The sequence below is a fragment of the Corynebacterium sp. MSK032 genome, assembly GCF_030232065.1.
GTDB classification, from domain to species: domain Bacteria; phylum Actinomycetota; class Actinomycetes; order Mycobacteriales; family Mycobacteriaceae; genus Corynebacterium; species Corynebacterium jeikeium_D.
This window is the reverse complement of the sequence record NZ_JASPJR010000015.1, coordinates 1-57671: the sequence shown is the minus strand read 5'-3', so window position 1 is coordinate 57671 and position 57671 is coordinate 1. Positions and strand designations below refer to the sequence as shown.

Sequence of the window (57671 nt, the reverse complement as noted above, 5' to 3'; positions counted from 1 at the left end):
CAGTCTTCAAGTACACGCTGGCGTTGCTGGCGACCGTTGCGCTTCTCAAGATCGCATTCTTCCCCGCTAACGACGAGGACTATGCGCAAGCAACCGGTGATTTCTCCCAGCCCACCACGGAGCTATCCCCTCAGCGGATCAATAACACGCAGAAGCTGTCTGCCACCATCGTCCCGGACGAGCCCACCGTGATCCGCGCCAACGCTTCCGGTGAAATCACTGACGCCTATGTCAACAGCGGCGGCAACGCCGTAGAGGGGCAAAACCTGCTTCAGGTGAAGAAGACCTCGGTATCTGAGACTGCCAGCACCTCCGGCGGCGCGGATTCCGATGAAGAAGGCGCCGCAGCCGCCGCACCCGAAACTACCGTGACCTGGGGCAACATCACCGCTAAGGCTTCCGGCACTGTGCAGTGGGATATCGTCATCGGCCAGACGGTTGAGATCGGCCAGGAAATTGGCACGATTTCGCCGAACAGCTTCCACGCCGTAGCACCTATTAAACCGAGCCAGCTGTACACGCTGGGAGACTCGATTAACAATGGCCGCCTCGCTATCACCGATGGCCCGGCACCGTTTTTGTGTGATTCGGTGAAGACTGTCACTGGAAGTAGCGCGGGCTCGCAGAACACTGGCGCCGGGGATGGCGCTGGCATGGGCGCCACCGCTGCTGGAAATTCCTCGGGCGGCCCACAGCTGCGCTGTGACATTCCCGCAGATCAGACCGTCTACGAAGGTGTTCCTGCCACGCTGATTCTTGGCAGCGGCACCACCTCGGAGGTCCCGGCACTGCCGGTGACCGCGGTGGAGGGACGCTTCCGCGAAGGTGTCGTCTACGCTCCGGCTAAGGATGGCGGCAAGCCCACCAAAATCAAGGTTGAACTGGGCGCCAACGATGGCACTTTCATTGAGATCAAGCGCGGCCTGAAGGAAGGCCAGCAGGTTTTGGAGTACGCGCCTTCCTACAAGGACGATTCCGCCGGCGACGGCACTGACACCGGCACTGGCGCTGGTGATGGCAGCGACACCGGCTTCGATGAGTCCGGCGATGACGCTGGCTCTGAAAAGTAGGCCCGCGCCATGCTTAGTTTGACCGCAGTCACTCGAACAGTGACGCTCCCCAACGGCGAGGAGCTGCCTATTTTGAAAGGCATCGACCTCGACGTGCCACGCGGTGAGCACCTCAGCATTGTCGGCCAGTCCGGTTCGGGTAAGTCAACGCTGCTGAACATCATTGGCATGCTCGATTTGCCGGATTCTGGCACGTACACGTTCGACGGCACTGATATTTCCACTTTGTCGGACAGGAAACGCGCTGCACTTCGTGGCGATAATTTGGGATTCGTCTTCCAGCAGTTCAACCTCTTCCCCTCCCGCACCACGCTGGAAAACGTCGAGGTTCCGCTGATGTACGACCGAGGTGAGAAGTTCTGGAATCGCACCGAGCTCGCCGCCGCGATGCTGGAGCGCGTCGGCCTGGGCGATCGCCTAGAGGCCACGCCTTCGCAGCTTTCCGGTGGTGAACAGCAGCGTGTGGCTATTGCCCGCGCGCTCGTGCGCCAACCGCAACTCATTCTTGCCGATGAGCCCACCGGTGCGCTCGATGTCGACACCGGCAAGATCGTCATGAATTTGCTCGAAGAAGTCGCGGCGGAAAACAACGCTGCGTTGATTCTGATTACGCACGATTTAGAGGTCGCCGAGCGCGGCGATCGGGTGCTTGAGCTTCGCGACGGTCAGTTGCACGCCGACTCCGTCCTGCTATCTGCTGCCAACGTCATGCACGGCTCCGAGGAGGTTGCTGATGACGACGAATAATGAAACCGAATCGAAGTCACGGCCTTCCTTCTTCTACGCAGCAACGCCTTATCTCGGCGCTCTGCTGGAAGCCTGGCATGAGCTGCGCATTAACCGTGGCCGCATCATGCTGTCGCTGGTCAGTGTGGCCGCCGCAGTGTGGGCGATGACCACAGTGATTGCACTTGGCAATATTCTCACCAGCTCTCAGGATGCGGTCACCGCACAGAGCACGGGTGTCGCCGGAACGGTCACGTTGACTGCCGGAGCGGGTAGTTCCGATTCCGAGGAAGGCGGTAACTTTGGCGACGGCGGCTTCAGCGGTGACGGCAGCGCTGGCACCATGGCCGATAGCTTTGGAAGCTTCGGCGGCGAGGGCACCGGCGGAAACGGGCCGGACGATTTGAGCGTCATCAACCCGGACGGGTCTATCAATGACGCCTTTTCCACTGCCACACACCGCCTGGTGGAGACCACCCATGCCAACTTGTGGTCACGAGTTCGCATGCAGCCAGCGACTCCCGAGCAAAATATGGATGACTGCGCTCCGGATGATTACGAGTGTTTTTCGCCAGGTACTCCCGAGCTGATCGCCGCTGACCCAGGCTGGTTCGACATCTACGCCCGCACCATCGTGCAGGGACGCCGTTTGGAAGATGCCGATGGCCAGCGCTTGATGAACCCCGTAGTGGTCAACGACCAGTTCTACGAAAGTCTGGGCAACCCAGCACTAGCCGACCATCCAACCTTCAGGTTGAAGGAAACGGGTAACACCACCTTCACCGTGGTGGGAGTGTATAAATCCCTCGGATCGTGGGACGCCCCGAGCATTGTCACGCACTATGATTCCTTCCTCAACGCCGGCTACGAGGGACAGGTGGGTGAGCCGCAACTTCTCGTCGCAACGCCTGAAGAATCCGCGAAGGAGAACCAGAAAGCGCTGCACAACATTTTCCAGGCGGAGCTTGGCCCCAGCTGGAAGGTGAATACCTCCCTGTCGGAGAAGGACACGCAGATTTCCCAGGAGATGAATAACACCATCACCACTGCGCTCGGCATTATCGGCGGCATTGTGATTGCGCTTGGCGCATTGGGGCTGCTCACGGTCTCAATCGTCACCATTGGCCACCGCGTCCGTGAGATTGGTATTCGTCGCGCAATGGGCGCGTCGGCAGGCAGGATCTTTATCTCTGTGTTCTTGGAGTCGATTGTCGCCACGACGGTGGCGGGTGTGGTTGGCGTGATTGCCTCGATCATCACGGTCAAGCAGCTGCCGCTGGATAAGATGCTGGCGTTGCCGCTGGAGACCGGTGCCGTGGCCTACCCCGTCACGGCCGCTGTGATTGGCGTGCTGGTCGCAACATTAGTGGGTGCCTTGGCGGGCATCATCCCCGCCACTATTGCCGTCCGCGTCAAGCCCATCGACGCCATCCGCTTCTAGCATTTCAGGCCCTAGTTCGCCTGGCTGCGTCGCCGCCTGCTTTTTGCAGGTGAGGCCACGTACAGCCAGGCGAATTATCTTTAGGTTTTAAGTTGCTAAGCTATGTCCATGACTCCCGCACGCCTCGTCTCTAATGACGAATACATCACGCAGCTGGCGCTGAAAGCCGGCCGCGGTGATCAGGCTGCGCTGACGGAGTTCGTGCGGCTGACCCAGAAGGACGTGTGGCGTCTGGTCGCACATCTGGGCGGCGTTGATGCTGCGGATGATTTAACGCAGGAGACGTACCTGCGCGTGATGGGGGCACTTCCCCGCTTTGCGGCGCGTTCTTCTGCCCGCACGTGGCTGTTGTCGCTGGCCCGGCGCGTGTGGGTGGATTCGGTCCGCCATGATTCGGCACGCCCGAAGAAGTCCGCGATGGAAGTAGAAAACGCTGCCGAGCAGTTCACAACCGGCGAGTCGTGGTCTGAGCTCGCTGATGCCCGCGTGCTACTGGAGCAGCTGCCGGAGGAACGCCGCGAGGCACTCATTCTGACGCAGGTGCTGGGTTACTCCTACGCGGAGGCCGCGGAGATCGCAGGTTGTCGCGTGGGCACTATTCGCTCACGCGTCGCCCGTGCGCGCCGCGATTTGGTTGCCGCACTTGGCGACGGCGACAGTGTCAACGGCGACTCTACAGCTGTTTAGGCCCGTTCCAGCCAGAGGACGTAGCTAGCCGTTGTAGGTTGTCTCTCCCGCGAGGCTAACTAACGGTCCAGTTCGATTTTGTAGGTCGAGGCAATATCCGCATGGCCGAGGGCATCACGCATTTCACGCTCCGCGTTTTTCAGGGCAGCTACAACGGCGGGGAGGCTCGCCTGCGGCGGCATCGCCACAGTCACTTCTAACGTCGGGATTCCATTATCCCGGTAGACCCGTGAATCCGCCTGGTTGATGTGGGCGTTGCGCTCTAGATCGGTGCACACCGCATCGGCAACATCGGCGACCGGCAGCGAAATCTCTCCTAACTTTTCCTGTGATTCGGATGCGGAAACCGTGCTGAACCGGTGTGATCGCAGATTAGCGACCACCAAGCTGCAGCCGACCACCGCTAGAATCGCTGTAATTACACCGAGGACGGGAACATACCAGCTTTGCTCAGGTATTTTTCCCCAGGATTCCATCCGCCCGGTGTCATGAAGCCACTGTGCAGGAGCGACATCGAAGTAGCTAGCAATCGCCCATGTTGCTACCAGTAGTAACAGCGCTGAGAAGAGGAACAACACAATTCGGTCGAATACGCTTACTGATGTTTTCACTTGTCATCACCTTCGTATCCGCCGTGAGTTCCGGAAGCAAGTGCCGTGCCATTCTGGATTTCTTGGTAGTCAGACTCATGCATCCAAACTGGCAGGTTGCCATCGTCATCGACGCGTACATACCGGCGCGGGGCGGGAAGAAACACCGCGATGAGCTGTCCCAGCCCATAGATTGCAGCGAGGATTCCGACGAGGAGCAACACCCATGACGCGGCTGAGCCCTGTGGGTTGCTGAACCAGTCGAATACCGGTTGTAACCATGAGGTGTCACCTGAGCTATTGGCGCTAATGATTGCTTCTCTACCTGCGACTATGGCCGCTGCAATCATCAACAGACCGGCGAAAACCCCCAGCCCGCGGACCTTTGGTGATTGACGCGGGTCACGTCCCTGGCGAGTTTCGACTGACTCGTCCGAGACCACCGCGGCCGATGACCTCTCAGTCGGCGTCATAGGGTGTCACCTCAATCTTTTTCAGTGGGCGCGGCTCTGGCGTGCTTACCACCACGGTACGTGGTTGTGGCACGGATACCGGGCGCAGCTGCTCCTGTCGTGGTGCGCGAACCTGTTTCAACCGGGTTGGACGCGGCACTTTAACCGGCCGTAGTAGCGCTGGTCGTGGCGTCTTAACGTTAATTGTGCGTGGCGACGGCACTCGTACCGGACGCAGCTTTGGTTGCCGGGGGACACTCACCTGTACCAAGGACGACGGCTTTGGTGCTGTAACCTTTCGCAGATGAATTGGCCGTGGAGTTGGTGTGCGACGCACCTGTACCGGCTTCGGTGCCGAGGTGCGAGCCACTGGCAGCGGCCGTGGCACAACAATGCGACGGGCCGGTTGCGGCTTCGGTGCCTTAATAGCTACAGCTGGTAGCGGCTTCGGCGCTATAACCGAGCGTACCGGTTGTGGAGCAGGTGCTGGGACGCTGCGTACTCGTTCTGGGCGCGACGGAGTAATGCTGCGTACTGCCTGTGGCTGCGGCACTGAAATACTGCGTACCGGCTGCGGTGTCACCGGCTGAATGCTACGCACTAACTGTGGCTGCGGTACTGAAATACTGCGCACCGGCTGCGGCGTCGGCACGGCGATGGACCGCACTTCTGGGACCCACCGCACCTGCGGGGCGGTCACTACCTGCTGGTTCACCCGGACAGGTGTCAACTGCGGGTGATCCGAAAAGTGCGCTAAGTCCTGCCGGGTGACACGCACGTGCCCGGGTTCGACGCTGTCGATGTCAACATCGACGGTGACATTTTCAAAACCGGCCATATCAGCGAGCCAGGCGGCGACGCTTGAACGAATGCGCACTGCAATTTCCGCTGTCGGTGCCGGCCATGATGCAACGGCGCGAACTGCGACTCGAACTGCACTAACGGCATTGGTCGTGGCAGAACTAGGAGCAATCTCACTGTCGATAGAGACAATTGGATAGTCGCGCCCTAGCACACGGGATTGGTCGAGGGTGCCGGGAACCGCGCGCACGGCCATCTCTACGATGCGGCGGATCGCCTTTTCGCTTACGACGGTAGTGCCACGCGTTGCTGGAACGTGGATAGTCACCGTCGGCGGCCTCCTCGGTTGAACTTACGGTTGAGCTCTGGCGCATCGATTTTGCCATCGAGTACCGCACCGGCTGCACCGGCCAGACCTCCGAAGGCAATAACCGCAAGAAAGCCCGTGAAACCACCAATCATTGCGGCGAAGCACAGGACAACGGCAATCGTCGCGAAAGTCTTTGTGTAATTATCGAACATGAAATTCCCCTTTATACGGGCTTAACTGCCCATCCTGCCCTGCTTCGACGCGCAATAGTTGTTAACTACTGGACGCGTGGCTGCTCCTTGGGCTCGTTAGCAGCTGCGATGGCCTTGCGCTGCTCTTCGCGCTGCTTAGCGGCCTCTTCTTCGCGCTCCTGCGGGGTCTGGTAGTCGGTGTGAACATCGGATACGTCGACATTGACTTCAGTGACCTCGAGGCCGGTCATACGCTCAACGGAGCTAATGACGTTCTGGCGGATAGCCTCTGCCAGCTCGTGGATGGCAACGCCGTACTCAGCGATGATGGTGACGTCGACTGCAGCCTGGCGCTCGCCGACCTCAACGGCAATTCCCTGGGACACGTTGGCGCTGCCGCCGGAGACAAACTCACGGACGGAGCCAGCGAAGCGATCCATGCCACCACCAAGGTCATAGACACCGGAGACCTCGCGGGTAGCGATGCCTGCAATCTTGGAGACGACGCTGTCGTCGATAGAAGTGTGGCCGTGACCGGTTCCCTTATTCGCGGAGTCCGAGCCAGCCTGAGTTGCCGGGGTGTTCTTAGCAGTGTTCTTTGCGTTGTCAGCCATGATGTGCCGTTCCTGTTCTCAGTGTTGTAGACGAAATGTCTGGACAATGCCGATGCTATAGCCGCCACAGGCAATCTGCAGTGCGACTAGGAGTACATAGCTGCGTGAGACCCCCTCTAGTAGGGCTTTCGTTATAAAAAATTCTTAGATAACCGGATCGCAGATTTGATTTGTTTTTGCCCACAGCCTTCCGGGTATTTTTGTATTTTTGGATTACTCCTGCGTGACGGCAGTTTTTACCTGCCATTCACGGTTCTGATGTTACGAGCGGCCCCCACTTGCCTGCAGAATGCTAACAAATTCAACAACTTTGTATAACAAGGTGCAATTTGCGGCACTATTCCATATTTCGACGTTGGATTAGTACCGGCCCTGGTTGGAACTCGTGCGCGCCACGATTTGGTTGCCGCGCTTGACGACGGCGACAGTGCCAGCGGCGACTCTGCTGCTGGTTAGTGCAGCTGTTTAGCCATGCTCCCCCGATAGGCGTTGCCCTTTTTGCCACCCCATTTTTGGAGCGCTATCGCACATGATTGCTCAGTTGAGCGTAGGTTCTGCCTTAACTGATAGTTTTATACATTTCCTTATATTCGCGATACGAAACGGGTATATAAACTGCCCGGCACGCTTAAGTTCCATCTTTTTCGACGAGATTAGCTTCGTTTTTGCGCATCTTTAGGATGATTGGACGCTTACCATGCGCGTTCGTATTCGCCCTCTAGGAAAACCAACCAGAGGAAATGCTTTTCAATGTGCGACCTGGAAGCGCCAGAACCAGTTTTTGGGCCGCCACCGACCAACTCACTGAGGAGCAGATTTCCCCATGAATAGACCTTCATGGATTTTCACTGTCACTGCCATCATCACGGCTACAACCGGACTACCGGCCTACGCTGCCACTATCAACCAAGGTGATCCAGTTGTTATCGTTCACGCTAATGGGCCACAAGCCAGTGTCTGTACAGCTGGCTACGTCGACAAAAGTAACTCTCAGATCTACACAGCAGGTCATTGTGGGCAAGAAGGAGACACGGTGACGGATGGGACCTTTCAGAAAATTGGAGTATTCCAACCGTCTCCCACCTATGACCATTCACTAGATACGGGAAACGATATCGGAGTTGTTTCGCTTGATGACCCCGCTATTGCCGGTGAGAATTCCTATTCGGGTGACTCAATAATATCCCCAACAGATGTTCAAACTGGTGAGACAGTCTGCATATACGGCAACACTACGGGGAAAGTGACCTGCGGTTTAGCCGCTGACCGAGAGGCATACCAAACCGAGGACAGTGCTCTACAGGTTCAAAATGTGCACGCTCAACGCGGCGACTCCGGTGGCCCAGTATGGGTCCCGGAAAGAGGCGCTGTCGGTGTTGTATCGACTACCTGGAACATCATCGATGGGAACGGGCAGCAGCTTGGCTCATACATCACTGCTAACTCACCCTGGTAAGAGGGTTTGGTGATGTAGGGTTTCCTGATGGGTGGGAAGCCAGCCTAGTTCTTTTACTGCCAAATGGGTTCTGTGCAGGCAACTGCACAGATCCCATTATTTGTTATTAGGCCTGCTGGCGGCGAGTCCAGAACCAACCGCAAGCTGCGATTACCGCACCGAACAGCGTCCAGAGCAGGACTCCGTTTCCACCGGTCTTTGGTAGCGTTCCGGTCTTGGTGTCGGTCACCTGCATGATCATGAGCTCGCCGGAGCCTTCGGCCTTAATCAGCGGGCTACTGCCACCCACCACCGAGATGGTGTACTCCTTAGTCTCCTGGTCAACTGAGATTTCAAAAGCTACTGGCTCTGGCAGCAGGCTAAGCCCTGCCGGCGACTTAGTCTCTACCAGGTAGAAAGTACCAGTTTCGTTAATCTCAATTGACTTCTGATCTGGGGTGATGGTGTAGACCGGTCCTCCGCTGAAATCCGGCTGACCACCTGCCGAGGGGTAGATATCGAAAGTCGCACCACCAAGCCCCGGTAGAACCTTGACTCCTTCGCCATCGACATATTCCGCCTTTTCCAAGGTCAGCTTGCCTGGCTTGGTGTCCGGCGCTTCGTAGTTATCGACTACACAGGAAATGGAAGACAGGACCTTATTGGATTCCGACATCTTCACCCGGAAGCCGAACTCGCCGACGTTTTCGACCTTCAGTGGTGAGGTCTTCCCGCCTCGGGTTTGAGTACACACCGCGTTGAAATCACCGGTGGAATCTAACGTGTCACCGCGACGGAACAGGGTGTAGCCCTGCTTCTGCGTTTCGGTGAGAACCAGCGATTGCTCACGTTCGCTTTCAATGTTCCACGATGCAGTACCCTTGTCGGATTCGGATCCGGAGGTCACCTTCATCGACTGATGGACCAGCGGACCGGACCCGGTGCCGATGACATTGTCATTTGCGGCAAGGGTAAATTCCCAGCCAGGGGCACCGTCTTCGAGAACCTTGCCGTTTTCATCGACAATGCGCTTCTTGACCTTCACAACTCCGTTACAGCGAGAAGCAAGTTGTTCACCAATCTGCTTCATCTGCGCGGCGAGCTTGGAGTACTGCTCGACTCGGATGGTGTCACCGGTGCCAGAAATATCCTCACCCATGGTCTTGACCCCACGCGGACCATAGGTCCACTTGGATTGATCACGCGTAATCTCGATATTCCTGCCTTGTGGGGTTCGCTCCCAAACCTTGAAACCACCATTCTTATACGCAATCTCGAAGTTAGCAGTAGTATCATCGCCCACATAACTTGCTGCATCTACGTACTTATTCGTGAACTGCCAATAAAGTCCGGGCTCTGAAATGCTTGTGCCACTCTTCCACCAACGTACATTCTTTAGTACGAGATCCTGAGTAACAGTTGTGCGCTGAGCATACTTTCCACCTACAGTCAGGTCGACCATAATCGGGACGATGCGAGTTCCGGCCGCTTTCAGCTCATTAGCTGCATCAATTGCCTGGTTAAGGGCGGATTCTTGAACAAATTCGCCACCAAGTTTTAATCCGGGCGCTTTCGAGGAATATGTCGGCATACCGTCGGTGATGAAGTACACCACGTCATAGTTTCCTGCCGCGACCTGCTTGAGGCCTGCCTCCCAGTTGGTCGAGCCGTCGCCTTGCCAATTAGCGACAATGCTCTTTGCCCGGTTTACACCTTGTTCTGATTGCAACGAGATGTAAGGAGGGTTCTGCCCATAGGTTGAGCCGTTTGCAGCACGTGGCGCTCCACCCGCGAAGTTGTAGATACCCAGTTCTGCAGGGGTTCCAGCCAGCGAATCAATCAAAGCATTTGCCGCCCGCTTCGACTCGGTAAAGCCATTTGAATCAGCGTAATTCAGTGAGGTGGACAGGTCGGCCACCACAGCAATGCGCAGGCCACAGCGCTGCGGCATCGGCGGATTAGCGACACGTCCGTGAACCCACTGAGCTCCATCCGGCGGAGAGATAATCTCCGGTGGTTTTGGTGTGCTCTTTTTCTCTCCGTACACATCGAGCGTCACCTTCAGGTTCTTGTTCTGTGAAAGATTATTGGTGAAGGTAAACACTGCATCTTTAGGCACGAGAGCAGAGTCAACCGGCTTGCCGTCCTTTACCGGTACGACATCCATAGTGATGAACCCATTGCCGATGTTGACGTTGCGCTTCAGCAAAGTCACACCTGGTTCAATTTGGTCCAGCGTGAGGTTGTACTTCTGCGGATCCAAGAAAGTCGCGTCAGTTTCGATACGCACCGTTGCATACTTCATGTGAGACTCCTCAGTCACCTTAGCCGTAAAGGCATTGGGCTTCTTCGGATCTACTGGGTCAGCTTTAACTGCAAACTCGTGACCGATGGCGTCAAAGTGACGCCCTTCGACAGCCGGTGGCTTGGGGTCTTCGGAGGAATTTGAGCAGTTTTTAACTTCACCACTTAGATTGAAAGTCCACTCGGTACGCGCATTCGGAGCAAGCTTAAAACCTGGCTGCGCTACAGCAGTGACTTTGACAGTTCCTGGCTTGTTCTGCTCATACACATGAGGTCCGGCAGGCGCCTTTTTTGCGTTGAGGTAGTAATCAACTCCCTTGGTGTCCGGGATATTGATGTAAGCCTTCTCCACGCACTCCGGTGCAGTTGCAGGGTCGACAAGAGTCGGTTCTGCTGGAGTTATCGTTCCCGGCTCCGGTTCCGGCTCCGGGGTCTCTGGCTCGGTGGGCTCAGTCGGCTCTGTTGGATTTGTCGGCTGGGTAGGCTCCGTCGGGTCCGTTGACGGATCTGTTGGCTGACTTGGATTGGTGGGCTCAGTAGAACCTGCGGTAGTGCCACGAAGAGTCAGAGATACGCTGCCCGTTGCTGCGCTATTATTGATCCATAACTCTAAGTTAATTTTATCGCCCGCTTTCACCGTTTGATTTAATCCACTGTGCACAATTTCAAACGGTGCCCGTCGCGCCTCATAAGGCGGTCGACTCTGGTCGAACTGAGCTGGAATCATCCTGCCATTAATGCTCAATTCATAAGTTTGAAGCCACTCCGAGCCGCCAACATTGAACTGGAGACTGTCAATCGTCGCGTCACTATTAACTGTGAACTCAAACTTCGCGTCGCCCGGATTTGGCTTCGCCTTGATCTTCTTAAACTCATACTTCGGCGGGGTGGTCGGAATAACCTCCGTCTGTGCCTGCGCCTGTGGCGCGTTGGGCGCAAACGCCTGACCGCTGACAACGAGAGCTACCGCTAGCAAAGCAGCCAAGAACATGCGAAGCACAGTTCGCAGTGAATCCGGCAAGCGGAATGTTGTCGAAAACATTAGTTCTTCCTACTTTCTGAGTTCTTCCTGCTAGCGGCGATAATGACGAATCCTCCACCAATCAGGGCTGCGGCGAGAGCTACCAGCCCTGCCACCTGTACACCGGTAAGCGCCAGCGAGCCGGAACTTCCGCTGCTTCCGGAGCTCGACGAGGATCCAGAAGAGTCCGAAGGTGTCGAGGTCCCCGGCTCATCAGGTGGCGTGGAGGTAGTCGACGGGGTCGTCGAGGTTCCCGGTTCACCCGGTGTTGTCGGCGTCGTTGGCGGGGTCTTCGGCGGAGTCGATGTGCCCGGCGTCGTCGGTGGAGTCTTAGGCGGTGTTGCCGGCGGCGTCGTTGGTGGGGTCTTCGGCGGCGTCGTTGGAGGTGTCGACGGTGGTGGCGTCTCCCCCGGCTTATGCGACTTCGCCACAATGACGCCCTCTACCGGCGTGGAGTCATAGCCCGCACCGTAGAACGGCACCGATACCAAGAAGGAGTTGATCTCCCGGTAACTGTCATTCGGAGCCGTCGAGGTCACAAGATAGATGCCCTCCGGCAAATCACTGAATTTAACAGAGCCGTTTTCGTCAGTGACCTGGCTGAAGTGGAGGTCTTTCGGCCACTCGGCAAGCTCAGCTGCGGTGGCGTTTTCCACCTTCTCGCGGTCCTGCTGGCTCGCCGGCGAGATTCCCTTGAGACGTTCCAGATGAATGGTCACGCCAGAAATAGAGCCCGATGCCGACGAATTATCATCGTCCGGGTTTCCTGGGCTCAAGGTAATTCGCACAATGTCAGTGCCGCTCGTTGCTGAAACGCCCGGAGCGTCCACGCGTCCAACAATCCTGGCCGCGTTGGCGTCATTCGCGCCGATTGCACCCATCACTGCAACCAGAGCGCAGGCAGCTAAGAACGCAGCTATCCGGTTCCAGGTGGATGTCAAATATTTATTCATTGTCGTTTTCCCACCACGAAGTGTTGTTATTATCCTCGGACGCTGATTCGCTGCCGTCAGCGAGTTCATCGCTGTCTGCGTCGCCATCAGCAGTCTCGACGTCCGCGTTCTCGGCGTCGTCGTCAAGCTCTTCGTCGGCGTCGAGGCGTTGGCGCCAGAGCCACCACGCAAAGCCTGTGCCAAGCACAAACACCGCTACGAGCAGGGCGTACATCCACCACTGCCATCCAGCTCCGTGCGTTTGGTCGAAGACATTGCTTTCCGACGGATCCATCGGCACTTGGTGCCCACGCACTAGCAGACGATGCGTGTTGATTCCGTAAGGGGTGCAAGTGATGAGGGTGATGTAGTCCTGGCCTTCAATGGGACGAAGATCATCGGTCTCATGCGGAAGTACAACCTTGATTTGATCAATTTCGTACTTCAGCTTGTGGCCTGCGACCTGGATATAGAAGGCGTCTCCCTCTTTTGCTTTCCGCAGGTTATCGAAGAGCGTTACGTTAGTAAGTCCGGTGTGACCGGTAATGATGGAGTGGGTTCCAACACCGCCGACTGGAAGATCGGATCCGTATAGGTGTCCGAGCCCCTTGGCGAGCACCTCATCGCTGGTGCCGTGGTAAATCGGCAGGTCGGCCTGAATCTCTGGGAAAATCAGACGCGCCATCACGTCGGTAGCGTTTAGCTGATCGAGATAAGCGGCGTACTCGGGGTTGTGGTCATTAACTTCGTTAAGCCACGGGTCCAGAATCGGGCCGGTGGTTTGGCGCTCATTGTAAGCGTGCGCGCGCTCCCACTGTTCATCTTTAACGTCTTGGGGTACGGACTTTTCCAGCTTGGCGAACTCCTTGGCCGCCTTAGAAGTGCCGTAGTTGTTCAATGCCGTGGAGACAACCGGGTACAGCATCACAAGCAAACCCACAATCACCAGAATTGCGGGGAGAACCATGCTGTTCTTTTTCGCCTGATCAGGCTGTTCAGGCTGCTCAGCTGATGCGTCCCGCGTCAGAGTCGACGCAGAGTGTTTACCCACGGAGGAACTCCCAAGAAGTCAATCAAAAAGGGATGTGGCCTTTCTCTTTCTCACCGGAATGGGGATTCCCGCGGTTGAGAAAGAGCACATCGAAAGGCCGCAACAGTAATTTCAGTGATGCGCAAACTACAGGAATGGCGTGCGCTGTTGAACGCACGCTATTCCCTCAACACTGGAGCTAAAGCGCTCCAGTGACCGAGCCTTTACTCGGATTTAGTTCTTGGAACCGCGGCGGGCGAACCATGCACCAGCTGCGACGATAGCTGCACCGATAGCAGCCAGGATGCCGACACCGGCACCACCGGTCATCGGCAGGTTCGGGGTGGTGTCGTCGGAGTTAACAACCTCGCCTGGGTTAGCGCCGACCTGGACGGAAGCCAGCTGGTAGACGCGCTCCGGGTCAGTCGAGGTAGCAACCAGCTTGAACTCGAGTGCCTCCGGCAGCAGCTCCTTGCCCTTCGGAGCCTTGGTCTCAATCAGGCAGTAGTGGGACTGTTCGCCCTCGACAACCTCGGCGTTGTCTTCGAAGTCGTTGACGTGAAGACCAGTGATCTTGACGATACCGTCCTGGCCAGAGACGAAGGTGGTCTTAACCTCGCCACCCTGCTGACCGTTCACCGGAGTCCAGGAGTCCTTCTTGGTGGTGTCAATGTCGGAGCACTTCTGACCAGCAGTCTGACGGACAATCTGGAACTCGGCGCCTTCCAGACCGTTGCGGGCGCCATCAACCTTCTTGAACTGCAGGCCGCCCCAGTAGGTCTTGACCTCCGGAGTCTCCTTCGGGGTGCTGTTCTGGGAACCGTCCGGGTTGTTCTGGAAGACCCGAGCCTTGTTCGGCGCGATGTCGGTGTCCTTCGCGAACTCAGCCTTCAGCTTGGTGGTGATGGTAACGACCACCTTGTCACCGGCCACGAGAGTTTCAGCAACTTCAGGCTTCAGGTCGACATCGACCTTGTTGCCCTCGAAGAACTTACCGTCCTTGTCGTCGTCGGTAGACAGAGCCCGCTCCGTACCATCTGCCTTGACAACCTTGACATCAACCTTGGTGACTTCTAGCTTCGGGTCAATCTGGTCAGTGATCTGGAACTGGGTACGCTTGGCCTCCGGCTTCAGCTGGCGAGCGGTACCGGTCACGGTGTAGACCAGTGCTTCGTCGCCAGCATTCTGGTCCTTGTCCTTGACGGTCTTGGTCGGCTCTTCGTCCTTGTAGTTCTTCGGGAATGCGTGAACGTCGTAGTTCCAGGTGGTGCCCTGAGTCTCGTCGCCTGCCTTGCCATTGCTAGTCATCGGAACGAAAGCGATGAACGGAACAGCCGGGTCATAGCCTTCCTTCGGGCCGGTCTCAACAACCAGGTAAGCACCGAGATCGAGATTCTCGGAAACAACCCACTTGCCGTCCTTATCGGTCGTGCCGGTTGCGACCTGCGTCAGGGTACCGTTGTCAATCAGAGCCTGAGTCGCCTGGGTACCAGTAGCGAACTCGCCAGCCTTCAGCTTCGAAGCAGCCAGCAGGCCCTCGTTAGTGGTGACATCGATAGGGGTATTGCCATCTGCAGTCTTGTTGATCTTGTAGACGGTGAAGCCGACGCCTTCAAGCTTCTGGCCACCGTTTTTCTGAACATCCTCGACGTCAGCTGCGGTACCAGACGGCTGGCCTTCGCTGGTCGGGTTACCGAACTTGTGAATGGTGAGTGAGCCCTTGGCGTCCTTATTTACCAACGGGGAGTCGCCGGCAGCCTGGTTGATGGCAGTGTCCTGAGCAATTGCAGCCGGGGCGGAGACGCCCATCGACAGACCGACGATGGCAGCGAAGGTTACCGAGCGGGCGGTACGAGAGAACTTATTCACGAAAACAGGTCCTTTACAGAAGTCCAAAATGAAGCGACACGCTTCAATACGTCGCGCGATTCACTCCAGACGGCGACACCAACGTTCCCCGACTTGCCAAAACTGAGATTTTCCTTAAGGGAAAGACCAGTCTGTCTAACCTTTTAAGCCTAAGCGTTATGAACTTTAATGTTTATATGTTCAAACATTGCAGCTCTAGCCCATTGCTCGCCCGGTTAACAGCGCTCAGTGAACCGCTTATAAATAACTTAACTCGTTTCACTTCCAATCGATACCCGACGGTTACACACCGCCAAACCAAGCATCCAAGAAACCTACACAAACATAAGAATTGCAAGAGATTAATATCTTTTTATCGAGGTCACAGCGGTTTTTTCCAATCGCGGCCAAACCCCTCTCAATTCCCCACACAATCAAACCCACCCAAAAATGGGGGTAGGCAATTGCCCTATAGCGATGGCTCCTATGTCTAACCATTACCGCCGCAGAGCACGCCGGGAAAATGAGGACTTATCAACCTTCTTGTGTTTGCTGTCACAGCATCGTCGGTAAGCGAAAGCAAAAACCGTTTGAAGCAAAACGCCCCGCGGTGCACCACCCTGTGCTAGGACCTGTAAAGCACAGAGGCAGTAAGCGACACGGGGCGCGCTGTGGCGTCACAAGAGGCGTTTAGAGAACCGCCCAGTAGTGAACATCGTTGTAGCCGTTGAGCTTGAGAACGTCACCAATCTGATCGACCTTCTTCTTGCCCTCAGGGGTCATGCCATCCGGCATGATCTGCACGTCAGCGCTGTGATCGCCGGTGAAGGTGATGTTGACGTAGTCCTTGCCATCGCGGTGCTCAAGCTCGAAGACGTAGCGGTTGACGGCTAGCTTGCCCGAGTGGAGGAACCCACCCTTGCCCGGAGCGACAACTGCAGTGTCAGCAGAGTTTGCAGGTGCAGCTACTGCCTGTGCGGCAGTGGCAACCGGAGCGGCAAGCACGAGTGCGCCCACACCCCAGACACCGATTTTCTTCAACATGCTCATAGGTACTTCCTTATCTTCTGTGTTTCTGCAGGGTTTCTGCAGATTTGTTCTGTGTTTTTCTGCGACTGCCGGCGCCGCCGTTGTTCGACGGCGTTCAACAGCCACAGCCAATGAAATTGGTCAACTAGTTGAGGCTGAGCCCCAGCGCCCTAGTGCTCTGATCTAGCGCACTGGATTAGCGCACTGGAGTGGCCTCGACGATGATGTTGTCGGCGTAACCCAAGGTGCCGCCGACGAACTCGCCTCCGCAGGTGATGAGGACCAAGCGGTTCTCACCAACTGCGTCGTTGACAGCCTCGGGCATCTGGGCGCCCTTGACCACCTGGATTGGATCCTTGCTGACGGTGAAGTCTCGGCTTTCGCCATCTACCTTCACCGTGACAGTGTCACCAGCCTTCAGGTCAGCGAAACGTGCAGCGTAACCATCGCCCTGGTCCACCTCATTGACGTGGCCGGTAATGACGGACGATCCAGCAGCACCTTTCTCACCGGGAATCGCGGAGGCGGAATACCAGCCCAGGCGCGAAACGTCGGTCGGAGGAATCAGAGATCCCTGATCAGTCAGCTGAACGAAATCAATCGGAGCCGACTTACCGTCAATGAGCATCTCCATCTCGTGCACAGCTCCCCGAGAACCCTGTGCTGGAGTGGGCAGATTCTCTTGCGCACCTTCGAGCGCCGAATCATTGCGGTGCAGTTGGGCAATCACCAGCAGAGCGATAACGCCGATTAATGCGATAGCGGCGATATACACCCTTGGCTGCTTCCACCAAGGCACGTCCTGCAGGTCTTCGACTTGGCTGTCGGCCGGGTCTTCGGCCTGGTCAAACGGATCAACGTGGTCGAGTGCGCCAGTTTCGGTTTCCGGTTCGATGCCTGGTGTGTTTCCAGGTTCCTTGCCGGTCTCGTCCGAGCCAAACTGATCAGTCATGGAATCTCCTTAGTTGGTGGCTACCGTCGGCAGAGCGTGAGTAGCCAAACCGGTCGGGCCAGACGGAACCGAACTAATTGCACGTCGTTCCGAGTTCGGAGCCAACGGCTTTCCGTGGTTCTTCTGCTTATCCTGGCCAGTGCCACCGATGATGGTGACGTTGGTGTTGTTCTGCTCCGAGTGCTGATTAATCACAGTGGTCGGGGTGGCAGAGTCGCTGGTAGGTGCAGAGGAATCGTCGTTAGGCGTGTTCTGCTTGCCCTCATCCTTTGGATGCTCAGATGGCGTGTTCTCCGGGGTCTTGCCGTTCGTGACAGTCTGCTCCGCAGAGTTGATGTCCTTGTGGACAGCAACTTCCTTGCCATTGGCATCGGTCAGAGTCTCGAAGGCAACCTGAGAAGCGCAGTCGCCGTCGGTGATGATGATCGGAACATCAACCGTGCCGGCGGATGCCGTCGGCACAAAGTGCAGGCGGCTCCTAGCGCCAGTGGACTTGCCCGTCTCCTTGCACATCAGCTCACCGGTCAACGTGTACTTCGTGCCCGGCTTCAGGCCAGTGAAGTGCACGGTGTCGATGACGACAGCACCCTTCTCGACCAGACCCTTGCCGGCAATACCGGCAGTGGTCGTGATAGCTGGGTTGTCCTCAGATTGAGCTGGGGTGCTCGGGTGGTTCGGCTTGCTCGGCTTTTCCGGCTGGGCAGGCTTGCTCGGCTTGGACGGCTTTTCCGGCTGGGCAGGCTTGGTCGGCTTGGACGGCTTTTCCGGCTGAGCAGGCTTGGTCGGCTTGCTCGGCTTCTCTGGCTGAGCGGGCTTGGTCGGCTTGGACGGCTTTTCCGGCTGAGCGGGCTTGGTCGGCTTGCTCGGCTTTTCGGACTCGGACGTAGACGGAGTTGTCGTCTCAGACGGCTCTTCCGGCTGTGTCGTCTCCGGCTGCTCGGACGGCTCATCGTCGCTCGGCGTTGCCGGAACCGTGGACGTGGTCGGCTCAGTCGAGCTGGTCTCCGGTGCGATCGTCTCCTCGGACGGAGTTTCGCTTTCCTCAGTCGGGGTGTCTTCCGGCTTCTCCGGAACGTCGCCGGTCACGGTCTGGCTAGCGTCGTTGATATCTGCGTGGTCAGCGATCTCATTGACCTGACCAGCGCTTTCCTTACCAGTCGAGTCAACCTCATCAGAGGTCAGGTGCTCGAACACGACAGCCTCGGCAACAGGAGTCTTAACAGAGTCAGACACCTCAAGAGTGACAGTCACAGTACCGCTTGCCGACGTCGGCTTGAACGTCGCCTCGCCATGACCAATCACAGAGCCATCAGCCTTGTTAACCAGTTCACCGGAGAGGGTGTAGTTCTTACCAGGGACCAGACCCTCGAAATGCACGGTGTCGACGACCTTGGCATTAGCCTCAATGCGATTGCCCTGAAGCTCAGCTACCGTGCGCAGCTCCGGCTCCAGCGGCGTATCAGCTGGCTCGCTCGGCTTAGACGGTTCGGTAGTCTCAGTCGGCTCGGTCGGTTCCGTGGTCTGCGACTCAGTGCTGTCAGTCGGCTCGGTCGGTTCCGTCGGAGCGGCCGGCTTCGTGGACTCGGAGGTGTTAGGAGTAGTCGTCGAAGAGCTCGGCTGCTCTTCGCTTTCCGACGTCGCCGGAGTCTCAGACTCACTGGTCTCAGAAGTAGTGGTCTCGCTGGACGACGGCTCCGTTGTCTCCTCGGTCGTCGGGGTCTCTTCGGAGGTCGACGGCTGCTCCGGCTTTTCGCCGTGAACGGTCTGAGCTGCGTCGTTAATGTCCTCGTGGGAGGCGATCTCTACCCGCTGACCATCGGTGTTGTCCTGGCCATCGGCGGTGACCTCTGTCGAGGTCAGCTTTTCGAATGCAACAGCAGCGGAAACCGGCTCATCTACATCATCGGAGACGGTAATCATGACAGCCTGCTCACCCGAAGAGGTCTCCGGAGTGAATTCCACGCTGCCGGTACCCAGGATGCGATCAGCATTGGTCTTGTCCACCAGGGTGGCGTCCAGGCGGTAGTTCTTACCCGGAACCAGGTCGGTGAACTTCACGATGTCCTTAACCACAGCGCCCGCAACAATCTTGTTGCCGTTCAGGCGAGCCTGAGTGGAGATCGACGGCTTACGCGTGGTCGGCTTCTCCGGCTCGGATGGCTTGGTCGACTCGGACGGGGTCGTGGTCTCCGCAGGCGTGGTCGGTGTAGTCGGCTTCTCCGGCTCAGTCGGCTTTTCCGGTTCGGTTGGCTGTTCCGGCTCAGATGGCTTTTCTGGCTCGGACGGCTTCGCCGGCTCTGCCGGAACTTCACCGGAAGACGGAGTGACATTGTCAATCACAATGATGTCTTGTTTCTTACCATTGTTGAAAATGTAGCCAGTGCGGTTCGTACCGTCGACGGTGCCCTGACCGACGTTAGCCGGACCAGTGAGGTAGTCGTAGACAGCCTTCGTCGATGGGTTGTGAATGCCCTGGGAGAAGTCAATGTCATCGGAGAAGTGCCACAGAGCGAACTGAGTTGCGTTATTGGCATCCAGCACATTCAGACGTCCTTTAACTCCAGCCGCCTTCCCCAGTTCATCCAAACCAACAGCTGGAGAACCGTGGTGCGCAATCCAGTTGAGCTTCCGGTATCGGTCAAAGTCGTTCCGCAGCTTGTTATTGGTATCTGTACTGCGCGAGAACTGACTGAAGTTCTGCACACGACCGGTGTCATAAAGATCACCGGCGACGCTGGCCTCAATGCAGTAACCCATTTTGTGGCTACCAAATGGTGTTGCAGCCTCGTCAAATGCCGCAATGAGTGGCCCAAAATCACGGACATTTCCATTGGCTTCAACACCCTTAACGGTTCCAGGAACACTCAGAATCTTCTGAATCGTCAGGGTTTCGCCAGTGTCTTCTGCATCCTGCGCATGCGCAATTATTGGAGATTTAGCGAAGAAAAGAGCGAGCACAGCCATGAAGCTAAATAGCGCCAACCAGCGCTTCTCGTTTGTAAAACGACCGAACATGAGCCCTCCCCCTTCCTTCGATTTCAGTGCGTTATACACCTTTCGCTACCTTTCCAGCCTTCAATTAACAATCAATGACCACGCATAAGCGTCTCCAGCCCCCATCACAGGTAGCCCAGTTGACATCGCCTTCTAATTCTCATTTATAGCGTTGGCCGCCCCCGAATATAACAAATACATTTTATGTTTGTTAGACCATTTAATTGGCACCCCTATTTCCTTTTATTTCAATGTCGATAATTGTTGTTTGCATATTTTTTCAGGGGTAGCCGTATGGATACCGGGCAAATACTAACGTTCCACCTTCCTCTACGACGCCTAGCCATTCAGCCCAGATAAACCTCCATTACCTGCAGATATGAAGATTTTTCAATAAATCTCCACCCATTAATTCGGGTTGAAATGTCTCCCATGTCACGATTCTTATAATTGTGAGATAAGGCACAGCCAACACCCCACCCCCACCTAATGAAAATGCACCCCAATAATTTTCCGGACGCAATAATGACACCTCTGAGCCATTTGCAAAAACCCCCTAGGCGCATTTAATAAGCCACATAATTGTGCCTTAATTGCGGCTGCATAAATATTTGCCTCTCCGCCCTAGCCCTCTCCATCTGCAGTTAATAGACAAAAATGGGTCTGATTCAAGACATTCCAGCAGATCACGTTATGTAAATCGCGCCTGAATAGAGGGCTGCAAATGTGAAACTGTGCGAGTTTATGACACTTTCAAGCCATTTTTCGGGCCATTTTTGTCATAAACGCAGTCAGTAACTCGGATCGACCCCACGTCGCCAGCTATAAACGCAAAAAGCACCTCCCCACTCCACAAAGAGTGAGAAGGCGCTCGTGCGCTGTTACGCGCTAATCGCCGCGCAAGCTAACAGCTGCGCAGTGCAGTGCCTAAGTCGGCTTAGACGGTCTTAGATAGCCTTTGCACCGGTGAGGTCCAGGTCGACTGGCAGGTTGTCACCCGCACCGTCCTCGGCCAGCAGGCCACCCTGGTTGTTGCCACCGGTCTGGGCACCCTGCTCCTGGCCGCCAGTCTGGAGGCCACCCTGGTTCTTACCGCCGGTCTGCATGCCCTGCTCTTGGCCGCCGGTCTGGAGACCATTCTGGTTCTTACCGCCGGTCTGGAGACCCTGCTCCTGGCCACCGTTCTGCAGACCCTGGTCGCCACCGACGTTCTGCAGGCTCTGGTCCTGGCCACCGGTCTGGAAACCGGACTGACGCTCACCAATCTGGCCCTTGTCGTTAACCTGGTCGCCGCCGACCTTATCGCCCTTCTCCAGCTTGTCGCCGCCAATCTGGTCTCCGCCGTTCAGCTGGTCGCCGCCAGCGTTCTGGAGACCCTGGTTGCCGCCAACGTTCTGCAGAGCGTTGTCCTGGTCGCCACCGACGTTCTGCAGACCCAGGTTGCCGCCCTCAGTCAGAGAGTGGAAATTCGGGAACAGGGAGTCGACCTGAACCAGCGGGCCCTCCGGGAAGTTCACGTTGAACTCAGGTACCGGCAGCGGAGCCGGTGCTGGCAAGGAGGAAATCAGTTCGCAGATATTGCACAGGTTATCCATGATGATCCTTTAGAAAATGAAGTGTAGATAGATGGTGTGGCGCGATGCCCAGAGCTGAAGGTAAAGGGCTTCTCGCCTTCTCCTTTGCGGCCACTGCCGTGCTCACACGAAAACCGTACCGGTGATGAAAAACGGTCACAATATAGAAAATCGACGCACTTCAGCCAAGTAATTGGAAATAGAAAAACGGCAAAATCTAACCTGCACTTATGCCCAAACGTCGCATGTCACGGGTCACATTGCTAGCCTTTTGGTCACCCCAAACCAGGCTCGCCTTTTCCAGCAGAAAAGCCCCGGCACCTAATGAACTGCTCCCCATTAGTTGGACTGAGAAATCAGTTACCGACTAGTGGGGAGTAGTTGTCATTGAGAGCACGAAGTTCGCTAAGTGAATATCAGCGCGAGCAGTTGGTTGAACTATTTGAGCAAGGCATGGGTTATACAGCCGCTGCCAATGCCCTTGGTGTCTCCAAGTATGCCGCCCGTATGCTCTGTCGTCGGTTTAAGCTGCATGCAGGCTATGTCTTGTGGAGAAACCGACTAAGCAGCAGTACTCGTTTGAGATTAAGAAGGAAGTTGTCCAACGCCACCTTGCTGGCGAGACAGCGATGGATCTTGCACGTGAATTTGGCCTGTCATCACAGCAGCTGGTCCGCGGGTGGTCGTGGAAATGGCGCAAAGACGGCGATGACGCGTTGAAACCGTAGCCGAAGGGCAGACCCAAAGGATCGGTCACGCCGAAGCCGCTGTCGGAGGAAGACAAGCTGCGTGGCGAAAACGAACGGTTGCGGGCCGAAAATGCCTATCTAAAAAAATTGCGGGACTTGAGGAATCAGGGACGCGCCTGAAAGTCCAGGCGATTGTCATCCTCAAGTCGCACCACCGCTTGGAGTACCTCCTAGAGGCAGCAGGTATGCCACGGTCGACGTTCTTCTACCACCAGAAACGACTCAGTAAGCCAGATAAGCACGCCGAGCTCAAGCAAGCGATTCGGGAAAGCTTCGAGCGTAACAAGCATCGCTACGGCTACCGACGAGTACTACTTGACCTGCGTAACCAGGGGTGGGTGGTCAACCACAAACTCGTCTACAAACTCATGTGCGAGATGGGGCTGCGAGCCAAGATCCGCCAACGTAGACCTTATGTTTCCTACACCGGGACGATCAGCCACATTGCCGACAACAAGCTTGACCGCAAATTCACCCCGGATCAGCCAAATACCGTCTTTGTCAGCGACGTCACCGAGTTCAGGGTTGCAGGCCGCAAGGTCTACCTGTCACTGGTGATGGACTTGTTCGACCGCTCAATCGTTGCCCACACTGTGGCTACATCGCCGTCGACAGCGTTGACCACCGATTCTTTGCCCAAGGTGATCGCGGCGTGGGCACCTGAACCCGGGTGGATGATGCACACCGATCAAGGTTTCCAGTACCAGCATGCCTCGTGGCGTGACCTGATCGGCGACAACGGCGGTGTTCAGTCGATGTCGCGTAAAGCCAACTGTTACGACAACGCGGTCATGGAGAACTTCTTCGGCCACGTGAAAACCGAGATGTACCACGGAGAAGTCTTCGACACGGTCGCAGAGTTCAACCAAGTAATCGACGAATACATCCAGTGGTACAACACCGAACGCGTCCAACAACGACTCAAGGGCCTGACCCCGATGCAATATCGAAATCAGACCCTTGAAGCCCTAACCGCCTAGAGTTAAACCAGTCCAACTTTCGGGGACCAGTTCACCTCGGATCCCCGCGGGGCTTTTTCTGCCCCTCCCCCTTTCACTTTTGCTTTAGGTAAGGGTAAGTTAACTCCCACTATGACCTCGAACCCAGTTACCCTGAACACTCCGACGAACACTTCCGCCTACCGCGCGGCCTTTTCTGACCACCTACTCTTGGCCGCCCCTTCTGAACCGCACCATCGAATCATCCGCGCCACTGTTTATGACGTCAGCGCCCCGGCAGAAAACCTGCAGAGGATTGTCATCCGCTCCCCCGAGCTAGTCGGCTTTCAGCTTTCCGGCCCGGACGAATTCTTTGGCCTCTTTATGCCGGCTAAGCCCGGCGAGAATCTCCATTTACCCCTCCACGGAGGTGGCGCCAATATCCGCGCAAGCGTTACAGCCATGCCGGAGACCCAACGCCCAAATTTACGTTGGTACACCGTACGCTCACTCGATCCCGAGTGCGGACAGATAACTTTCGACGTGGCGACACATGGCGTCAAAAATCCAAAGGATGAGCACGTCGGACCAGGGCTCGCCTGGGCTCTTGCAACTCGTGTTGGCGACCAGGTAGGCATCTGGACATGCCAGGGCCTCTGGCACCGCGCGCAAAGTTCACAAACACTTATCGCAGACCCATCTGCCGTACCTTCCGTTCGCGCCATTTTGGATTACGCGGATGCGTTTGCCCCGGAACAGTTGCGCGACATACACCTCGTAGTGGTCGCCGAGAACCATGGTGACCTCGAGCCATCCCTCGTCGCCGACTGGGAGAGCAAGCTGGGCAGCCTAGAAGTGCTGTTTAGCGCTACAACGGACTTCAGCACGGCAGTGATGTCCCACCTACAGCAACTGGACCGTGCCGAACACCCCGCAACACAGTCGAAGTACGTCTGGGTCGCGGGTGAAGGACAGCTCTGCAAGGAAGTACGGCGCCACGCAATTCACACCTGGGGCCTCAATAGCGAATCCGTGCAGTGGTGCCCCTATTGGTTCCTAGGCAGGGCACGGCCTTAATTAGCCACAATCCCTCGCGGCACAATAATCGGAGCCATACCGCGGGGATCTTCCCACACCTCGGCATTCAGGCCATATGCCTCGCGCAACACATCCACCGTCAGAGCCTCCTTTGGAGAACCCTCGGCGATCTTTTCCCCTTCCTTCATGACGATCATCTCGTCGCTAAAAGCTCCCGCCAGGCCAAGATCATGAAGTACGGTAATCACCGTCTTGCCCTCTTGAGCGAGCTCCCGCACGATACTTAGAATCTCTATCGCATGTGCCGGATCTAGGTAGGTAGTCGGTTCGTCCAACAGCACAATTGGCGTATCCTGCGCCAACACCATCGCCATCCAGACCCGCTGCCGCTGGCCGCCAGAAAGCTCCGCCACGTCGCGGGCAACAAGATGGTCAACCTTCGTCTTCTTCAGCGCCTCGCGCACTTTTTCTTTATCTTCTGACGCCGTCGCTCCCCCACCCCAGAGCGATCGACGATAAGGGTGCCGTCCGCGCTCCACAAGTTCTCCAACGGTCAATCCCGCCGGACACAGCGGGTGTTGTGGCAAAAGCGCAATTAGTTGGGCGGCTTCGCGCGACCGCAAACTATGCACGTCCTTTTTCTCTACAAGAACCCGTCCTTCGGCGGGAGCAAGCAGCCGAGAAAGCGTCTTGAGCAACGTCGACTTGCCACAACCATTGGGGCCTAAGAGCGTGGTGACCTTCCCGGGCTCTGCAGTGAAAGACACGTCCTTAACAATGCTTGGGCCGTCGTTGTAGCCCACGGTGACGTGATCAACTTGAACGTTCATTGAACCATTCCTTTCAGAGTTCCGCGACGGGCCGCCAACCACACAAGCAACACCAACGCGGGGCCACCGATGATGGCGGTAACCAAACCCACAGGGGATGTAAATGGCAGTGCGCCCGCCACGACGGCGCACGCAGCTAATAGAGCAGCGCCTGCAAAAGTAGAGCACAACGGATGGGGCGTGGGCGTTCCGGCCACCAGCTTGGCCAGCTGAGGAGCCAATAGTGCCACGAATCCAATTGGGCCGACAAAGGAAACCACCACCGCGACAATGCCCGTTGCGGCAATGAGCAAAATAGCGCGCACCCTCGTGACATTTACCCCAAGTGTGGACGCGGTGGCGTCATCATGAGAAAGAAGAGGGACATCGCGCGTAACACAAAGGCCTAAAACTACGAAGGGCAACAGGCCCAACACCATAGGAAACAAAGCTTCCATACGCACAAAGCCGGTAGACCCAGCGAGCCAAGTTTGGGCATCCGTGGCACGAGTTAAGTCAGCCCGGAGCAGGAGATACTGCACTAAAGACTGCGTGAGGAAAGACAGTGCCAGGCCGATGACCACTACGCGCTGCGACGTCCCGAAGCCACCGAGTAGAACGAGCAAACCAACGATCACTAGTGCGCCAAGCAAAGCGAGTGCAGCACGCCACCAGAACGTCGGCACCCCCTCACTCCATGCAGGGCGGGTAACTACGGTGCCCGCCACAACCAAAACCGCCGCGCCGCCGGATACACCGAGAATGTCCGGGCTGGCCAGCGGATTGCGGGCCATGGTCTGAGTCCACGCACCTGCCAGCCCTAGAGCCGCGCCGACCAGAACGGTAGCGATTGCTACAGGCAGGCGGAGATCCCACACCACGTTGATTGCTTGCTGTGTGCCCCCACCGGTGAGAACCTCGATGACTTCCATCGGGCTGAGCTTCACCGCTCCTTGCCCCAGGATTAAGCAGTAACAAAGAGCCGCTATGAGGGCGAACCCTGCCGAAGCCGCCAGGACGCGTCTGCTTCGTGAACGCTTAATACTACGGATAGACGTCATATCGCTCATATCGTCAGCTCCGAGTCATTCGAGGTCGGTGAACTCTTCTTACGTCGCACCGCCAGAATCATCACTGGGGCACCGACAATAGCTAAGACAATGGACATTTCCAGCTCGTTAGGCTGCAGGACGAAGCGGCCCACAATATCGGCTAGCAACACAGCCGCGCCACCAACAATGCCGGTCGGCAGCAAGAGGCGAGTCAGGGACGGGCCGGTAAACGGGCGTAGTAGGTGTGGCACGGCGAAGCCCACGAATGTCACAAGCCCCACAGTGGCTGTCGCCGAGCCGGCGAGGATGATCACCGCTGCGGCAGCCAACAAGCGGGTTCTCGTGGGCGAGCTGCCAAGGGAACGGGCGGAGTCCTCTCCCATCGCAAGTAGATCCAGCGGGCGTGCTGCAAGCGCACCACATAGAGCACCTAGTGCTAGACCTAAAGCAGCTAAGGCCACGTCTTCCATACCCCGCCCAGCTGTAGAGCCAACGGTCCAGCGGCGGAGCCCTTCCAGGGTGTCGGAAGAATAGAGGCTCAGCATATTCGTGGCCGCTTGCAGGGCGAAGGTAACTCCCACGCCCACGAGTACCAGAGTTAGCGGGTTACGCGATACGCGGGAAATCAACAGCACGATTGAGGCAGCGACGGCCGCCCCGACGAGCCCTACAAGTGTCCGCTGCCCGACCGTCGTTGCCCAGCCCAAGGTCAGTGCCGCAGCGACTGCGAAACTTGCTCCAGCGTTCACGCCGATAATGCCGGGATCTGCCAGGGGGTTGCGGGTCCAGCTCTGAGCAATGGCACCCGCCATAGCCAGGGCTGCGCCTGTGATCACAGCCAAGAGGGTGCGCGGAACGCGCAAGTCCCAAATGATGCCGGATTGCGTAGATGGGTGCGGACCATGCATGAGGATGCTGGTCACTTCGCCAATGGAAAGATCTTTGGAACCCAAGTACAGGGAGGCAAGCAGCAGCAAAGCCAAGCCAACGAGTGCGGCCGAAGTAAGCAAACGCCGGGAAAACACCAAAGAATGTCGAGTTCTTGAAACGGACACTTTCAATTAAATTGCGTCAGAGAACTTGTCGACTGCCCAGGGGATGGTCAATGGGTTCGGCATACTCATTGCATTGCCCACGTTTTCGTCCATCCAGCGGACCTTGCCTTCGCGAACAACGTCCAGCTTGCTGAATGTTGGATCCTTCTTCAAGGTATCGGCGGCACCCTGGTAATCAAGGATGAAGAGGTAATCGACGTTGTTGAGGTCGCTGTAGTTCTCAGGTGCGATGTCGCGGTAGAACTCGCCCCCGTTACCTTCGAGCTCCTTCGGGATCTCGAAGCCCAGACTCTTGATAAACTGCCCGCGACCGTCACCGGAGGTGTACAGGCCGATCTTTCCCTGATAAGGCATGACGATAGCCGCACGCTTGCCTTTGAGCTCAGGGTGCTGCTGTTGGAAATCATCGAAGGCCTTCTGCGTTTCTTCGACGAGTTTGTCGCCTTCTTCTTGCTTGTCTACAGCGCCGGCGATCTGGTTGACCTGATCCCGCCAGGGGATCTGCCAGTCCGTGGCACCGTCTGGCTTAACGGTGGTTGGGGCGATGTCATTAAGCGCCTTCTTCGCCTGCGCGTCTACGGCAGAGTTCACCGCAATGATCTTGTCCGGATTAGCGGCGGAGATCTTCTCCAGGATTTCAGCAGTGAATCCGTTGGCAGTACCGTAAACCACTTCAGGCTTGTTGTCGCCGAGCTTTTCGGTAGCCCATGGGCCGACGCCAGACGCATCAACATCTCCCTCAGCACCCCAGGGCGCTACGAGGACTGGTTGGATGCCTAGAGCGAGCAAGGTATCGCTGTCTCCCAGGCCAACTGCGGCGATGCGCTCATCCCCGGTGCCCTCATTTTTTGACGCCGCCGCGTCGTCGCCTCGGGAGCAACCAGACAGAACAAGAGTGGATGCTGCCAAGACAGCGGCGGTCTTCAGCGCCGCTCGACGGGTCAGCGAATTGTTTCGAAACATGTGAAAGCCTAACGTGTAAGGAACTCTTTGAGACGCTGTAAAGTACCCGTAGCCCCAAGAGACTGATGGCCTCTTTCGGCTACGGCCAACACAGTAATCGGGTCTATATTACACAGGTAAGGCTAACCACACAACAGGCTGCCCTAAGTTAGTCCGCTTCCCGCTCGGCCGCTACCGACTCCATCGCCGCCCTGGCCACCGTCGCCACGCTGGCCACCCGACGCCACTCTGGCCACCCTAGCCACTCTGGCCACTGTCACCGCCCTGGCCACCCTAGCCACCCTGGCTCTCAGTGCCGAGATGCTCGCGCTATTGCAACTCGTGGCACCAACTGTCGGAAAAGTTGCACTTCGAAGGTCGAAATGTCGCTAGAACGGGAATCTGTCAGCACAGGCGCGCCTCCGAATTTTGCGACAATTCCCTGACCTGCAGTTTTGCGGAGCTGCAAATCAGTGTCTTTAACGCATTCCCGGTCTAGCGACATTCACCCCTGCTAGCGCCCCAAAAACGGCGCCGTCGGCCACGCATTCCCGGTCTAGCGACATCTGCACATCCTCACGCCGCCAAATAGGGCGCCGGCGCCTCCCGTGACGCAATCCCCCCCAGCACTGCGCTCGCACAATCTCACATTCCGCTGGCGCTGCAGCCAAGCGGAAAGCGTGGGCGTCAATAAGAAAAAAATAGGCCCCCTACCGCAACAAATGTGAACTGCTCCCCATTAGTTGGACTGAGAAATCAGTTACCGACTAGTGGGGAGTAGTTGCCATTGAGAGCACGAAGTTCGCTAAGTGCCGAGGCTTAACTTTTTGCGCTTTTAAGTACTGCGCTCAACTACTGGTCAGCGACCAACAACTCCGCAATCTGGATGGTATTCAGAGCAGCGCCCTTACGCAGATTGTCGCCAGAGACAACCAGCACCAGGCCACGCCCCTCCGGAACCGACTGATCGACACGGATACGACCCACCAGGGACTCATCCACACCAGCGGCGGCAAGCGGATTCGGAACGTCGACGACCTTCACGCCCGGCGCGGACTCCAGCAGTTCGGTTGCCTTCTCTACGGACAGAGCATTCTCAAACTCAGCGTGAATCACCAGCGTGTGGCCAGTGAACACCGGAACGCGCACACAAGTACCAGCAACAGCCAGCTCAGGGATAGACAGAATCTTGCGGGACTCATTGCGGAGCTTCTGCTCCTCATCAGTCTCCAGTGAACCGTCATCAACAAAGTTTCCAGCCACCGGCAGCGCGTTGAAAGCAATCGGGGCGACATACGGACCAAAGTCCTCCGCAACCAGAGCCGAACCATCAGTGGTCAGCTTCTCCAGGTTGTCGACGTTCTCGCGCACCTGGCCAGCCAGAGTATTCACACCAGCAAGGCCCGAACCCGAGACCGCCTGATAGGAGGACACACGCAGACGCTGCAACCCGGCCTCGTCGTGAAGCGGCTTGAGAACCGGCATCGCGGCCATGGTGGTGCAATTCGGATTCGCGACAATGCCCTTCGGGATGTCCTGCAAAGCATCCGGGTTGACCTCGGAGACCACCAACGGGACCTCCGGATCCTTACGCCACGCCGACGAGTTATCAACAACAACAGCGCCAGCAGCCGCAAAACGCGGAGCCTGCTCCTTCGACAGCGTGCCGCCAGCGGAGAACACCGCGACATCAATGCCCTTCAGATCCTCGTCAGAAGTAGCCGCGACATCCTCGACAACAATCTTCTCGCCGCGGAACTCCAACTCCTTGCCCGCACTACGAGCAGAAGCGAAAAAACGAACCTTATCGGCCGGGAAATTACGCTCCGCCAGAAGAGTGCGCATCACACGACCAACCTGGCCAGTGGCACCAACAACAGCAATCGTGGTCATGAAAACTCCTTAACGTCCCGTACCAGCGTAAACAACAGCCTCAGTGTCTCCACCGAGATTGAAAGCGTCGTGCAGGGCCTTCACAGACTTGTCGACATCCTGGTCATTAACCAGCACCGAGATACGAATCTCAGAAGTGGAAATCAGATCGATATTCACACCCTCATCAGCGAGCGCCTCACAGAACGTCGCAGTCACACCCGGGTGGGACTTCATGCCAGCACCGACCAAGGAGACCTTGCCCACGTGATCGTCGTAAAGCACGTCCTTCCAGTCGTTGTCAGCCTGCAGCTTCTTCAGCAACGCCATCGCCTTCGGAGCATCCTCGCGCGGGCACGTGAAAGTAATGTCAGTGCGGTTATCCGCGACGGTGGAGACGTTCTGCAGCACCATATCGATGTTGATCTCCGCATCCGCAACAGCACGGAACATCTTCGCCGCCTGGCCCGGATCATCCGGAATGCCCAGCACGGTCACCTTCGCCTCGGAGCGGTCATGCGCCACACCGGTCAACACTGCTTCTTCCATAGGAATATCCTCCATCGATCCATCAACAAGGGTGCCAAGTTCATTGCTATACGACGAACGCACACGCAACGGGACATTAAACGCACGGGCGTATTCGACACTTCGCAGCTGCAAAATCTTCGCGCCAACCGCGGCCATCTCCAACATCTCCTCGAAGGAAATGTTGTCCAAACGCTGTGCGTCCGGCACAATGCGCGGATCCGCGGTGTACACGCCGTCCACGTCGGAGTAAATCTCGCAGACGTCCGCCTCTAGGGCTGCCGCGAGGGCAACCGCAGTGGTATCCGAGCCACCACGGCCCAGCGTAGTGACGTCCTTGGTCTCGCGGTTTACACCCTGGAAACCGGCCACTAGGCAGATATGGCCCTCATCGAGAGCCTCACGGACACGGCCCGGAGTGACCTCGACAATGCGGGCGTTACCGTGGCGCTCCGTGGTAATCACGCCAGCCTGCGAACCGGTAAAAGAACGGGCCGAGGCGCCGAGGCTTGCGATTGCCATAGCGACCAGCGCATTGGAAATACGCTCACCGGCGGTCAGGAGCATATCCATCTCGCGTCCCGGCGGGACCGGGTTGACCTGCTCAGCGAGGTCCAGAAGCTCATCGGTGGTGTCGCCCATTGCCGAGCAGACAACCACGACGTCATTGCCCTGCTTTTTGGTTTCCACAATTCGTTCTGCAACACGACGAATGCGTTCGGCGCTCTCCAGGGATGAACCACCGTACTTCTGCACAACCAGTGCCATGGTCGGCAACCTCCAAAAACTAGGCAACTATATGCACGTAACTATTATTGACTCAATTTACTTGAGTCGCATTCGTAATTACATAGTGGGTTACCAAAACGTAGCTTGCGGAGGTTGTGCGGAGGGTTTGGATCGGGTTGCGTAGGGGGTTGTGGGGTTATTGGGCATGGGTTGGGTGCGGATCGGACGCTGCTGCGGGCTGCAAATGTGAAACTGACTAAGTTTATGACAAAAATATGCCCTGAAACTTGTCAAAACTGACATAAACCTAGTCAGTAACTCTCGGTACTGTGCCAAGAACTCCGGGCTCAGCCAGCTCCACTCCGGGCTCCCCGGCCCGAGCTCAGTCAGCATATCGGCCGAACCAGCTAATTCCCGAGGCGCTGCGGGCACCAACCACTGCCCCGCCCAACCCCTGCGAAGTGGACATGACAAGTGTTGCATGCCTAGCATTCCCTACGTGAACAATGACCTTCTCGCTGCGATACTGGCACTGCTGTCCGCACTCAGCATCGCGTGGGGAACCGTCATCCGCCACAACCTCTCCGGAACACTGGAAGAGGGCACCAGCACACTTCGCGGAGTGGCGAAGACCCTGAAGCTGCCGCGCTGGTGGCTGGGCTCGGGCCTGGCGATTGCCGGGTATGTATTTCAGGTCGCGGCGTTGGCATTCGGCACGTTGCTCCTGGTGCAGCCGTTGCTGGTCATGAAGCTGATGCTCACGCTCCCGCTCGCGGCGAAGGTCAACGGTCGGCGGATTTCGCGGTCAGAGATGATCTGGTCCGTGGCGCTTACTTTTGCGGTGGCGACGCTGGTGTTGCTCGGCAAGCCGACTGCCGGCTCCACCGATATCCCCACCTACCTGTGGGGATGGGCTCTTGCCGTCGGTGGCGTGGTCACCTGCGGGCTTTACGCCGCTGCAGTTCAGTGGCCCAACACCGGCACCGGCACCGGCGGCGGCTCAGACACCAAACAGCGCGGAGTGCTACGCCAGAACCCGAAGGCCCTGCTGCTCGGCACGGCAACCGGCTGGCTGTACGGCTTCGTCGCGCTGCTGTCTAAGTCGGTGGTCGATACCTATGTCAACGACGGACTTGTCCAGCTCCTGCTCTCCTGGGAACTCTGGCTGCTGGTGGCACTGGCGGTTATTGGCGTCGGCCTGCAGCAGGCGGCTTTTAACGCGGGACCGTTGCAAGCTTCGCTGCCAGCTATGACCGTCGTGGAGCCGATCGTTGCCTTCAGCTTGGGATACATCGTTCTTGGTGAGCGCTTCCAGGCAGTTGGTGTGCAGTGGGTGGCGCTGTTTATCGCACTGGTGACCATGATTTCTGCCACTATTGCCCTGGCGGCTCGGCCGGCAGAGGCCACCTCCACAAGCGCCCCAAGCACCGAAAACACCGCAAACACCGCAGACACCGACGCCCCAAGCACCGAAATCACCACCACAGACTCCACCGATGCCGCCGCGCGGTAAGTAGAGTTCAACTCTCCCGGGTTGCATGACCTAAATTGGTATGTGCACTTATTAAGTCGTTAGCGATTTGTCGGCCTGGCTATCCCTGCCCGGGAATTATCCCTGGTGAGAAAGACCCGTGGCCGCTATGCACAAGGTCACCAAAGGTAGGACTCGATGGGGCGTCATTCCCATTCCAAGCGGGCAACCAACACCAAAGCAAAGCCCCAAAAGGGCAAGAAGCTCAACTCGAACACCATCATCGCCCTGCTGTTGATCATTGGCGGTTTGGGCGTGCTGCTGTACCCGGTTGTCGCAACGCAGTGGAACAACTTCCTGCAGGCCCGCGCCGCAGATGAGTACTCCAAGCTGGAGAAATCCGCTCCTCCCGAGGTCTTGGACACCGCCTGGAACGAGGCCCACGAGTACAACGCCAGCCTCGGCGAGGTCAATCCCGGCGACGCCTGGACCACCTCCGATGACGAGTCCTCCCCCGAGTACCAGCGCTACCGCCACTACCTCGACGTGCTTGGCGAGACCGACGCGCTCGGTCGCATCGTCATCCCGTCCATCAACTCTGACCTGCCCATTTTCCACGGCACGTCGGAAAAGTCGCTTTCGCGCGGGGTCGGTCACCTCTACGGCACCGACTTCCCGGTCGGCGGCGTGGGCGAGGGTGAAGGTCGCCACGCGTCGCTGTCGGCGCATACGGGTCTGCAAAATGCGACGCTGTGGGACAACCTCGACAAGGTCAAAAAGGGCGACGCGTTCTACATCGCAGTCGCGGGTCATAAGTTGAAGTATGAGGTCCACGACGTAGCCGTCGTAAAGCCGGATGAAACCGATGCTTTACGACGCGTCCCCGGAGAAGACCTAATCACCCTGATTACGTGCACGCCTTACGGCATTAACACGCACCGCCTGCTGGTGACGGGGCACCAGGTGCCGATGGATCCTGACGAGGAATCCGTGTTCGACGGCAGCGGTTCGCAGTGGCAGTGGTGGATGTGGGCCATCCTGGCAGCAGCGGCGGTGATTATTGCGCTGCTGATTTGGTGGCTGCGGAAGCTCTCGCGCGATGGCAAGGGCGAACCGGAGGCCGAGCGCGAGAGCGACGAGGCGGGCGCAGTGCCGGAGGCGGAGGATTAGGCCCCCTTACGAGGTGGCCATCACCTTCGTCTCCCCGATTGCGTCCTTGATGTCGTTGATTCCCTTTTCAAAGATGCGCTGGAGGCCCAGTGCCAGGATCAGCGACGGGATGATGAACAGCGCCAACATGAACATCAGCTTCCAGTAGTCGGCCTCGTAAATACCGGCGATGGAGCTGCGGAACATATCAATCGCGTAGGTACCCGGCAGCCACGGGCTAATGTTCTGGACCCACTGCGGCACCAGAGGCAGCGGATACGCGCCACCTGCGGCCGAGACCTGCATCACCAGCAACAGCACGCAGATGGCCTTGCCGGCGTTGTCGAAGGTGAAGACGAACGAGAAGACGATCATCATGAACACCAGCGAGATGATCCAGCCGGCCAGCAGCATCAGGAATCGGTGTGCGGGATCGATGCCCACGTACACCTGGAGTCCCAACACCATCAGCGTGGCCTGAACTAGGCCAACGGTGGCGAAGGTGGCGAACCGGCCGAAGTACTTCTCGGCGCGGGTGTAGTCATCGGTCTGGGCAGCGTTGATTTGCTGGTCGCTGGACTTCTCGGCCTCAGCGTCAGCATCATCGCCGACCTCAGCGGCTGCATCGCCCTGCGCATCATCGACTGCATCGCTGACCACATTCTCGGCCTCATCATCGCCGACCTTCTGACCGTCGCGGCTACGGACCGTGGTGCGGATCAGCACCGACGACAGCAACGCACCGATCCACAGCGCGAGGGTCGCATAGAACGGCGCCATACCCGCACCGAAGCTCTGGACTGGGAAGACGGGGTCTTCCTCGACCTGCACCGGCGCGGCCAACTGCGCTGCCAGGGCACTTGGGTCATCACCGACGGCCTCAGCAATTCGCGAGAGGTCCCCGGTGTCCTTCGCCTCTTCCAGCGCGTTGTGAATCTCGTCGAAGCGAGCGGCCAGATCATCAAAACGGTTGCTCAGGCCCATTGTGGCAGCGCTGGTCTTACGCAGCGTATCCACCGGCGAGCCGGAAATCGTACCGCGGATGCCGCGAATGTCCTCGCCAATGACCTCGATGTCGTTGCTCAGACGCGACACCGGCTCCGACAGTGCGTCGATCTGCGGACGCAGGTTCTGCTCGTAGGAGTTCTTGGCATTTTCCACAGCCGCAATCGCAGCCGTGAAAGCGTCCTTCGCCTGGCTTATCGACGATCCCGTATCCCGGCCACCACGCAAATCCGCTGCCACGGCGGAGAAACTCTCCTGCAGCCCACGGGTGCGAGCAATCGAGGTGTTCAGATCGGAAATCGCGCGGTCATAGCCCGGCTTAGCGACACCCGGAACCACTGCCCCAACGGTGTCCTCCAGGCGGTCGCGCATCGCAGTCAGGCCATCGGCCTGCTGGCCGAATTTGGCCGCCATCGCGTCAAAGGTATCTGCGGTCGCGCCGCTGGTGGCCTGGGTGCCGTCGACAAGCTCGTTGACGCGGTCGCGCACGCCTTCGTAGCTCGACTGCGTTGCGTCGAGCGCCGTGCTAACCGAGTCGCGAACATTGCCGACCGCGGCTTCCAGATCGCCTGCGACGTTGCCGTCACCCGAACCATTGCGCAGAATGTCCATCCGCGCACCAGCGTTTTCCAAAATGGAATCCGCGGTCTCCACCAGCGGCACGGTGGTCTCCACCAGCGTGGACAGCGAACGAGCAGTCTGCGCACCGGAGCGCAGCCGCGCGGCGGTGTCATCAACGCGGTTTTGCACGCGCGTCAGTGCCTGCTTGGAGTCGGAGGTGTTTAGATACTCATCCAGCGAGGTGATCACGCCCAGCCCAACACTGGCGACGACCTGCGTGAAGTTCTTGTCAATCTCCTGAATAACGCCACTCGCGCCCTTACTCGTAATGATTGACGAAAGCGCGTTCTTCTTCTCATTCGTATAGAGCGTCAGCTTAGGCGCCTTGGTGCCCCGGACGTAGAAGGTCATCAGTTCAGTACTGAAGTTCTCCGGAAGCACGATTGCCGCGTAGTAGTCACCGGACTTAGTGCCGTCGATGGCGTCCTCAGAATCCGTAATCTGCCAGTCAATTTCGTGGTTACGGCTCAGCTTCGACAGCACCTCATTGCCCAAGTTGACGTCAATCGCACCGATATCCGTGCGATGACCACGGTCATTACTGGCGACCGCAATCTTCAGCTTTTCGGTGTTCTCAAACGGCTCCCAGCTGGCCAGCACATTAAAGCAGGTGAACAGCAGCGGAATCAGCACCAGACCGAAAACCATGATGCCGGTCATCGTGTTCTGGCGGATCACCCGAAAGTCGTTCCGCACAATTTCAAGAACGTTTCTCATTAGGCTTCACCTTCTGGGGAAGTCTTCACGCTTGCCGACGACACCTTCGTCTGTGGCTCAAACGTATCGCCAGCATTTTCCAACGAGTACGCATGCGGATGGGAAGTCTGGTGCTCCATGTAGGCGCGCAGCTCCTCCTCCGACATCTCGCTGAGCTCCTGGGCGTGAATCACAGACTGCTTGACGTACTCGCGCACCGCGATGTAGGCGAGGCAGAGCAGCACAAACAGGCAAGCCAGACCGAAGAACAGGGCCTTCTGATCCGGGTAGTTACGGGCCAAAATACCCAGCACCACCAGGGCGGCCACGGCGATGCCAATGGCCATGCGCATGAACAGCGTGTAGCTGCCACGCAGATTCTCCATCCGCTCGTCGACTCGCGTCTGGTACTCCTCGCGGTTGCGCAGCGCGAAGACCAGGTCACTGAGCTTGTACCCACTACCGACCAGGTGGACTTCTTCGTTGTTGACCAGACCGCCCTCTTCAAGCTGGTGGTTAACCAAGACGTTGACCGAGGACAGACTGCGACGCAGCCAGTAGCCGACCACGTAGGCGATCGCTGCCATGACCATTAGGGTGAGCATGTTCTTCAGGTAGTAATTGGAGTAAAAACCACCAATTGTCTCGCGGAGAGCATCAATACCGTAGGTCAACGGCAAGAACGGATTCAGTGCCTGGAAGAAGTCCGGTGTCATCTCAATTGGATAGAGACCGGCGGCACCAGGGATTTGAATAAACGCGAGCACCACGGCGATACCGCGTCCCACGTGCCCAAATGCCGCCACCATACTGTAAATAATGGCGAGATAACACAACTCCACCACGACACAGGTGAGGACGAACGCAACCGCACTGACATTCTGCACACCAATGACAATGTCACCAATGGAGACAATCAGCGCCTGGAAAATAGCGATGATGCCCAGTAGCAAGGTGCGGCCCATGTACGCCTGGCCGACCGTGATTTCCTTGAAACCTTCCGCATCAACTTCCACGCGGAAAATCACAATCAGGATGAACGCACCAATCCACAACGACAGGTTGGTAAACAGCGCCGCCATACCCGAGCCGTAGTGATCCACCGGGAACACGGCCTCAGTCTGGATCTCGGCCGGATCGCTCAGGAACTGCGAAATTCCCTCGGGGTCGAGGTCATTGACCATGTTCATGGCTTCGCGCTCTTCGGTGGTACCCAGGGTAAGAACATCGAGACGCGCGGTTTCCAGGCCATCGCGTACGCCATCAAGGTCAGCCTTGAAGCTCTCGAGGACCTGAGTCGCAGCGGAAAGCTGCCCACTCGTAGCGTCGAGAAGCGCGGACGTTTCCTTGACGGTGTCCTTTTGCGCGCCCAGCGCCGCCGCGTACGAACCCACGCGCGCGTTGAGCTGATTAAGCGCCTTGCTCAACTGCGGGAGTGCGTCCTGGGACGCCTGACGAATCTGATCCGAGGCGGCCTTGCCGTCCTTAGTGGCCTGCGCCAATGCCTCGCTGGTGGCGTTGAGGGAGTCAAGAGTTCCCTGCGCCGAGCCGGAGACGTTCTTCAGGCCCTCCACCAGCTCTTTATTGGTGGCGTTGCTCTCGTCGAGCGCATCGATGGTGCGCTGGATTGCCTGCTTATCCGGGCCATTGAGCGGGTTGGCCTCCAGCAGGGAATTCAGCCCACCAATGACCTGATCCGCCTGGTTGACGATGTCCTCCGCCGCAGCCGTCGCAGAATCCGAACGGGAAATTGCGCCCTGCAGATTGCCAGTCATCGCGCCAATCGCGGCGTTGGCGTTACCGGTGCCCTCCACCAGAGCGGTGCTGCCCTGCAAGTAGGCGTCGTTGAGATCCGCGGAGAAATTCAGGACCTCGTTGTTGAGCTCACCAGTAATCGCCTGCACCTGCGTCAACGCATCCTGGGCGTCATCGAGGGCCGTGTCCACGCTGCCGAGAGTCTTCTTGATCTGCGCAATCGTCGGCTGCAGATTGCCAATCTGCTCCTGGATAGCACCGACTTCATCGCGGCTATTGGCAACCGCATCGGCGACATCCTGGAAAGCGTCAGCGGAATTGAGACGAGCCGCATCGAACCGGCCCTGCAGCAGGCCGCCAGCTTCCTTAACCTCCTCGGTGACCGCCTTCGCAATCTCCTTATTAAAGGAAGCGGAAATCTGACCATCAATACCGGACGCGCCCTGCGCCGTGATGTGCGGCGAGATCGCGTTGATCTTCTGGTTAGCGCGGTATTTCAGCTTTGCTGGATGCCCCTGCCCTTGAATCAGGTCAACCATTTCCTGCGAGAAATTCGGCGGAATGGTGATTTCGGCATAGACCCTGCCGCGCTTTAGGTCCCGGTCTGCCTTCTCGGCATCGGGGAACTGCCAGCCCAGTTCATGATTTTGTTTTAGTTGTTTGACCACCTGGTTACCGATATTGAGGCTTCCGGTAACCGAGGAACTCGCGCCCTTGTCCTCATTCACAATTGCCACACCGATGTTCTCGGTGTGCTCGTACGGATCCCAGAAGCCCGGGATGTTGAACCAGGAATACAAGGCAGGGGTAATCATCACGCCGATGATAATCACCCACACTCTTGGGCTATTGCGGAGACGGCGCAAGTCTCGCTTCAGAATAGACCAGCTAGTTTGCACCTTAAGGACGCTATCATCTTTACCCCGCTAAATACATTGGTCCTAGCTTTAGAACTATCGATGGGCGGGGTGGGTGGCGTGTGGATGGCTGAGCATATTTCCCCCACTAAAACCCCCGAATGATGAAATTCATATAACCATCGGGGTAAGGTACATCACATGCAACGCGGACTACTGCTTCTATGCCGCGGCGGGGCTTGGGTTTAAGGCCGGCTCCCCGTCGCGGGGTAAGTTGTGCCGGCCTACAAGAAAAGTCCGAATTAGAAAGGCCCACAACATGTCTCCTTCCGATGCTTTTATTTCCGCTCCTTCTGTAATCTCCACTCCTGCTGGCGAGATTCCGGAAGGACAGCCTGCTTGGAATAAGCAGCGCAACTCCCAGATGGCAACCAACCGCTACCTGCCTTACGACCAGGAAGTTCAGGACTTCCAGCTGAAGGACCGCACCTGGCCGGACAAGCGCATTACTAAGGCACCGGTTTGGTGTGCCGTCGACCTGCGCGACGGCAACCAGGCACTGATTGATCCGATGAGTCCGGAGCGCAAGCGCCGCATGTTCGAGCTGCTGGTCCAGATGGGATACAAGGAAATTGAGGTCGGATTCCCGTCCGCTTCCCAGACTGACTACAACTTCGTGCGCGAGATCATTGAGAAGAACATGATCCCGGACGATGTCACCATCCAGGTTCTGGTTCAGGCTCGCGAGCACCTGATCCGCCGCACCTTCGAGGCATGTGCCGGAGCAAAGAACGTCATCGTTCACTTCTACAACTCCACCTCGATCCTGCAGCGCGATGTTGTGTTCCGTAAGGACAAGGACGCAATCAAGAAGATTGCCACCGACGCCGCGGAGCTGATTAAGACCATCGCGAAGGACTACCCGGACACCAACTGGCGCTGGGAGTACTCGCCGGAGTCCTACACCGGCACCGAGGTTGAGTACGCCAAGGAAGTTGTCGACGCCGTGGTTGATGTCATCGACCCGACTCCGGACAACCCAATCATCATCAACCTGCCGTCGACCGTGGAGATGATCACTCCGAACGTCTACGCAGACTCCATCGAGTGGATGCACCGCAACCTCAACCGCCGCGACTCCATCATTCTGTCGCTGCACCCGCACAACGACCGCGGCACCGGCATCGCCACCGCTGAGCTCGGCTACATGGCCGGCGCTGACCGCATCGAGGGCTGCCTCTTCGGCAACGGCGAGCGCACCGGTAACGTCTGCCTGGTCACTCTGGGCCTGAACATGCTGACCCAGGGAGTCGACCCGCAAATCGACTTTTCCGACATCGATATGATCCGCCGCACCGTCGAGTACTGCAACCAGCTGCGCGTTCCGGAGCGCCACCCGTACGGCGGCGACCTGGTCTTCACCGCTTTCTCCGGTTCCCACCAGGACGCCGTGAACAAGGGCCTCGACGCAATGGCAGACAAGGTCCGCCCGGGCGCTGCCGTCAAGGAGCTTTCCGACGAGGACCTGCGCGCGGTGACCTGGGAAGTTCCTTACCTGCCCATCGACCCGAAGGACGTTGGTCGTTCTTACGAGGCCGTTATTCGCGTGAACTCCCAGTCCGGCAAGGGCGGCGTGGCCTACATCATGAAGACGGACCACGGCATGAACCTGCCGCGCTCCATGCAGGTCGAGTTCTCCTCCGTCGTGCAGGCAGTCACCGACGCCGAGGGCGGCGAGGTCAACTCCAAGGCGATTTGGGACATCTTCGCAGGTGAGTACCTGGACCGCGAGGCTCCACTCGAGCAGATTGCCCTGACTGTCGATGCCCCTCAGAACGAGTCGGACGCCACCAAGATCAAGGCTCACATCGTCTACGAGGGCAAGGAGCAGACCGTTGAGGGTGTCGGCAACGGCCCGCTGGCCGCTTACGCCAACGCCCTGGAGAAGCTCGGCATCAACGTCGAGGTTCAGGAATACGTCCAGCACGCTCGCACCGCAGGTGACGACGCCGAGGCTGCGGCCTACGTCCTCGCAGATGTCAACGGCACCAAGGTCTGGGGCTCCGGCATCGCTGGTTCCATCACCTACGCGTCGCTGAAGGCAGTCACCAGCGCGGTCAACCGCGCACTGGCTTAAACTCCACATAGTTACTGACCAGGTTTATGACACTTTCGTGGCAAAATTTGTGCTCAAAGTGTCATAAACCTAGTCAGTTTCTTTTTGGGGCAAACTATCCAGCGGTCCCTCGGCCCCGCTACCCAATTACCCAACTACCCAATCAGCGGGCCGGCATTGCGCACATCCGCACGGAAAGTCACCCCACCTGCGGCTACCACGCGTTCGCGCTCGATGAGGATTGAACGGAGCGTCGATAAGCGAACTGCGTGCAATTCCACCTCTTTCCACACCACCCGCGCGACATCCAGCCCCGTCGCGCGCAGCGAACGCTCGCGGTAAGTCTCCCGCGTGAGCAGCTCGGACTGAGCCGCGGGCGTCGGCGCGACCTCGCTAGCCGAATACTTGATGTGGCCATCGAACTCCACGACAAGCAGCAGTTCAGGGATATAAAAATCCACGCGGGCGAGAAAGTGCGGCGGATCGTGGCTGGTGCCGCGAGTCCAGATTTCGGCTTGCTCGTGGAACTTCAGGCCGAGTTCGAGAAGAGCGGCTTTAGTCATCGCCTCACCGGGCGTTTCGCAGCGACCATGACAGACTGCAAGCGCACGATGAAACAGCTCTTGGCCCCGCAAGCTGGGATAATCCGCTGGAATCTCCTCAAGCTGATCGCGCGTGGTGCCATGCCGCAGCGCACCTTCGACAGCCAACACCGCCGCCCGCCACGACACGGACTCCGGCCCCTTCTGCCTGAACCGGACGCGACACTCATCGAAGGCCGCACGCGCGAGCACCGCGACCCGCCGGTCCGCGAGCCCCTGCGTGTGATCCAGATGGATCTCCGAGCGCAAGCGCATGCAATAGTCGATGCCGTGGAACTCCTGACTCCCGCCCACGACCACAATCTTCGCATCGCGCACCAGCACCCACGAACCGTGCAAGGCCAGCGCTGCAGCTCCCGAAATGACGCCTGACGACGTCTCGGAGACCACCGCCAAAGCAGTAATAGCCAGGCGTTTCTCGCGGTGGAGCCCCTCCCAGGCGTGCGCGACTACATAGTGACCTCGGCAAAGCCGCTCCAGATAACCGGCCCGCGCCTGCCTTGCGACCTCGCGGTATCCATTCCCCGGCTGGTCATCCGGCCTAATGATTCCGAACTGGTCCGCCACCAGTTGCTTTCGTTTCTTGTTACTCACTTCTCCCCCGCCCCGTGGTTGTTGTCCTGTGGCTGTTGCCCCGTGGTAGTTATTTCGTCCTTATTTTTGTGGCGCTGTTTTGTGGCTCTATTTCGTGGCCTTGGCTTGTGGCACTGTTTTGTGGCCCCTATCTAATAAGGCGCGGAAATTACCCTCGCGGTTCCATTCCTTTTCGGCTGAGCACCCAGTCGGGGGAAAACTTTTGGGGCTTGCGTGGTTTTTGTAGTTTGCGTGGTTTACGGGACCCGTATGACCGTGCCCCACGGTCCTACTGAGCTTGAGGCCGAGCTAGTGCCCAAATTACTGACTAGGTTTATGACACTTTCGTGGCAAATTTTGTGCTCAAAGTGTCATAAACCTAGTCACTTTCTCCGCGGGTGAGCGCACCCGCTAGTCTTGAGGCATGACTGAATCGGCGCGCGAGGAGCGCAAAGCGACTGGGACCTCTTCTCAGACGAAGAGGCGGCGGCGGAATCGTCGCCGTTCTCAACGCGCGTCGGCAGCGGGCGCGAAAACACCACCAACAGCACCGGCTTCCACCACAACGGACGCAGCCACGACCAACGCAGCTACGCCGGCCTCAACCACCACCGACGCGGCCACGACCAGCGCGGCTATTACCGGCGCAACCGCAACCGGCGCGAGTACCGCTGGCACACCCACACCGGCCACAACCACACCCGCCACGGCCGAGACCGCCGCAACAAAGGCCGCTGACGAGCACAAACAGTTCTCGTCGGCGGAGGAAGCTCCTTACGCAATCGTGTCCATCCAGGCCACGGGCATCCACCCCAAGACGTCTCGGCTGGTCAGTCTGGGAGTGTCCACCGCCGACAGCAGCGGCAACATCGTGGACACCTGGCATGTCGTCATCAATCCCACCGAGGATCCCGGCCCGACACACCTCCACGGCCTCGAGCCCGCGGACTTCGAGGGGGCACCGAAATTCGGGGTGATCCAGGCCAAGCTCGCGCACGCGCTCGATGGGCGCACGTTGGTTGCTCATAATGCGCCGCTGGTCTGGGGTTTTATAGTTGCCGAGGCCAAGAGGGCCCGTCGTCAAGCGAATCGTGAGCGATCCGCGCGGAATAAGCGGGGGCGTCGTCGTACGCGCACTCGCGTCGCGCGGATTCCAGCGCCCGCACAGATTGCCGATACGTTGGAAACGGCGCGTCGCCAGGGCAAACGGCTTGACGACGCACGCCTGCGCGCCGTCGCGCGCGCCTATGGCCTCGATGTGCCTTCGCCCGAGGCATCGATTGCTGGCATCTCGGTGCCGGAGCGGGTGCGGACGTTGGATGACGTCACCACCACGCTTGCGCTGTTCCGCGCACAGGGCGGGCTCGATGAGGGCGCAACCTTGAACATGTACACGCCCGACCAGCTGCGCGAGGACATTGTGGGCCTGCAGCGCTCGGCAGTGCGTGTCGACGCGATGGAGGCACCGCGCCCCGTGGAGAACCCCGGCCGCTATACGCCGGGGCGGAAGCTCGCGGAGGGCATGGAGTTCGTCGTGGCGCCAGAGGTGTCGCTGGACCCGGATGAGCTGATTGAGGCGGGCGTGCGGGCTGGGCTGGCCTACTCGGAGAAGGTCACGCGAGAGTCATCGGTGCTGGTGTGTAACCGGCCTGCGGATGTGACTCCGGATCAACTGACGGGCAAGGCCATGCATGCCCACCGGAAGGACATTCCGATCGTTTCCGATGAGGCATTCTTGCGACTGGTCGGAGAGATGTCGCCGGCCGCTGTGAAGGACGAGGCTAACGGCTGACTCGGTGGCTGCTCATTGGGTAATTGCAGTGGCACTGGGGCAACGGGCCTGCCGGATAGTCATCTTGTGGAGTCTAGTTTGCAGGCGTTAAGCCCCAGGACCGCGCTGATTCTGTGACGGTTGGAAGCGACGACCTTATAGATAAAGCTCCACAGTTTTGTCAGTGGCGGGAAGAGCAGGAATGTGCCCGCACATCGGAATAGTGCCTTGGTGCCGCCCTCACGCAAGGCGATACCTATCGCCTCGTGGCCGTACCGAAATTCTCGGCCGCTCTTAGCACCAGGTTCACCGACTGCTGCTTCGGCTGGGATTGTGGCGACCGCCGGGGTTGGAAGCATGGCGACCGCCTCAGCTGAGATGTGTTGACGAACTTCCTCTGGCAAGGACTGGTCTTCGGGACTAGCACCAATCATGCGGACACCACTGAGTTTGGCCAGAAGGGTCACGCTTGCCTCGCAGAACCCACAATCGCGGTCGTAGTAGAAAGTGATGTCAGGGTTCATCATTTTTCGGCGGCCTTTTTATACAGACTCTTGCCATTAAGTTTGGTGTGCTCAAAATTGACTAGGACATCAAATTTCTGGAGGTCTTCCCAAATTTCCTTGGCTTGCCCGCGCGACCCAATAGAGCCCGACTTCACGCATTGCAGTAGCACGTGCTCGGTATTGAAAATGTATCCAGCTTCTTGCTTCCGCGCTAGCTCACAGGCATCACCATCATCCATGATGAGCGCAGTGGCTACGCCCTTACCCTGATCTTTCGCATAAAGACAATGGGCGATAGCGATGTACTCTCCCAGGTGTTTAGCTTTGCCCCCTTGAAAGGTATAGCCAGGACCAGAATAGAGGCGAACATAGGGATAAAGTTTTTTGTGGTCATCGTCGAGAACTTCGACATTCGGGTGCCCCAGAAACCAATCCCAGTGTCTCTTTCCGCAGTTGAAGCGCCGTTTATCCAATTTGCGTTCGACTTCATTTTTGACTGCTCCTGGAATGCTGATGGTCTTCTTGCCTGCGAAGTCGAGCAAATACTGGTGATTCTTCGAACATACGAAATTAAGAAGTACGCTTGTATCAGCTATTAGGAGGTAACCAGCCATCGTTTATTGGGCGCTTTCTGAACTATCGGGACCATCGCCGAAGAAAGCGTCTAGTTCCGCGAAGGGATCTGCTTCCGTGTCAGCCGCATCCTGATTCTGCACATTCGCATCATGCCTCAATGGCGGTAACTGTGACTGCAATGCACTTATCAGCTCCTTCACCTCATCGACACTGCTCATTTCAGCAAAAGCAATGCTGGGAAGGTCGACTATCCCCTGTTCGTAAGCGCGATATACGTCTTTCACCAACCGCGCTGATGGTTGCACTAGTTCGGAGACCTTTACCGCGCGGTCATAGTCAGCTTTCCAGCCATACCGGGCAGCCAGCGTGGGAGCTGATACACCTTTCAGTTCTTCCGATTGCCCTTCGCTAATGAGGTCTGCGCGCCTCATCTGAATAAGTGCGACTCGCGGCGAAATTTGATACTTGCGAACGACATGGGACAACGCAGCAAGGACGTCACCTCCACCGATAAGCTCGCCGAGGTTCTGGTCTGTTTTCAACCCATCAGTTGGGCAGAGCACATTACGAGCGAAGGCATCAGCACGAACTTCCTGATAATCACGCTTGCCACAGGCGTATATTCCAGGCTCAGAGTGCTCATCATCTGCAACGATTTTCGAGGACTCGAAATCATTGGAAACAAAATGCCCAATTTCATGCGCAACGGTAAACCGCTGACGGTAAGGAACGGATGACTTCGCAATTCCAATGACTGTCGCTCCCGTCACGGGGTCACGCAAAGCAAGTGCATCAACATTGGCTGGTAAATCCAGAATCATAAAATCTGCATTAACCAACTGCATAAAGCCAGCGATGTCGGCGATTGGATCATTTCCTAGGGTGTGCTTCTTGCGGAACTCTATAGCAAGGTCGAGCCCCTCCTTGCTCGCACTGCACATGGGGAACCCTCCTTAATTTTGAGTTAGCAGCACTCGAAGCTGCAGGTAAGGCAAAAGCATCTCCCGCGCTCCCTTAACACTCGCGCCATCCTGTGAAGTGCGGGCCACGGCCTGCACACGCTGGCTGACCGGGTTTTCCTCCACAAGTTCATCCAACGGCACGCCAAGAGCCCACGCAAGCGCCATAACCTGCTCAAGTGAGTAAGTCGCCTTGCCATTTTCCAGGCGACTGACTGCAGATTGCGACACCACACCATCGGTGGCGTCAGCCAAATCACGTGTGGTCATGCCACGATTTGTGCGCAACTGATGCAAGCGCGCGCCGAAGAAGTTGCTTTCTGTATTAGCCATACCTCTTCCCCCTTATCTGCTAGTGGACAGTATAGGGCAACACATGAATCAAAACAATAATTCTTTGATTCAGTGCTTGAATTCGATTCCTCAAATACGCTTTCTCACCTCGGTAATCTCCTTCCTCTCTTCCGCCGCATGACCGCCTAATCCCCGAAGATCAACATGATCGCAATCACCTCAAAGTTCAGATTTCAAGGCTCCGCAGGGAGACCTCCCACAAATCCCATCAGGCCTCACAGGCCTGCTTCTTAGGCCTAGCCCTTTCGTGCGCGTAATATTTACACACATGACAAATGGCACCTCTCCGCAATCGCATTCCGCTGATAGCGCGGATGCCAGCCCGCACGGTACTGCTTCGAGTGGCTCCCGCGACTCGAATAGTTCTCGTGGCCTGCGCGGCACCGGCGCCCGCCTGCGCGCCGGCCTCGCCACATCCGCCGCTCACGCCGCCACCTGGGCCTCCCGGAAGTCCGGTCGCGGCGCGGGTGGCATGATTGGTGGCCTAATTGCGCAGAAGATTGACCCGCGCATTCTGGCTTCCCTCGGCAAGGGACGCCCGGCCGCGATCATCACTGGCACCAACGGCAAGTCCACCACCACCCGTATGTTCGCGGCCGCCATGCGCGCCGCTGGCCACAACGTGGCCACCAACGAGGGCGGCGACAACATGGACGCGGGTATTATCTCCGCGCTGCTCGCCACTCCCGATGCGGACAGCCTGGTCCTGGAGGTCGATGAGCTGCACGTCCCGCACATCGCAGAGGATCTGAAACCGCAGGTCCTGGTGCTGCTGAACCTTTCCCGCGACCAGCTCGACCGCGTCGGCGAGATCAACAAGATTGAGGCCACACTCCGCGCTGCGGTGGACGCTAACCCGCAGGCGACGGTCATCGCCAACTGCGACGACCCACTCATCGCGTCGGCTGCGTGGGACGCCAAGAAGGTTATTTGGGTCTCCGCGGGCGGTGGCTGGACCAACGATGCCGCCTCTTCCCCACGCACCGGCGGCCCCATCATCCAGGACGGCCACAACTGGTACGCCGTGAAGCCACTCCCGGACGGCTCGGAGTTCAAGCGGCCAGAGCCGGACTACCGCATCACTGCCGAGGGTGTCATCACGCCTGCTGGCGACACCCTGCCGATGAACCTCACGCTGCCGGGCAATGCCAACCGCGGCAACGCCACCTTGGCAATCGCGGGTGCTGTCGATATGGGCGCGGACCTGGAGAAGTCCCTCCGGGCCACCGAGACCGTCGACAACGTTGCGGGTCGCTACTCCACCATGGTTGTGCGGGATGACAAGGGCGGCGAGAAACATGTGCGCATGCTGCTGGCCAAGAACCCTGCGGGCTGGCAGGAGGCACTGTCCATGGTCGACCGCACTGCGGATGCAGTGGTCATCGCAGTCAACGGTCACGTCGCTGACGGCGAGGATCTGTCCTGGCTGTGGGATGTCCGCTTCGAGGACTTCGACGGCATGGATGTGCTGTCCGCGGGCGAACGCGGAACTGACCTCGCGGTGCGGTTGCTGTATGCGGGCATCGATGCGAGGTTGGTCGCAAATCCGCTGCAGGCGATCCGGTCGTGTGAGGCGCGGGGGTCGTCGTCAAGCGTCACCCGAGTTGAGGTGCTGGCGAACTACACCGCCTTCCGCGATTTGAAGCGCGACATCGAACGAGCACAGGAGGAAAAGTAAATGAGCGAGCTGTCTATCGGCCTGATCCTCCCGGACGTGCTGGGCACCTACGGCGATGACGGAAATGCGCTGGTGCTGCGGCAACGCGCGCGGATGCGTGGGATTGACGCCGAGATTGTCCCGATCAAGCTGGGCGATGCCGTCCCCACCGACCTGGATATCTACACCGTCGGCGGCGGCGAGGACGTCGCACAGACCATCGCGGTGGAGCATCTGATCAATGACGGCGGCATTAAGAAGGCAGCCGATGCCGGCAAGCAGATTCTCGCGATTTGCGCGGGCTTCCAGATTTTCGGCAATTCCTTCCGCGCGGGCGGACGCGACGTCGCAGGTCTCGGCCTTGTCGACTGCACTACCGATTCGCTCGAGTCGCGCGCGATTGGCGAAATCTGCACGCTCATCGATCCCACGAACGGTTTGCTTGACGACGTCGACGCCAGCCCACTGACTGGCTTCGAAAACCACATGGGTCGCACGACCCTGGGTGCCGATGCGAAGCCGCTTGGTCGGGTTGTCCGTGGCGTGGGCAATACCGGCCCGGAAGTGGAGCAGGCGGACTCCGGGATTGCTCCGGGAGTGGACGTCTCTTCACTCACACCGACCGGTGACGCCGAGGGCGCGGTGCAGGGTTCGATTATCTGTACCTACCTGCACGGACCTGTGTTGGCTCGCAATCCGCAGCTGGCTGATCTTTTGCTGGCCCGCGCTACCAACCAGGACCTGTCGAGCCTGGCTCCGCTAGACCTCGAGGTCGTGGATAAGCTGCGCGAAGAGCGCATCCTGTCCAAGCCGCGTCCGAAGAGCGAGCGCTAGTTTTGTAGTTTCGCGCGCGGCCGGTTGGAGGCCTTAGACCTTCAGCCGGCCCGTCAGCGCGCGGGACAGGGTGAGTTCATCGACGAACTCCAGGTCCCCGCCCAGTGGCATGCCGGAGGCCAACCGAGTGACCTCGAGATCCGGGAAGTCCCGCAGCAGCCGGGCCAAATAGGTCGCGGTGGCTTCGCCCTCGGTGTTGGGGTCAGTCGCGATGATGACCTCGTGGATTTCGGGGGGCTCGGTCTCGTCGACGTCGTCAAGCACGCCGGCGATACGTTGCAGCAGCGTGCGGATATTGAGCTCGTTCGGACCGATGCCGCCAAGCGGATCGAGCGCCCCGCCGAGCACGTGGTAGCGACCGTTGTACTCCCCCGTGCGCTCGATGGCCTGGATATCGCGCGCCTCTTCAACGACGCACACCAAACCGCGGTCGCGGCGTGTGTCCGAGCAGTACTGGCACACATCGGTTTCCGAAATATTGCCGCAGACCCGGCAGAATTGCACACCCTCGCGCACCCGACCCAGCGCGGATTGGAGCCGGCCGATGTCCTCCGGCTCCGCCTTCATCAGGTAGAAAGCGATACGCTGAGCTGACTTCGGGCCGATGCCCGGCAGGCGCGAGAACTCATCAATGAGATCTTGGAGTGGTCCTTCGAACAATGATAATTACCTACAAATACTGGTCTGAAAAGCTAATTTAGAAACCGAGGCCACCGAGACCGTCGAAGCCCTGGGACAGCGGGCCCATCTTCTGCTCCGCCAGCGACTGCACCTTAGCGGTAGCGTCCTGGAAAGCAGCGAGAACCAGGTCCTGCAGCCCGTCGACGTCCTCCGGGTCAACGACCTTCGGATCAATGGCGATGTCCGTGACCTCGCCCGAGCCCTGCATAGTCACCTTGACCAGACCGCCGCCGGCCTCACCGACGATGGTGGAAGCGACGATTTCCTGCTGAGCTGCCTGCAGCTGCGCCTGCATCTGCTGTGCCTGCTGCAGAATTGCGTTCATATCTGGCTGAGTCATAATTAATGTTCCTAACTATTGTGCTCTTTACGTGCTGATTTGTAGTTACGCGCACGCTTCTAAGGCTCATCGCCCATGCTTTACGACGCGCATCGCCGCCCCATTCTAACGGCTCTAGCGGTCTTCTAGCGGTTTGGCTCCCAGCTCCTTTTCCAGCATCTCCATGACCACGTCCTTTAGCGAGCGGTGATCGAGAGACCCGACCTCGTTCGCGGCCTCGAAATACTCGGAGGTGTCCTCTTCGTAGTTATTGTCCTGCGGGGTTTGGAGAACCGGATTGTAGTTGGTGTTGGCGTTGGAGTTGTAGTTGGACGGGTTGCGCGAACCGTAGCTCTCTGCGCCCTCTGCTCCCTCTGGTGGAGCGAACTCCTCCATCGGCTCTGGTGGCAGTGGGACGCCGCCGAAGCCCGAATCTTGATTGGCTTGGGCCTGAGCATTTGCTTGAGCGTTTGCTTGCGCATTGGCCTGGGCCGCGCGCAGGAATGACTGCGGCTGGTTTGGCTGCTGCGGCTGTTGCTGGGCCGGGTTCGAGTTCGGTTGAGCTGGCTGGCTTGGTTGGCTTGGCTGATGTGGCTGTGCCGGCTGGTCGTGGCCTGCCTGCTGTCCCATCGCAGCACGCTTGGCGGCTTCGATTTTGGCACGGCGCTCAACAACGGATGCGTATGCCGACGACCGCTGCGGGCCTGGCTGCGGCTGCTGTACCTGCTGCTCAGATGTCTCTGGTTGCGCTGGTGCTGCTGGTGTCGGTGCAGGGGCGGTGTCGTTCGGCGAGGACGAACCTCTTGACGACGAATCATCCTCCCCGGAACCACCATTAGTAGCTGTTGAACGCGGTGCGCGCGGGCGCGTACCGACGACACAGTGCACCTGGCCGTTGAAGCCCGTCACCTGCTTCACTGCAGCGGACAGCGCCTGAGCGTAATCAGGCGTATTGAGCCTGGTAGCGAGCGCTCCTGTGCTGTGCCCAATGACGAGCGTGTCGTTTTCGACATCGAGCGGTACCGCCTGCTCGGCCAGCACGCGAATGGGGAACGCATGCTGTCCGTCGACAGCCGCAAGGATGTCCTGCCAGTGCTCGCGGATTTTCTCGATACCGGCGGGTGCAGGTTCGGGCTCCGGCTGTGGTGTTGGTTCCAGTTGCGGTTGCGGTGCTGGCTCTGGTGCTTGCTGAACTTGCGGTTCCGGCTGCGATTCTGGTGCCTGAGTAGTCTGCGTTGGCTGCTCAGGCTGGACTGGTTGCTCGGGCTGGGCGGCCTGAGTTGGCCGTGTCGACTCGGCTGATTGAGCTGGCTGTGGGGCCTGAGTTGGCTGCTCAGAGTGGGTTGGCGAGGCAGAGACAACTGGCTCCTCCTCGACAATCGACATCGAGCCGCCTTCCCCCTCGCGCTCGCGGGTTTGCTGCTCACGCTCCTGCGCAAGCTGCGCCCGAGTCTGCTGCTCGCTGATGCGGGCATGCTCCGCCATCTTCCGACGGAACTCACGAATCTTCTCCGCCTGTGCTTCTTCCTCGGACATCGGCTGCTCAGCCGGTTCAGGCTGCTGCGGTTGTTCGGCCTGCTGAGACTGTTCAACTGATTCGGCCGGCGTAGCCTGCGTAGGCTGTTCAGGCTGCGTAGGCTGTTCAGCGGTCGCAGTAGATGCTTCTGGTGCAGGCTGCGGCTCAGTTACCGACTCCTGCGACACCGGTGCCGCTGGTGCAGACTGCTGCTGAACAGGTTCCGGCTGAGCCTGAGGCTGCGACGCTGCCTGCCCAGCACGACTGCCCTGGGCCTGCGCCCCCTTCTTACGCTGGGCATTCCGCTGGCGCCATGCCTCACGAGCCGACTGGCCAGACTGCATCGGCGAAGCATCGGCCTCAGCCGCACCCGACCCCGGCCCCGCGGCGGAAGACGCCGGTGCCGCTGCGGGGGTTGCGGCCCCCGAGCCGTCGGCAAGCGCGGGCCTGCCGTGTTCCAACGCCTCTACGCGCTGCAGCAGCGACTCCACCGAATCTTCGGTGGCGGGCAGGAGCATGCGCGCGCACAGGACCTCGAGAAGCAGACGCGGCGAAGTCACGCCGCGGAAGTGACGCAGGCCGTCAGAGAGCACCTGCGTGAAGCGCGTCAGGGTAGCCGGGGGAATTGTCCCGGCCTGCTCCAGGACACCGTCGATTTGGCTCTCCGGAATCTCTACAAGCCCCTGCTCCAGCGCGTTCGGCACTGCGGACAGCACCAGCAAATCACGCACCCGGCCAAGCAGGTCCGAGGCAAACCGAGCCGGATCCTGACCCGACATAATCACACGCCCGACCACGCTAAACATGGCCGCGCGATCGCCTGCCGCCAGCGCCTCAATCGCATCCGTGATGATCACGCTGTCAGTGACACCGAGAATGGCCGCAGAAGTTTCATAATCCACACCATCGGTGCCGGAACCAGCAATGAGCTGATCCATAACCGACAGCGAGTCACGCGGCGAACCACCACCCGCCTGGATGACCAGCGGATACACGTCCGGCTCTACCCGCACACCCTCGGCCGTGACCACACGCTCAAGCAGCCCGCGCATATCCGGCGGAGTCAACAACCGGAACGGATAGTGGTGTGTACGCGAGCGAATCGTCGGCAGCACACGCTCCGGCTCCGTGGTCGCAAAAATGAAGATGAGGTGCTCCGGCGGCTCCTCCACAATCTTCAACAGCGCATTGAAACCCGAGGCGGTAATCATATGCGCCTCGTCAATAATGAAGATGCGATAGCGCGACTCCGCCGGCTGGAAGATAGCCTTTTCCCGCAGCTCACGCATATCTTCCACACCATTGTGGGAAGCCGCGTCCAGCTCAATAACGTCCAAATTGCCCGGACCGCCCGGCGCTAGCGCACGACACGACGCACACTGGCCACACGGTGTGGCCGTCGGCCCCTCCGCACAGTTCAAACTGCGCGCCATAATGCGCGCCGACGAGGTCTTGCCACAGCCACGCGGCCCGGAGAACAAATACGCATGGTTAATGCGGTTGGGACGCCCCTGCGCATCCCGAGATTCCAACGCCGCCGACAGCGGGTCAGTTACGTGCCGCTGCCCCACCACTTCGGCGAACGATGCCGGACGATACTTCCTATACAGAGCCACGTGCTCAGCCTACCTTCCACCCCGGATCGGCTAGTTCGAACCCTCCTGGGAAACAACCGACTCACGGCACCAATCCCGCAGGTCAGCATCTACTTCGGCCAACTTCTGCATCAGCGCCTGCGGCCCCTGCTGCTCATAAAACACCAGCTCCGCATCCGTAATTGGCACCAGTTGCGTCATCGTGGTCATGCGTCCCTGCGGGGACTCCACATCACCCTCATGCAGGCTGATCTTGCCCGGCATCTCGGACACATTCGGCACCCCGTCGCTCCACACGTACGGCACCGTGCACAGCACGTGCGCCACGGTAAAGGCAGTGCTTGACGACGACTCCCCTACCTCGGCCACCTGATCGGCCGCCAGCCGCACCGCATTCGGAATGACACGGCCCGGAATTGGCGACAGGAACTCCGGCTCTTCCTCCACCAGCGCTCCCGCGGCCGCGACCATGGTGGCCACGGGAAAATCAGCGTATGCGACGGAGAAGAGCTCCACGCGGATATCCGTCTTTGCTGCGCCGGTCAGGCCACAGTAGTTGCGGCCCAACTCCACGGTGGCGGCTGCCGTTTCCGGACGACGCTCGTTCGCTTGGCCGTCCGGCCCGTCGTAAAGCGAGAACTCAGCGACCCGAAGCGGAGCCGAATCGTGTTCCTGCCCGTGCCGACCACTGGCCGGCAGCTCCGTCACATACTCGCTGACCTGGGGTTCTCCGGGGAAAAGCCCGGAGATCCAAAACTTCGTCTCTTCGAAGTTCATATAGTCCTATCCCGACCTACCTGGCTTACTTGGCCTACTCAGTCGCCTTCTCAGCGGCGGCGAGCAGCACACAGGTAGCGACGCCATCCATAGCAACCTCGAGCTCCTCCATCGGAGGCAGCGACGGTGCCAGGCGGATATTGCGATCATTCGGATCCTGCTTCAGCGGGAAGGAAGAACCAGAACCGGTCAGCGCAATGCCGGCCTCCTTAGCCAGCTCCACCACGCGACGAGCAGTGCCATCAACCACGTCGAGGTTGATGAAGTAACCGCCGGTCGGCTTCGACCACTCTGCCACGCCGTACTCCGTCAGGCGCTCATCCAGAATCTGCAGAACCTTCTCAAACTTCGGAGCCAGCGAACCGGCATGACGGCGCATCTGCTCACGCACGCCCTCCGCGTCACCGAAGAACTTGGCATGAGCCAGCTGGTTGACCTTGTTCGGGCCAATGCCGCGGATACCAGCGTGCTTGAGGTAATCCTCCAAGTTGGCGTCCGAAGAAGCGTAGAAAGCAACGCCAGCACCAGCGAAGGTGATCTTCGAAGTCGAGCCGAAAGCCCACACGCGGTTCGGGTTACCGGCCTCTTCCGCCCACTTAATGACGTTGTGAACCTCCGGGAACTCATCCGTCAGCGTGTGAACCATGTAGGCGTTATCCCACATCAGACGGAAATCCGGAGCGGCAGTCTCCATTTCAACCAGACGGCGGCAGACCTCAGCGCTGTAGGTCACGCCCGTCGGGTTGGAGAACATCGGGACATTCCACATGCCCTTAATCTGCGGATCGGAGGCAACCAGCTTCTCCACGACATCCATATCCGGACCGTCTTCGTTCAACGGCACCTGGATCATCTCAATGCCGAAGTGCTGCGTAATGGAAAAGTGCCGGTCATACCCCGGAACCGGGCACAGCCACTTCAGCACCGGCTCCTCGTTCCACGGGCGCTCCGAGTCCACATTGCCGAACTGCATGGCCCACGAAATCAGGTCAAACTGGATGTTCAGGCTGGAAGCATCCTGCGCCAGGACGTTTTCCACCGGCAGATCCAGCAGTTCCGCCCAGATAGCGCGGATATCAGTAATGCCTTTGGCGTTGCCGTAATTGCGGACGTCCTCCCCAGAAGCCGAAATGTAATCCGGCGCTGGGAGACCCAGCAGGGCGTTTGCGAAATCAAGCTGCTCCGACGACGGCTTACCACGAGTCAAATTCAGTGCGAGATTACGGGACTTCAGTTCCTCATATGCCTTCGCAAACTCATCCTTGTGTGCCGCCAACTGCTGAACATCGAAGGAATCCACGGCCATGGTGTACGCACCCTCCCAGGTATCGGACATAAGTTAAAACCTGACAAAACTGGCACGGAAAGCTTTTTTCCCCGCGCCGCATCCGGCTTTGCAACCAAGTGTAAGGCATACCCCGGATTGGGATTTCTACAACTTCCCCGACAGCGCATCCAGACGCTGCTTACTCGGCCCCTCCAAGCCGATAATTTCTACCTCTTTGCCCCGGTCAGCAAACTTGACCCGCACCGAATCCAGCGCCGCCACCGTGGAGGCATCCCAAATCTCAGCCTCCGACATATCGATGACAATCCGCTGCGCAGGATCGGTGTAGTCGAATTGGTACACCAGGTCGTTACTGGAGGCGAAGAACAACTGACCCCGCACCTTGTACGTCCGGGAGTGGGCGCTGGAGTCGTCGTCAAGCACGTCAATCCTGACCAGATGAGCGACACGGCGCGCGAACATCAGCGACGCCACGACCACGCCCGAAATCACGCCGATGGCGAGGTTATCCGTCGCCAGCGTGGCGATGACCGTCACCAGCATCACCGCCGTCTCCGAACGCGGCATCAGGCGCAACGTCCGCGGGGAAATCGAGCGCCAATCGACCGTGTCCACCGACACCACGACCATCACCGCAACCAGCGCCGCCATCGGAATCACTCCAACTGCAGAACTGAGCAGAAGGACCAGAATGAGCAGGAAGACACCGGAAAAGAGCGTCGTCAAGCGAGTGCGTCCCGACGATTCCTTCACACCCACCATCGTCTGACCAATCATCGCGCAGCCAGCGATACCGCCGAAGAAACCGCCCGCGATGTTCGCCACACCCAGCCCCCACGTCTCGCGGGTCTTGTCCGAATGCGTGTCGGTGATGTCGTCCACGAGCTTCGCCGTCATCAGCGATTCCATGATGCCGACAATCGCCACGCCCACCGAATACGGCGCAATCAGCTGCAGAGTCTCCCAGGTCAGGGGCACATTCGGGATCAGCAGCTGCGGGAGGGATTCCGGGAGCTCGCCCATATCGCTCACGTTCGGCACGCGCCAATCCGCCACCACCGCAACAAGCGTGACGACGAGCACAGTCACCAGCGGAGCCGGAATCGCGGTGAACACGCGGGGCAGGAACACCATAATCGCAATGCCCAGAGCGACCAGCGGATACACCAACCACGGCACATCGATGAGATGCTCCAGCTGTGCGGTGAAAATGAGGATACCCAGCGCGTTGACAAAGCCAATCATGACCGCGCGCGGAATGAAACGCTGCAGCTTAGCGATACCCAGCGCCGCAAAAGCAATCTGCAACACACCCGCGAGCAGCACCGTTGGAATGAGGTAATCCATCCCGTACGTCCGCGACAACGGCGCGACGACGAGCGCAACCGAACCAGCGGCAGCAGTAATCATGGCCGGGCGGCCACCCGTAAAGGCAATCACGATAGCCATAATCACCGAGCTAAACAGCCCCACCGCCGGGTCCACGCCCGCCAAGATGGAAAACGAAATCACCTCGGGGATTAGCGCGAACGACACCGCCGCGCCGGCCAGCAGCTCGGTGCGCAGGCGCTTCGGTGAAGAAACTGCGAACCGGAAGGAGTCCCACACGCCCATTGGGGCTGGGGTTTCTCGGGTTTCGGGTGGTTCTGGTGTTTCTAGCGGTTCTCGTGTTGTCTGTGGTGGTACTCGCGTGTCGTCTGCATCGCTCATGCACAGTATTCTTCCAGACCAGCGAACGCGACCACTTGTGGCCAAGGTATTCACCTATCGATGCGCTGCAGCGTGGCCATAAGTGAATAGCTCATCGATAGGTGAAATGGCCTGGCCAATATCGCGGGGATAAGTGCCGAAAAAACATCGATAGGTCACAGGAAACCGCCGACAAGTGCCCGAAACCTAGCCATAAGTGCCAGAAGAACGCCGGGGATAAAAAAAAGGGGACCCCACGCACCCGTCAGAGCTCGCTGACCCTTGCTGCATTCCTGCCCTGGGGGAGTTCACGAGATGGACGCCACATGGGATCCGTGAAGACAGCCTACTACAGGCCCACGCAAAAAGTCACACTGCTAGCGCTCGCCGCACCGTTCAGCGAAGAACTGCCACACTAATCAGCGCACTGCCACCACGGATTCGTCACCAGTTTCGTGACAGCATTCATGACAGTTCCCCGCCTCCCCGCAGCCCCCGGCATACACTGCAAATCCGGGTTAAGTGACAAAAAGTGTGTCTGATTTTCAGCCTATTTGCTGGTCAGGCCGCATAAAACGGGCTTATATAAGG

44 protein-coding genes, 1 other RNA gene and 1 pseudogene (1 of these 46 running past the window's edge) are annotated in these 57671 nt (G+C 58.4%); 13 read left to right on the top strand and 33 right to left on the bottom strand.

The window, feature by feature from the left end:
* From QP995_RS09270 to QP995_RS09255, 4 genes are all read left to right on the top strand, one after another.
* Positions 1-1070, top strand: partial view of an efflux RND transporter periplasmic adaptor subunit gene (locus tag QP995_RS09270; protein ID WP_284853143.1) — the 3' portion only. 34 nt of this gene lie to the left of the window's left edge; only the last 1070 of its 1104 coding nucleotides appear in the window; its start codon lies off the left edge, out of view; it ends in the stop codon at positions 1068-1070.
* A gap of 9 nt (positions 1071-1079) precedes the next feature.
* Positions 1080-1817 carry an ABC transporter ATP-binding protein gene (locus tag QP995_RS09265; protein ID WP_070767447.1) on the top strand — a complete coding sequence of 246 codons (738 nt, stop codon included), beginning with the start codon at positions 1080-1082 and terminating at the stop codon, positions 1815-1817.
* Positions 1804-3237, top strand: coding sequence for an ABC transporter permease (locus tag QP995_RS09260; RefSeq protein WP_284853142.1), 1434 nt, complete (start codon positions 1804-1806; stop codon positions 3235-3237). The genes QP995_RS09265 and QP995_RS09260 overlap by 14 nt, the downstream gene beginning before the upstream one ends.
* A gap of 102 nt (positions 3238-3339) precedes the next feature.
* Positions 3340-3924, top strand: a complete 585-nt coding sequence (locus QP995_RS09255; protein ID WP_239272436.1) for an RNA polymerase sigma factor — start codon at positions 3340-3342, stop codon at positions 3922-3924.
* A 59-nt stretch (positions 3925-3983) separates the two neighbouring features.
* On the opposite strand, the gene QP995_RS09250 is transcribed toward QP995_RS09255, so the two are convergent.
* From QP995_RS09250 to QP995_RS09230, 5 genes are all read right to left on the bottom strand, one after another.
* On the bottom strand, positions 3984-4535 hold the full coding sequence (locus QP995_RS09250; protein ID WP_038627393.1) for a hypothetical protein: 552 nt from the start codon (positions 4533-4535) through the stop codon (positions 3984-3986).
* Entirely contained in the window at positions 4532-4987 is a 456-nt protein-coding gene (locus tag QP995_RS09245; RefSeq protein WP_070566798.1) for a hypothetical protein, read from the bottom strand. Before QP995_RS09245 ends, QP995_RS09250 begins: the two co-directional genes overlap by 4 nt.
* Positions 4974-6095: a hypothetical protein gene (locus tag QP995_RS09240; RefSeq protein WP_284853141.1), complete on the bottom strand. Its 1122-nt coding sequence runs from the start codon at positions 6093-6095 to the stop codon at positions 4974-4976. The genes QP995_RS09245 and QP995_RS09240 overlap by 14 nt, the downstream gene beginning before the upstream one ends.
* Complete coding sequence (locus tag QP995_RS09235) at positions 6092-6289, bottom strand: hypothetical protein (RefSeq protein WP_005511694.1); 198 nt, start codon at positions 6287-6289, stop codon at positions 6092-6094. Before QP995_RS09235 ends, QP995_RS09240 begins: the two co-directional genes overlap by 4 nt.
* Before the next feature lie 65 nt (positions 6290-6354).
* Positions 6355-6882 carry an Asp23/Gls24 family envelope stress response protein gene (locus QP995_RS09230; RefSeq protein ID WP_016421902.1) on the bottom strand — a complete coding sequence of 176 codons (528 nt, stop codon included), beginning with the start codon at positions 6880-6882 and terminating at the stop codon, positions 6355-6357.
* Between the two features lie 823 nt (positions 6883-7705).
* Here QP995_RS09230 and QP995_RS09225 point away from each other — a divergent pair.
* On the top strand, positions 7706-8338 hold the full coding sequence (locus QP995_RS09225) for a trypsin-like serine protease (protein WP_070827622.1): 633 nt from the start codon (positions 7706-7708) through the stop codon (positions 8336-8338).
* 106 nt (positions 8339-8444) lie between these two features.
* Here QP995_RS09225 and QP995_RS09220 read toward each other — a convergent pair whose 3' ends face one another.
* The 8 genes from QP995_RS09220 to QP995_RS09185 all read right to left on the bottom strand — a co-directional run bounded on the left by QP995_RS09220 (position 8445) and on the right by QP995_RS09185 (position 22022).
* A complete protein-coding gene (locus tag QP995_RS09220; protein ID WP_070827620.1) occupies positions 8445-11663 on the bottom strand; it encodes an LPXTG cell wall anchor domain-containing protein in 3219 nt (1072 codons plus the stop codon).
* Entirely contained in the window at positions 11663-12595 is a 933-nt protein-coding gene (locus QP995_RS09215; RefSeq protein ID WP_180950674.1) for an isopeptide-forming domain-containing protein, read from the bottom strand. Before QP995_RS09215 ends, QP995_RS09220 begins: the two co-directional genes overlap by 1 nt.
* On the bottom strand, positions 12588-13601 hold the full coding sequence (locus QP995_RS09210; RefSeq protein WP_222865148.1) for a class C sortase: 1014 nt from the start codon (positions 13599-13601) through the stop codon (positions 12588-12590). Before QP995_RS09210 ends, QP995_RS09215 begins: the two co-directional genes overlap by 8 nt.
* A 237-nt stretch (positions 13602-13838) precedes the next feature.
* On the bottom strand, positions 13839-15473 hold the full coding sequence (locus QP995_RS09205) for a SpaH/EbpB family LPXTG-anchored major pilin (RefSeq protein ID WP_070652809.1): 1635 nt from the start codon (positions 15471-15473) through the stop codon (positions 13839-13841).
* Positions 15474-16142: 669 nt separating this feature from the next.
* Positions 16143-16502, bottom strand: coding sequence for a hypothetical protein (locus QP995_RS09200; protein WP_005511660.1), 360 nt, complete (start codon positions 16500-16502; stop codon positions 16143-16145).
* Positions 16503-16677: 175 nt separating this feature from the next.
* Positions 16678-17433, bottom strand: coding sequence for a class F sortase (locus QP995_RS09195; protein WP_005511695.1), 756 nt, complete (start codon positions 17431-17433; stop codon positions 16678-16680).
* A 9-nt stretch (positions 17434-17442) separates the two neighbouring features.
* Positions 17443-20448, bottom strand: a complete 3006-nt coding sequence (locus QP995_RS09190) for a VaFE repeat-containing surface-anchored protein (protein ID WP_284853140.1) — start codon at positions 20446-20448, stop codon at positions 17443-17445.
* A 926-nt stretch (positions 20449-21374) separates the two neighbouring features.
* A complete protein-coding gene (locus tag QP995_RS09185) occupies positions 21375-22022 on the bottom strand; it encodes a hypothetical protein (protein ID WP_016421892.1) in 648 nt (215 codons plus the stop codon).
* 518 nt (positions 22023-22540) lie between these two features.
* Here QP995_RS09185 and QP995_RS09180 point away from each other — a divergent pair.
* Both QP995_RS09180 and QP995_RS09175 read left to right on the top strand, forming a co-directional pair.
* A pseudogene (locus QP995_RS09180) lies at positions 22541-23730 on the top strand (IS3 family transposase); the annotation flags it as partial.
* A 111-nt stretch (positions 23731-23841) separates the two neighbouring features.
* Positions 23842-24765 carry a siderophore-interacting protein gene (locus tag QP995_RS09175; protein ID WP_016421889.1) on the top strand — a complete coding sequence of 308 codons (924 nt, stop codon included), beginning with the start codon at positions 23842-23844 and terminating at the stop codon, positions 24763-24765.
* Here QP995_RS09175 and QP995_RS09170 read toward each other — a convergent pair.
* The 6 genes from QP995_RS09170 to QP995_RS09145 form a co-directional block, all read right to left on the bottom strand.
* Positions 24762-25556, bottom strand: a complete 795-nt coding sequence (locus tag QP995_RS09170; protein ID WP_016421888.1) for an ABC transporter ATP-binding protein — start codon at positions 25554-25556, stop codon at positions 24762-24764. The two genes, QP995_RS09175 and QP995_RS09170, sit on opposite strands and share 4 nt — an antisense overlap.
* Positions 25553-26605 carry a FecCD family ABC transporter permease gene (locus QP995_RS09165; protein ID WP_016421887.1) on the bottom strand — a complete coding sequence of 351 codons (1053 nt, stop codon included), beginning with the start codon at positions 26603-26605 and terminating at the stop codon, positions 25553-25555. Before QP995_RS09165 ends, QP995_RS09170 begins: the two co-directional genes overlap by 4 nt.
* Positions 26602-27597: a FecCD family ABC transporter permease gene (locus QP995_RS09160; protein ID WP_284853139.1), complete on the bottom strand. Its 996-nt coding sequence runs from the start codon at positions 27595-27597 to the stop codon at positions 26602-26604. Before QP995_RS09160 ends, QP995_RS09165 begins: the two co-directional genes overlap by 4 nt.
* Before the next feature lie 51 nt (positions 27598-27648).
* Positions 27649-28605, bottom strand: coding sequence for an iron-siderophore ABC transporter substrate-binding protein (locus QP995_RS09155; RefSeq protein ID WP_049171163.1), 957 nt, complete (start codon positions 28603-28605; stop codon positions 27649-27651).
* An 831-nt stretch (positions 28606-29436) separates the two neighbouring features.
* The gene (locus QP995_RS09150) at positions 29437-30477 is read right to left on the bottom strand and encodes an aspartate-semialdehyde dehydrogenase (RefSeq protein WP_016421884.1); all 1041 of its coding nucleotides are present in this window, start codon (positions 30475-30477) and stop codon (positions 29437-29439) included.
* A 9-nt stretch (positions 30478-30486) separates the two neighbouring features.
* On the bottom strand, positions 30487-31752 hold the full coding sequence (locus QP995_RS09145) for an aspartate kinase (RefSeq protein ID WP_016421883.1): 1266 nt from the start codon (positions 31750-31752) through the stop codon (positions 30487-30489).
* Between the two features lie 460 nt (positions 31753-32212).
* On the opposite strand from QP995_RS09145, the gene QP995_RS09140 reads away from it, so the two are divergent.
* Together QP995_RS09140 and QP995_RS09135 are read left to right on the top strand one after the other, a co-directional pair.
* Positions 32213-33226, top strand: a complete 1014-nt coding sequence (locus tag QP995_RS09140) for a DMT family transporter (RefSeq protein ID WP_246817624.1) — start codon at positions 32213-32215, stop codon at positions 33224-33226.
* A 156-nt stretch (positions 33227-33382) separates the two neighbouring features.
* Positions 33383-34354, top strand: coding sequence for a class C sortase (locus tag QP995_RS09135; RefSeq protein ID WP_284805987.1), 972 nt, complete (start codon positions 33383-33385; stop codon positions 34352-34354).
* A 6-nt stretch (positions 34355-34360) separates the two neighbouring features.
* Here the strand turns inward: QP995_RS09135 and QP995_RS09130 are convergent, their stop codons facing one another.
* A complete protein-coding gene (locus QP995_RS09130) occupies positions 34361-36676 on the bottom strand; it encodes a YhgE/Pip family protein (protein ID WP_284853138.1) in 2316 nt (771 codons plus the stop codon).
* Positions 36676-39309 (bottom strand): YhgE/Pip domain-containing protein, encoded by a 2634-nt coding sequence (locus QP995_RS09125; protein ID WP_070546293.1) that lies wholly within the window; start codon positions 39307-39309, stop codon positions 36676-36678. The genes QP995_RS09130 and QP995_RS09125 overlap by 1 nt, the downstream gene beginning before the upstream one ends.
* A gap of 277 nt (positions 39310-39586) precedes the next feature.
* Here QP995_RS09125 and leuA point away from each other — a divergent pair, with 277 nt between their 5' ends.
* Positions 39587-41404 carry a 2-isopropylmalate synthase gene (leuA, locus tag QP995_RS09120; protein ID WP_049193461.1) on the top strand — a complete coding sequence of 606 codons (1818 nt, stop codon included), beginning with the start codon at positions 39587-39589 and terminating at the stop codon, positions 41402-41404.
* Positions 41405-41538: 134 nt separating this feature from the next.
* On the opposite strand, the gene QP995_RS09115 is transcribed toward leuA, so the two are convergent.
* Positions 41539-42579 (bottom strand): hypothetical protein, encoded by a 1041-nt coding sequence (locus QP995_RS09115; RefSeq protein WP_284853137.1) that lies wholly within the window; start codon positions 42577-42579, stop codon positions 41539-41541.
* 403 nt (positions 42580-42982) lie between these two features.
* On the opposite strand from QP995_RS09115, the gene QP995_RS09110 reads away from it, so the two are divergent.
* Positions 42983-44350, top strand: a complete 1368-nt coding sequence (locus QP995_RS09110) for an exonuclease domain-containing protein (protein WP_224784077.1) — start codon at positions 42983-42985, stop codon at positions 44348-44350.
* A gap of 59 nt (positions 44351-44409) precedes the next feature.
* Here QP995_RS09110 and QP995_RS09105 read toward each other — a convergent pair whose 3' ends face one another.
* From QP995_RS09105 to QP995_RS09090, 4 genes are all read right to left on the bottom strand, one after another.
* Positions 44410-44856: a thiol-disulfide oxidoreductase DCC family protein gene (locus tag QP995_RS09105; protein ID WP_049190150.1), complete on the bottom strand. Its 447-nt coding sequence runs from the start codon at positions 44854-44856 to the stop codon at positions 44410-44412.
* Positions 44853-45377: a PIN domain-containing protein gene (locus QP995_RS09100; protein ID WP_141737768.1), complete on the bottom strand. Its 525-nt coding sequence runs from the start codon at positions 45375-45377 to the stop codon at positions 44853-44855. The genes QP995_RS09105 and QP995_RS09100 overlap by 4 nt, the downstream gene beginning before the upstream one ends.
* 75 nt (positions 45378-45452) lie before the next feature.
* A complete protein-coding gene (locus QP995_RS09095) occupies positions 45453-46352 on the bottom strand; it encodes an ImmA/IrrE family metallo-endopeptidase (RefSeq protein ID WP_150961227.1) in 900 nt (299 codons plus the stop codon).
* Between the two features lie 12 nt (positions 46353-46364).
* Positions 46365-46703 (bottom strand): helix-turn-helix domain-containing protein, encoded by a 339-nt coding sequence (locus QP995_RS09090; RefSeq protein ID WP_049190157.1) that lies wholly within the window; start codon positions 46701-46703, stop codon positions 46365-46367.
* 289 nt (positions 46704-46992) lie between these two features.
* Between QP995_RS09090 and QP995_RS09085 the strand changes: the two genes are divergently transcribed.
* Together QP995_RS09085 and QP995_RS09080 are read left to right on the top strand one after the other, a co-directional pair.
* On the top strand, positions 46993-48402 hold the full coding sequence (locus tag QP995_RS09085; RefSeq protein WP_224784076.1) for a MurT ligase domain-containing protein: 1410 nt from the start codon (positions 46993-46995) through the stop codon (positions 48400-48402).
* The gene (locus QP995_RS09080) at positions 48403-49215 is read left to right on the top strand and encodes a type 1 glutamine amidotransferase (RefSeq protein WP_284853136.1); all 813 of its coding nucleotides are present in this window, start codon (positions 48403-48405) and stop codon (positions 49213-49215) included.
* Positions 49216-49248: 33 nt separating this feature from the next.
* Here the strand turns inward: QP995_RS09080 and recR are convergent, their stop codons facing one another.
* The 7 genes from recR to ffs form a co-directional block, all read right to left on the bottom strand.
* Positions 49249-49875 (bottom strand): recombination mediator RecR, encoded by a 627-nt coding sequence (recR, locus tag QP995_RS09075; RefSeq protein ID WP_147722223.1) that lies wholly within the window; start codon positions 49873-49875, stop codon positions 49249-49251.
* A 37-nt stretch (positions 49876-49912) separates the two neighbouring features.
* Positions 49913-50236, bottom strand: coding sequence for a YbaB/EbfC family nucleoid-associated protein (locus tag QP995_RS09070; RefSeq protein WP_005511884.1), 324 nt, complete (start codon positions 50234-50236; stop codon positions 49913-49915).
* Positions 50237-50350: 114 nt separating this feature from the next.
* Complete coding sequence (locus QP995_RS09065) at positions 50351-53347, bottom strand: DNA polymerase III subunit gamma and tau (protein ID WP_147722221.1); 2997 nt, start codon at positions 53345-53347, stop codon at positions 50351-50353.
* Positions 53348-53377: 30 nt separating this feature from the next.
* A complete protein-coding gene (locus QP995_RS09060) occupies positions 53378-54103 on the bottom strand; it encodes a suppressor of fused domain protein (protein ID WP_147722219.1) in 726 nt (241 codons plus the stop codon).
* A gap of 34 nt (positions 54104-54137) precedes the next feature.
* Positions 54138-55409, bottom strand: coding sequence for an aspartate aminotransferase type Ic (locus tag QP995_RS09055; RefSeq protein WP_284853147.1), 1272 nt, complete (start codon positions 55407-55409; stop codon positions 54138-54140).
* Between the two features lie 126 nt (positions 55410-55535).
* The gene (locus QP995_RS09050; RefSeq protein ID WP_147722227.1) at positions 55536-57005 is read right to left on the bottom strand and encodes a SulP family inorganic anion transporter; all 1470 of its coding nucleotides are present in this window, start codon (positions 57003-57005) and stop codon (positions 55536-55538) included.
* A 318-nt stretch (positions 57006-57323) separates the two neighbouring features.
* Positions 57324-57418: signal recognition particle sRNA small type (gene ffs, locus QP995_RS09045), an RNA gene on the bottom strand.
* Between the last annotated feature and the right edge of the window lie 253 nt (positions 57419-57671).

What these genes read in the sequence shown, in the direction of transcription:
- QP995_RS09265 (WP_070767447.1), top strand. Translation starts at nt 1,080, where the DNA reads ATGCTTAGTTTGACCGCAGTCACTCGAACAGTGACGCTCCCCAACGGC.
- QP995_RS09260 (WP_284853142.1), top strand. Translation starts at nt 1,804, where the DNA reads ATGACGACGAATAATGAAACCGAATCGAAGTCACGGCCTTCCTTCTTC.
- QP995_RS09255 (WP_239272436.1), top strand. Translation starts at nt 3,340, where the DNA reads ATGTCCATGACTCCCGCACGCCTCGTCTCTAATGACGAATACATCACG.
- QP995_RS09245 (WP_070566798.1), bottom strand. Translation starts at nt 4,987, where the DNA reads ATGACGCCGACTGAGAGGTCATCGGCCGCGGTGGTCTCGGACGAGTCA.
- QP995_RS09235 (WP_005511694.1), bottom strand. Translation starts at nt 6,289, where the DNA reads ATGTTCGATAATTACACAAAGACTTTCGCGACGATTGCCGTTGTCCTG.
- QP995_RS09230 (WP_016421902.1), bottom strand. Translation starts at nt 6,882, where the DNA reads ATGGCTGACAACGCAAAGAACACTGCTAAGAACACCCCGGCAACTCAG.
- QP995_RS09225 (WP_070827622.1), top strand. Translation starts at nt 7,706, where the DNA reads ATGAATAGACCTTCATGGATTTTCACTGTCACTGCCATCATCACGGCT.
- QP995_RS09220 (WP_070827620.1), bottom strand. Translation starts at nt 11,663, where the DNA reads ATGTTTTCGACAACATTCCGCTTGCCGGATTCACTGCGAACTGTGCTT.
- QP995_RS09215 (WP_180950674.1), bottom strand. Translation starts at nt 12,595, where the DNA reads ATGAATAAATATTTGACATCCACCTGGAACCGGATAGCTGCGTTCTTA.
- QP995_RS09200 (WP_005511660.1), bottom strand. Translation starts at nt 16,502, where the DNA reads ATGAGCATGTTGAAGAAAATCGGTGTCTGGGGTGTGGGCGCACTCGTG.
- QP995_RS09195 (WP_005511695.1), bottom strand. Translation starts at nt 17,433, where the DNA reads ATGACTGATCAGTTTGGCTCGGACGAGACCGGCAAGGAACCTGGAAAC.
- QP995_RS09190 (WP_284853140.1), bottom strand. Translation starts at nt 20,448, where the DNA reads ATGTTCGGTCGTTTTACAAACGAGAAGCGCTGGTTGGCGCTATTTAGC.
- QP995_RS09185 (WP_016421892.1), bottom strand. Translation starts at nt 22,022, where the DNA reads ATGGATAACCTGTGCAATATCTGCGAACTGATTTCCTCCTTGCCAGCA.
- QP995_RS09175 (WP_016421889.1), top strand. Translation starts at nt 23,842, where the DNA reads ATGACCTCGAACCCAGTTACCCTGAACACTCCGACGAACACTTCCGCC.
- QP995_RS09170 (WP_016421888.1), bottom strand. Translation starts at nt 25,556, where the DNA reads ATGAACGTTCAAGTTGATCACGTCACCGTGGGCTACAACGACGGCCCA.
- QP995_RS09165 (WP_016421887.1), bottom strand. Translation starts at nt 26,605, where the DNA reads ATGAGCGATATGACGTCTATCCGTAGTATTAAGCGTTCACGAAGCAGA.
- QP995_RS09155 (WP_049171163.1), bottom strand. Translation starts at nt 28,605, where the DNA reads ATGTTTCGAAACAATTCGCTGACCCGTCGAGCGGCGCTGAAGACCGCC.
- QP995_RS09150 (WP_016421884.1), bottom strand. Translation starts at nt 30,477, where the DNA reads ATGACCACGATTGCTGTTGTTGGTGCCACTGGCCAGGTTGGTCGTGTG.
- QP995_RS09145 (WP_016421883.1), bottom strand. Translation starts at nt 31,752, where the DNA reads ATGGCACTGGTTGTGCAGAAGTACGGTGGTTCATCCCTGGAGAGCGCC.
- QP995_RS09135 (WP_284805987.1), top strand. Translation starts at nt 33,383, where the DNA reads ATGGGGCGTCATTCCCATTCCAAGCGGGCAACCAACACCAAAGCAAAG.
- QP995_RS09130 (WP_284853138.1), bottom strand. Translation starts at nt 36,676, where the DNA reads ATGAGAAACGTTCTTGAAATTGTGCGGAACGACTTTCGGGTGATCCGC.
- leuA (WP_049193461.1), top strand. Translation starts at nt 39,587, where the DNA reads ATGTCTCCTTCCGATGCTTTTATTTCCGCTCCTTCTGTAATCTCCACT.
- QP995_RS09110 (WP_224784077.1), top strand. Translation starts at nt 42,983, where the DNA reads ATGACTGAATCGGCGCGCGAGGAGCGCAAAGCGACTGGGACCTCTTCT.
- QP995_RS09105 (WP_049190150.1), bottom strand. Translation starts at nt 44,856, where the DNA reads ATGATGAACCCTGACATCACTTTCTACTACGACCGCGATTGTGGGTTC.
- QP995_RS09095 (WP_150961227.1), bottom strand. Translation starts at nt 46,352, where the DNA reads ATGTGCAGTGCGAGCAAGGAGGGGCTCGACCTTGCTATAGAGTTCCGC.
- QP995_RS09090 (WP_049190157.1), bottom strand. Translation starts at nt 46,703, where the DNA reads ATGGCTAATACAGAAAGCAACTTCTTCGGCGCGCGCTTGCATCAGTTG.
- QP995_RS09085 (WP_224784076.1), top strand. Translation starts at nt 46,993, where the DNA reads ATGACAAATGGCACCTCTCCGCAATCGCATTCCGCTGATAGCGCGGAT.
- QP995_RS09080 (WP_284853136.1), top strand. Translation starts at nt 48,403, where the DNA reads ATGAGCGAGCTGTCTATCGGCCTGATCCTCCCGGACGTGCTGGGCACC.
- QP995_RS09070 (WP_005511884.1), bottom strand. Translation starts at nt 50,236, where the DNA reads ATGACTCAGCCAGATATGAACGCAATTCTGCAGCAGGCACAGCAGATG.
- QP995_RS09060 (WP_147722219.1), bottom strand. Translation starts at nt 54,103, where the DNA reads ATGAACTTCGAAGAGACGAAGTTTTGGATCTCCGGGCTTTTCCCCGGA.
- QP995_RS09055 (WP_284853147.1), bottom strand. Translation starts at nt 55,409, where the DNA reads ATGGCCGTGGATTCCTTCGATGTTCAGCAGTTGGCGGCACACAAGGAT.
- QP995_RS09050 (WP_147722227.1), bottom strand. Translation starts at nt 57,005, where the DNA reads ATGGGCGTGTGGGACTCCTTCCGGTTCGCAGTTTCTTCACCGAAGCGC.